Origin of the sequence: Corallococcus sp. AB011P, assembly GCF_003611605.1 — a bacterium.
GTDB lineage: Bacteria > Myxococcota > Myxococcia > Myxococcales > Myxococcaceae > Corallococcus > Corallococcus coralloides.
Genome location: NZ_RAVX01000002.1, coordinates 714521 through 770767 on the forward strand (window position 1 = coordinate 714521; position 56247 = coordinate 770767).

53 protein-coding genes (2 of these 53 only partly in view) are annotated in these 56247 nt (G+C 69.5%); 31 read left to right on the forward strand and 22 right to left on the reverse strand.

Annotation, left to right across the window (positions count from 1 at the left end; all coding sequences use genetic code 11):
• The 8 genes from D7X30_RS08145 to D7X30_RS08180 form a co-directional block, all read left to right on the forward strand.
• Nucleotides 1–570 carry the 3' portion of a YdiU family protein gene (locus D7X30_RS08145; protein WP_120562266.1) on the forward strand. It extends 897 nt beyond the left edge of the window, so only the last 570 of its 1467 coding nucleotides appear in the window; the start codon falls outside the window, past its left edge; the stop codon is at nt 568–570.
• An 84-nt stretch (nt 571–654) separates the two neighbouring features.
• The gene (locus D7X30_RS08150; protein ID WP_120562267.1) at nt 655–1155 is read left to right on the forward strand and encodes a hypothetical protein; all 501 of its coding nucleotides are present in this window, start codon (nt 655–657) and stop codon (nt 1153–1155) included.
• Nucleotides 1156–1212: 57 nt separating this feature from the next.
• Complete coding sequence (locus D7X30_RS08155) at nt 1213–2169, forward strand: hypothetical protein (protein WP_120562268.1); 957 nt, start codon at nt 1213–1215, stop codon at nt 2167–2169.
• Nucleotides 2170–2178: 9 nt separating this feature from the next.
• Nucleotides 2179–3099, forward strand: coding sequence for a zinc ribbon domain-containing protein (locus D7X30_RS08160; RefSeq protein WP_120562269.1), 921 nt, complete (start codon nt 2179–2181; stop codon nt 3097–3099).
• 82 nt (nt 3100–3181) lie between these two features.
• The gene (locus D7X30_RS08165) at nt 3182–3721 is read left to right on the forward strand and encodes an inorganic diphosphatase (protein ID WP_120562270.1); all 540 of its coding nucleotides are present in this window, start codon (nt 3182–3184) and stop codon (nt 3719–3721) included.
• 6 nt (nt 3722–3727) lie between these two features.
• A complete protein-coding gene (locus D7X30_RS08170; protein ID WP_120562271.1) occupies nt 3728–4615 on the forward strand; it encodes a CHAD domain-containing protein in 888 nt (295 codons plus the stop codon).
• A 202-nt stretch (nt 4616–4817) separates the two neighbouring features.
• Nucleotides 4818–6794 (forward strand): DUF4114 domain-containing protein, encoded by a 1977-nt coding sequence (locus D7X30_RS08175; RefSeq protein WP_120562272.1) that lies wholly within the window; start codon nt 4818–4820, stop codon nt 6792–6794.
• 77 nt (nt 6795–6871) lie between these two features.
• On the forward strand, nt 6872–9019 hold the full coding sequence (locus D7X30_RS08180) for a DUF4114 domain-containing protein (protein ID WP_120562273.1): 2148 nt from the start codon (nt 6872–6874) through the stop codon (nt 9017–9019).
• Between the two features lie 3 nt (nt 9020–9022).
• On the opposite strand, the gene D7X30_RS08185 is transcribed toward D7X30_RS08180, so the two are convergent.
• Nucleotides 9023–9352, reverse strand: coding sequence for a hypothetical protein (locus tag D7X30_RS08185; RefSeq protein ID WP_120562274.1), 330 nt, complete (start codon nt 9350–9352; stop codon nt 9023–9025).
• An 89-nt stretch (nt 9353–9441) separates the two neighbouring features.
• Between D7X30_RS08185 and D7X30_RS08190 the strand changes: the two genes are divergently transcribed.
• Together D7X30_RS08190 and D7X30_RS08195 are read left to right on the forward strand one after the other, a co-directional pair.
• The gene (locus tag D7X30_RS08190) at nt 9442–11277 is read left to right on the forward strand and encodes a DUF4114 domain-containing protein (RefSeq protein ID WP_120562275.1); all 1836 of its coding nucleotides are present in this window, start codon (nt 9442–9444) and stop codon (nt 11275–11277) included.
• A 322-nt stretch (nt 11278–11599) separates the two neighbouring features.
• Complete coding sequence (locus D7X30_RS08195) at nt 11600–12487, forward strand: RNA polymerase factor sigma-32 (protein ID WP_120562276.1); 888 nt, start codon at nt 11600–11602, stop codon at nt 12485–12487.
• 97 nt (nt 12488–12584) lie between these two features.
• Here D7X30_RS08195 and D7X30_RS41905 read toward each other — a convergent pair whose 3' ends face one another.
• Nucleotides 12585–13442 carry a hypothetical protein gene (locus tag D7X30_RS41905; RefSeq protein WP_158619216.1) on the reverse strand — a complete coding sequence of 286 codons (858 nt, stop codon included), beginning with the start codon at nt 13440–13442 and terminating at the stop codon, nt 12585–12587.
• Between the two features lie 159 nt (nt 13443–13601).
• On the opposite strand from D7X30_RS41905, the gene D7X30_RS08205 reads away from it, so the two are divergent.
• Together D7X30_RS08205 and D7X30_RS08215 are read left to right on the forward strand one after the other, a co-directional pair.
• A complete protein-coding gene (locus D7X30_RS08205) occupies nt 13602–14858 on the forward strand; it encodes an Hsp70 family protein (RefSeq protein WP_120562277.1) in 1257 nt (418 codons plus the stop codon).
• Nucleotides 14859–15494: 636 nt separating this feature from the next.
• Nucleotides 15495–15944 carry a hypothetical protein gene (locus D7X30_RS08215; RefSeq protein WP_233591450.1) on the forward strand — a complete coding sequence of 150 codons (450 nt, stop codon included), beginning with the start codon at nt 15495–15497 and terminating at the stop codon, nt 15942–15944.
• A 12-nt stretch (nt 15945–15956) separates the two neighbouring features.
• Here D7X30_RS08215 and D7X30_RS08220 read toward each other — a convergent pair whose 3' ends face one another.
• The 9 genes from D7X30_RS08220 to D7X30_RS08260 all read right to left on the reverse strand — a co-directional run bounded on the left by D7X30_RS08220 (nt 15957) and on the right by D7X30_RS08260 (nt 24039).
• Entirely contained in the window at nt 15957–16475 is a 519-nt protein-coding gene (locus tag D7X30_RS08220) for a hypothetical protein (protein WP_147443136.1), read from the reverse strand.
• A gap of 15 nt (nt 16476–16490) precedes the next feature.
• Complete coding sequence (locus D7X30_RS08225; RefSeq protein ID WP_120562281.1) at nt 16491–17099, reverse strand: hypothetical protein; 609 nt, start codon at nt 17097–17099, stop codon at nt 16491–16493.
• A gap of 122 nt (nt 17100–17221) precedes the next feature.
• Complete coding sequence (locus D7X30_RS08230) at nt 17222–18115, reverse strand: hypothetical protein (RefSeq protein ID WP_120562282.1); 894 nt, start codon at nt 18113–18115, stop codon at nt 17222–17224.
• 4 nt (nt 18116–18119) lie between these two features.
• Nucleotides 18120–20738: a TonB-dependent receptor domain-containing protein gene (locus tag D7X30_RS08235; RefSeq protein ID WP_120562283.1), complete on the reverse strand. Its 2619-nt coding sequence runs from the start codon at nt 20736–20738 to the stop codon at nt 18120–18122.
• A 30-nt stretch (nt 20739–20768) separates the two neighbouring features.
• On the reverse strand, nt 20769–21581 hold the full coding sequence (locus D7X30_RS08240; RefSeq protein WP_120562284.1) for an OmpA family protein: 813 nt from the start codon (nt 21579–21581) through the stop codon (nt 20769–20771).
• A 118-nt stretch (nt 21582–21699) separates the two neighbouring features.
• On the reverse strand, nt 21700–22302 hold the full coding sequence (locus D7X30_RS08245; protein WP_233591451.1) for a chalcone isomerase family protein: 603 nt from the start codon (nt 22300–22302) through the stop codon (nt 21700–21702).
• A 157-nt stretch (nt 22303–22459) separates the two neighbouring features.
• On the reverse strand, nt 22460–22942 hold the full coding sequence (locus D7X30_RS08250; RefSeq protein ID WP_120562285.1) for a hypothetical protein: 483 nt from the start codon (nt 22940–22942) through the stop codon (nt 22460–22462).
• A 111-nt stretch (nt 22943–23053) separates the two neighbouring features.
• Nucleotides 23054–23407, reverse strand: a complete 354-nt coding sequence (locus D7X30_RS08255) for a hypothetical protein (RefSeq protein ID WP_120562286.1) — start codon at nt 23405–23407, stop codon at nt 23054–23056.
• Nucleotides 23404–24039, reverse strand: a complete 636-nt coding sequence (locus tag D7X30_RS08260; RefSeq protein ID WP_147443137.1) for a hypothetical protein — start codon at nt 24037–24039, stop codon at nt 23404–23406. Before D7X30_RS08260 ends, D7X30_RS08255 begins: the two co-directional genes overlap by 4 nt.
• A 64-nt stretch (nt 24040–24103) precedes the next feature.
• Between D7X30_RS08260 and D7X30_RS08265 the strand changes: the two genes are divergently transcribed.
• The gene (locus D7X30_RS08265; RefSeq protein ID WP_120562288.1) at nt 24104–26269 is read left to right on the forward strand and encodes a molybdopterin oxidoreductase family protein; all 2166 of its coding nucleotides are present in this window, start codon (nt 24104–24106) and stop codon (nt 26267–26269) included.
• Nucleotides 26270–27376: 1107 nt separating this feature from the next.
• Here the strand turns inward: D7X30_RS08265 and D7X30_RS08270 are convergent.
• The 3 genes from D7X30_RS08270 to D7X30_RS08280 are packed head-to-tail and all read right to left on the reverse strand — an operon-like array spanning nt 27377 to nt 29479.
• Entirely contained in the window at nt 27377–28357 is a 981-nt protein-coding gene (locus D7X30_RS08270; RefSeq protein WP_120562289.1) for a homocysteine S-methyltransferase family protein, read from the reverse strand.
• A gap of 48 nt (nt 28358–28405) precedes the next feature.
• Complete coding sequence (locus D7X30_RS08275) at nt 28406–29188, reverse strand: SDR family NAD(P)-dependent oxidoreductase (protein ID WP_120562290.1); 783 nt, start codon at nt 29186–29188, stop codon at nt 28406–28408.
• A 9-nt stretch (nt 29189–29197) separates the two neighbouring features.
• Entirely contained in the window at nt 29198–29479 is a 282-nt protein-coding gene (locus tag D7X30_RS08280; RefSeq protein WP_120562291.1) for a hypothetical protein, read from the reverse strand.
• 114 nt (nt 29480–29593) lie between these two features.
• On the opposite strand from D7X30_RS08280, the gene gcvA reads away from it, so the two are divergent.
• Nucleotides 29594–30529 carry a transcriptional regulator GcvA gene (gcvA, locus tag D7X30_RS08285; RefSeq protein ID WP_120562292.1) on the forward strand — a complete coding sequence of 312 codons (936 nt, stop codon included), beginning with the start codon at nt 29594–29596 and terminating at the stop codon, nt 30527–30529.
• On the opposite strand, the gene D7X30_RS08290 is transcribed toward gcvA, so the two are convergent.
• Nucleotides 30526–31602 carry a lysylphosphatidylglycerol synthase domain-containing protein gene (locus tag D7X30_RS08290; RefSeq protein WP_199724206.1) on the reverse strand — a complete coding sequence of 359 codons (1077 nt, stop codon included), beginning with the start codon at nt 31600–31602 and terminating at the stop codon, nt 30526–30528. The two genes, gcvA and D7X30_RS08290, sit on opposite strands and share 4 nt — an antisense overlap.
• Nucleotides 31603–31883: 281 nt before the next feature.
• Between D7X30_RS08290 and D7X30_RS08295 the strand changes: the two genes are divergently transcribed.
• The gene (locus D7X30_RS08295; RefSeq protein ID WP_120562293.1) at nt 31884–32870 is read left to right on the forward strand and encodes a zinc-dependent alcohol dehydrogenase family protein; all 987 of its coding nucleotides are present in this window, start codon (nt 31884–31886) and stop codon (nt 32868–32870) included.
• A 31-nt stretch (nt 32871–32901) separates the two neighbouring features.
• Nucleotides 32902–33666 carry a glucose 1-dehydrogenase gene (locus tag D7X30_RS08300; RefSeq protein ID WP_120562294.1) on the forward strand — a complete coding sequence of 255 codons (765 nt, stop codon included), beginning with the start codon at nt 32902–32904 and terminating at the stop codon, nt 33664–33666.
• 33 nt (nt 33667–33699) lie between these two features.
• On the opposite strand, the gene D7X30_RS08305 is transcribed toward D7X30_RS08300, so the two are convergent.
• Both D7X30_RS08305 and D7X30_RS08310 read right to left on the reverse strand, forming a co-directional pair.
• A complete protein-coding gene (locus D7X30_RS08305; RefSeq protein WP_120562295.1) occupies nt 33700–36249 on the reverse strand; it encodes a hypothetical protein in 2550 nt (849 codons plus the stop codon).
• Between the two features lie 82 nt (nt 36250–36331).
• Nucleotides 36332–36664 carry a YnfA family protein gene (locus D7X30_RS08310; RefSeq protein ID WP_120562296.1) on the reverse strand — a complete coding sequence of 111 codons (333 nt, stop codon included), beginning with the start codon at nt 36662–36664 and terminating at the stop codon, nt 36332–36334.
• A gap of 135 nt (nt 36665–36799) precedes the next feature.
• Between D7X30_RS08310 and D7X30_RS08315 the strand changes: the two genes are divergently transcribed.
• The 7 genes from D7X30_RS08315 to D7X30_RS08345 all read left to right on the forward strand — a co-directional run bounded on the left by D7X30_RS08315 (nt 36800) and on the right by D7X30_RS08345 (nt 44888).
• Complete coding sequence (locus tag D7X30_RS08315; RefSeq protein ID WP_120562297.1) at nt 36800–37531, forward strand: SDR family NAD(P)-dependent oxidoreductase; 732 nt, start codon at nt 36800–36802, stop codon at nt 37529–37531.
• A gap of 57 nt (nt 37532–37588) precedes the next feature.
• The gene (locus D7X30_RS08320) at nt 37589–38128 is read left to right on the forward strand and encodes a TlpA disulfide reductase family protein (RefSeq protein WP_233591452.1); all 540 of its coding nucleotides are present in this window, start codon (nt 37589–37591) and stop codon (nt 38126–38128) included.
• Between the two features lie 68 nt (nt 38129–38196).
• On the forward strand, nt 38197–38502 hold the full coding sequence (locus tag D7X30_RS08325) for a hypothetical protein (protein WP_120562299.1): 306 nt from the start codon (nt 38197–38199) through the stop codon (nt 38500–38502).
• Nucleotides 38503–38698: 196 nt separating this feature from the next.
• Nucleotides 38699–38974 carry a hypothetical protein gene (locus D7X30_RS08330; RefSeq protein ID WP_120562300.1) on the forward strand — a complete coding sequence of 92 codons (276 nt, stop codon included), beginning with the start codon at nt 38699–38701 and terminating at the stop codon, nt 38972–38974.
• A complete protein-coding gene (locus tag D7X30_RS08335) occupies nt 38974–40521 on the forward strand; it encodes an efflux RND transporter periplasmic adaptor subunit (protein WP_233591453.1) in 1548 nt (515 codons plus the stop codon). Before D7X30_RS08330 ends, D7X30_RS08335 begins: the two co-directional genes overlap by 1 nt.
• 7 nt (nt 40522–40528) lie before the next feature.
• A complete protein-coding gene (locus tag D7X30_RS08340) occupies nt 40529–43675 on the forward strand; it encodes an efflux RND transporter permease subunit (RefSeq protein ID WP_120562302.1) in 3147 nt (1048 codons plus the stop codon).
• Nucleotides 43662–44888 (forward strand): TolC family protein, encoded by a 1227-nt coding sequence (locus D7X30_RS08345; protein WP_120562303.1) that lies wholly within the window; start codon nt 43662–43664, stop codon nt 44886–44888. Before D7X30_RS08340 ends, D7X30_RS08345 begins: the two co-directional genes overlap by 14 nt.
• Nucleotides 44889–44926: 38 nt before the next feature.
• Here the strand turns inward: D7X30_RS08345 and D7X30_RS08350 are convergent, their stop codons facing one another.
• The gene (locus D7X30_RS08350) at nt 44927–45856 is read right to left on the reverse strand and encodes a TetR/AcrR family transcriptional regulator C-terminal domain-containing protein (protein WP_120562304.1); all 930 of its coding nucleotides are present in this window, start codon (nt 45854–45856) and stop codon (nt 44927–44929) included.
• Nucleotides 45857–45988: 132 nt separating this feature from the next.
• On the opposite strand from D7X30_RS08350, the gene D7X30_RS08355 reads away from it, so the two are divergent.
• The 3 genes from D7X30_RS08355 (at nt 45989) to D7X30_RS08365 (ending at nt 48224) form a co-directional block, all read left to right on the forward strand.
• Nucleotides 45989–47197 (forward strand): FAD-dependent monooxygenase, encoded by a 1209-nt coding sequence (locus tag D7X30_RS08355; protein WP_120562305.1) that lies wholly within the window; start codon nt 45989–45991, stop codon nt 47195–47197.
• 90 nt (nt 47198–47287) lie between these two features.
• On the forward strand, nt 47288–47668 hold the full coding sequence (locus D7X30_RS08360) for a hypothetical protein (protein ID WP_147443138.1): 381 nt from the start codon (nt 47288–47290) through the stop codon (nt 47666–47668).
• A gap of 28 nt (nt 47669–47696) precedes the next feature.
• Nucleotides 47697–48224 (forward strand): hypothetical protein, encoded by a 528-nt coding sequence (locus D7X30_RS08365; protein WP_120562307.1) that lies wholly within the window; start codon nt 47697–47699, stop codon nt 48222–48224.
• A 56-nt stretch (nt 48225–48280) separates the two neighbouring features.
• Here D7X30_RS08365 and D7X30_RS08370 read toward each other — a convergent pair whose 3' ends face one another.
• A complete protein-coding gene (locus D7X30_RS08370; RefSeq protein WP_120562308.1) occupies nt 48281–49432 on the reverse strand; it encodes a BMP family protein in 1152 nt (383 codons plus the stop codon).
• Nucleotides 49433–49574: 142 nt separating this feature from the next.
• On the opposite strand from D7X30_RS08370, the gene D7X30_RS08375 reads away from it, so the two are divergent.
• Nucleotides 49575–51251, forward strand: coding sequence for an amidase (locus D7X30_RS08375; protein ID WP_120562309.1), 1677 nt, complete (start codon nt 49575–49577; stop codon nt 51249–51251).
• 66 nt (nt 51252–51317) lie between these two features.
• Entirely contained in the window at nt 51318–52418 is a 1101-nt protein-coding gene (locus D7X30_RS08380; RefSeq protein ID WP_120562310.1) for a PE-PPE domain-containing protein, read from the forward strand.
• Between the two features lie 87 nt (nt 52419–52505).
• Here the strand turns inward: D7X30_RS08380 and D7X30_RS08385 are convergent, their stop codons facing one another.
• Together D7X30_RS08385 and D7X30_RS08390 are read right to left on the reverse strand one after the other, a co-directional pair.
• Nucleotides 52506–52907 (reverse strand): hypothetical protein, encoded by a 402-nt coding sequence (locus D7X30_RS08385; protein WP_120562311.1) that lies wholly within the window; start codon nt 52905–52907, stop codon nt 52506–52508.
• A 135-nt stretch (nt 52908–53042) separates the two neighbouring features.
• Nucleotides 53043–53582 carry a nuclear transport factor 2 family protein gene (locus D7X30_RS08390; RefSeq protein WP_120562312.1) on the reverse strand — a complete coding sequence of 180 codons (540 nt, stop codon included), beginning with the start codon at nt 53580–53582 and terminating at the stop codon, nt 53043–53045.
• 88 nt (nt 53583–53670) lie between these two features.
• Here D7X30_RS08390 and D7X30_RS08395 point away from each other — a divergent pair, with 88 nt between their 5' ends.
• Genes D7X30_RS08395 through D7X30_RS08405 form a run of 3 tightly spaced genes read left to right on the forward strand, consistent with a single transcriptional unit; the run spans nt 53671 to nt 56055 of the window.
• Nucleotides 53671–54450 carry an alpha/beta fold hydrolase gene (locus D7X30_RS08395; RefSeq protein ID WP_120562313.1) on the forward strand — a complete coding sequence of 260 codons (780 nt, stop codon included), beginning with the start codon at nt 53671–53673 and terminating at the stop codon, nt 54448–54450.
• Nucleotides 54447–55226 carry a ZIP family metal transporter gene (locus D7X30_RS08400; RefSeq protein WP_120562314.1) on the forward strand — a complete coding sequence of 260 codons (780 nt, stop codon included), beginning with the start codon at nt 54447–54449 and terminating at the stop codon, nt 55224–55226. Before D7X30_RS08395 ends, D7X30_RS08400 begins: the two co-directional genes overlap by 4 nt.
• 28 nt (nt 55227–55254) lie before the next feature.
• A complete protein-coding gene (locus D7X30_RS08405; protein ID WP_120562315.1) occupies nt 55255–56055 on the forward strand; it encodes an SDR family oxidoreductase in 801 nt (266 codons plus the stop codon).
• A 2-nt stretch (nt 56056–56057) separates the two neighbouring features.
• Here D7X30_RS08405 and D7X30_RS08410 read toward each other — a convergent pair whose 3' ends face one another.
• Nucleotides 56058–56247, reverse strand: the end of a protein-coding gene (locus D7X30_RS08410) for a hypothetical protein (RefSeq protein ID WP_120562316.1). Its footprint extends 2195 nt past the window's final position; 190 of the gene's 2385 nt are visible here — the last part of the coding sequence; its start codon lies beyond the right edge, outside the window — the gene reads right to left on this strand; it ends in the stop codon at nt 56058–56060.

The following is a 56247-nucleotide window of genomic DNA, read 5'->3' on the forward strand; positions in this document are numbered from 1 at the left end:
CTGGCCTGTCTGGGAGAGGCGCTGCTCACGCTCATCACCGAGGACGAGGCGCGCGCCACGCTGACCCTCTTCCAGCCCGCGTTCGCGCGGCACTTCCTGACGCGCATGCGAGAGAAGCTGGGCCTGAAGGAGGCCCGCGACGAGGACCGCTCGCTCCTGGAGGACCTGTTCGCGCTGATGGCCGGCTCGCACGTGGACTACACGCGCTTCTTCCGCGCGCTGAACCGGTTCGACTCCAGCGCCGGTGCTCGCAACGACGCGCTTCGCGACCACTTCCTGCCGCCGGAGGGCTTCGACGGGTGGGCCGAGCGCTACCGGGCGCGGCTGGAGGCGGAAGGGAGCGTGGACGCCGAGCGCCACGCGAGCCTGGACCGCGTCAACCCGAAGTACGTGCTGCGCAACTGGGTGGCGCAGCAGGCCATCGCTCGGGCACAGGAAGGAGACTTCGCGGAGGTGGACCGCGTGCTCGCGCTGGTGTCCGCGCCCTTCGACGAACACCCCGGCCAGGAGGCCTACGCGGCCTCGCCGCCCACGTGGGGCCGGCACCTGGTGGTGAGCTGCAGCTCCTGACGCGCGGGCACAACCGCACGTCAGGCAGGCGGGCGGGCGCCCGCGGGCGGCAATCCCGGGCGCGCGGTGCCTAGCTTGGAAGGCATGATCGAACCTGCCGCTCCGCCCCGCATCGTGTTCCGAGCCCTGGGTCCTGGCCTCGTCGGCGCCGCCGCGCTCACGCTGGTGCACGAGAGCGCCCGGCGCGTCCTGAAGCACCCGCCGCGCATGGACGTCCTGGGCATGCGCTCCCTGGAGAAGGGCATCCGCTTCTTCGGCGGCGAGCCCGCGAAGGGGCGCCAGCTGCATCGCCAGACATTGGCGGGGGACCTGCTGTCCAACGGGCTGTTCTTCTCGCTCGTGGCCCTGGGCCGCCCCAAGCGGCCGTACCTGCGCGGCGCCGCGCTGGGCCTGCTCGCCGGCCTGGGCGCGGTGGTGCTGCCCCCGAAGCTGGGATTGGGCCGCAAGCCATCCCAGGCCCGCCCGTCCACGTCGCTGCTCACCGTGGCCTGGTACACGTTGGGAGGACTGGCCGCGGCGCGCGCCACACGGAAGCTGGTGGCGCGCCGTCAGCCGGAGCTGCCCCTGGGCCGCCCCCTGCACTGAGCTTCCGGGGGGCGGTGACTGGAATGCGTTGCACGCGGTGGACTACAAGTCTCCGCGATGCATCACGTCGACATCCCTTCCGGGGAACTGAACGAGTTCGACCTGCCACCCATCTGCATCGTCACGGGTGAGCGGCAGGGCGTGGTCTTCAAGCCGGTGAACTTCACCTGGTATCCGCGCTGGATTGGCTTCCTCGCCCTCCTCAACCTGCTCATCGCCATCATCGTCGCGTCCGCGATGACGAAGCGGGTGACGGGCACCCTTCCCTTCACGGAAGAGGCCTGGAGCCGGTGGAAGCGCGGACAGGTCATCATGGTCGTGTCGGTGGTGGTCGCCATCGCGCTGCTCATCCTGGCATTCTCCCTGCTGGCATCCGACGCGCCCGAATGGCAGGGCCTGGTCGCGCTGCCATCGAGCGTGGCCATCCCCGTGCTCGCCTGGGTCTTCTTCCTGCGCGGCCGGGGCCCCCAGGTGCGGCGCATCGACAAGGACAACCTCTCGCTCGCCATTCCCAACGGTCCCGCCGCGTATGCCATCGCGGGCCACTTCCTGGCCGGACTGAACTCCCCGGCACGGGATGACGGTGAGAGTCTGGACGCGTCCGGCGCTCCGGCTCGCGCCCTCTGCGCGCGGCACGACGACATCGTCGCGAACCAGGTGTGCACGCGTTGCGGCGCGTTCATGTGCCCGCGCTGTGAGAACCGCGTCCGCAGGGAATCGCTGCCGCTGTGTCCGGACTGCTGGGAGCTGCGGGGCCGCACCATCGCCGTGCAGGCGAAGGCCCCCGGCCTCACGCTGGCGAACTCGGGCCTGTTCATGGGCGTCGTCTCGGTGGTGCCCATGTGCTACGCGGTCCACGCCGTGTCGCTGGTGCTCAACACCGTGAGCCTGGTGCGCAACCGGCATGCCGACTCGCCCCGCATCGACCGGAAGAAGGCCATCGCCGGGCTCGCGCTCACCGGTATCGGCCTGCTGCTGACGCTCGGGATGCGGCTGTATTCCGGGAGCTGGTAGGTTCCCGCGATGCATCACGTCTACCTCCTCATCCAGGAGATGAACGCATTCGACCTGCCGCCGGTGTGCATCATCACCGGTGAGCGGCAGGGCGTGGTCTTCAAGCCGGTGAAGTTCTCCTGGTATCCGCCCTGGATCAGCCTCTTCCTTCTCCTCGGCGTCCTCGCCCTGGCCCTGGTGCCCATCCTGCCCATCGCCTCAATCGTCCTGCCCATCGCCTTGATCGTCGCGTCCGTGAGGACGAAGCAGGCCAAGGGAACCCTGCCCTTCACGGAAGAGGCCTGGAGCCGGTGGAGGCGCGCAAGGGTCATCAGGCCCATCGCGTTCGCGGCTGGGGCGGGGCTGCTCATCATGGCGGCGGCCGTGCTGGCGGCTGGCGAGCGCATGCCGTTGGGCCTGGGCGCGCTGGCGCTTGGCGTGGCCCTCCCCGTGCTCGCCTGGGTCTACTCTTCGCAAGGTCCCCAGTTGGTGGGTAGCGACAAGGACGCCCTCGAGTTCGCCTCGTTCCTCTCTTTGCGGGTTCCCCAGCTGCCAGGCAGCAGAGAGGACGCCCTCGTGCTCAGCATCCCCAGCAGCGCCGCCGCGCAGGCCATCATGAGTCACTTCGAAGCAGGGTTGCAGGTTCCGTCATGGGAGGGCGAGGAGCCGCTCGCCGCGGATGGTGCCCCCGCGACTCCCCGCTGCGCGCGCCACGACGGCTTCGTCGCGAACAAGGTCTGCCAGCGTTGCGGCACGTTCATGTGCCCGCATTGCGAGTACCGCGTCCGCCGGGAGTCGCAGTCATTCTGCCCGAGCTGCTGTGAGCTGCGCGCCCGCTCCATCGGACAGGGACCGGTCTACGGCCTCACGGCGCCCGGGATGCTCGTCGCCGGCGTCGTCGTCCTCACGGCCCTGGGCTTCGCGCTGCTCGTCTGGAGGACCCGGCACTGACACCGCGTCAGGGTTGGCGAGTGAAACTCCTGGCACGGGGGCACTTGCCGAAGTCGGAACGGCGACCCCAGCCTGAGGGTCCATGGCCACCGACTTCACCCGCCTGCCCCTGCGCGGCGAACAGGATGCGTTGCACGTCGTCGTCGAGTCGCCCCGCGGTTCGACGGTGAAGCTGAAATACGACTCGAAGCTCCAGGCCTTCACGCTGTCCCGGCCGCTGACGCGAGGCTTCCGGTACCCGTTCGACTGGGGCTTCATCCCCAGCACGAAGGGCCCGGACGGAGACCCGCTGGACGCGCTGGTGTACTGGGACGTGCCCACCTGGCCCGGCGTGGTGCTGCCCTGCCGGCCCCTGGGTGTGCTCCTGGTGGACCAGAAGCCGAAGGGCGCGACGAACGGCGAGCGCGAGCGCAATGACCGCCTGCTGCTCGTCCCCGTGAACGCCACCCGCTCGGACGACCTCAATTCCTACCAGGACCTGTCCAAGCGCGAGCGCGAGGAGCTGGAGCACTTCTTCCTCGCGGTGGTGCACTTCGCGGACAAGGACGCGCGCATCCTCGGTTGGGATGGCCCGGACGCCGCCGAACGCATGGTCCAGCAATACGCCCTGAAGGAGGACTGACCCGCCATGCCCCCTCCCACTCCCATCCGGGGCCTGGGCCCCGACACCGCGCTGGGCGACGCCGCCCGCCGCATCCTCGCCGGCCGGCTCGCCGACGTGCGCCATCCCGAAGCCCAGCTGGACGATGAGCTGGGCGAGGACGGCGTGCACGACATGCGCGTGGCCACCCGCCGCCTGCGCGCCGCGCTCCAGGTGTTCCAGGCCACCGGCAAGCTCACCCGGCTGGAGGCGGACGTGAAGCGCCTCCAGGACGCGCTGGGCGACGTGAGGGACCTGCACGTCCAGGACAAGTGGCTGGACACCGCCGCCAAGGGCAAGAAGGACGCGGGCAAGGCGCTGGCCGGCCTGCGCGAGTCCCACCTCTCCGGACTGAAGGCCCGGGAGAAGAAGCTGCGCGCGGAGCTGGAGCGCTGGACGGACCGCACCGTGCCGCGCCTCCTGAAGAAGGTGGACACGCTGGAGGACACCCGCCGCTTCGCCGGCAAGCGCGTGCGCAGCCACCTGCGCCAGCGCCTGCGCCGCGTGGAGAAGCGCCTGGAGCGCTACGCGGACGCGCCGGACGCCGCCTCCGCGCACGCCCTGCGCAAGGACTTGAAGAAGCTGCGCTACGAATTGGAGATCTTCCAGCCCGCCTTCCGCCGCACCGTGGGCGCGCTGCTGGAGGTCCTGGTGCCGCTCCAGGACGGCCTGGGTGAGCTGCACGACGCGGACGTGCGCCTGGAGCTCTTCGAGCGCGCCGCCGCGGAGGCCCCGCCCGGCCAGCGCAAGGCCGCGCGCAAGCTGTTGCCCCAGGCCCGCGACGAGCGCGCGGAGCGGTCCGCCGAAATCGCCCGCGAGGTGCAGCGCTGGCACGCGGAGGCCATCCCCAAACGGCTGCGCAAGGCGTTGACCTGAAACCCCGGCCACTCCGGTCAGGACAGCCCTGGCTGATACGTTCCTCGTCGCGTCACTGAACGAGGGGGACGTCCTGCATCCGAAATCCATCCGGCTCCTGGCCCATGCGGCCGGGGGCCTCCTGTGTGTCATTTCCTTCTCGCGGCCCGCGAGCGCCGCCGAGCCACCCCGCATCACCACCCTCACCCAGACGCCCCAGCAGTTGGAGGCGGGCGGCGTCTCACGGCTGGGCCTCCAGGCGGAGGACCCCCAGGGCAGCCCGCTCACGTTCTCCTGGAGCGTCACCGCGGGCAGCCTGAGCACCCCGCTGGGCAACGCGACCACGAGCCGCGCGAACTGGACGGCGCCCCTGTGCCTGGCCTCCGGAGGCACGCCGCCCGTGCAGGCCACGGTGACCAACGGTCTGGGCCTGTCCTCGACGGCGGCGTTCGACCTCGGCGTCTTGCAGGACCTGGGGAAGAACCGCCAGCCCGCGTTCAGCGCGCAGGGCTTCGAGCAGTTCGACAGCGTGACGCTCGTGGACGGACGCATCACCGTGCCCGACCCGGCGCGCCCGCCCTCGGAGTCCATCGTGTTCCCGGAGGACCAGCAGCTGAGCGTGATGTTCGTGCAGAAGGACTCCATCGCCAGCCATGCCGTGGGCTACCTCTACGTCGACGACCTCCAGCGCAAGGGCTACGTGGACGCCGTGGGGGAGCTGGTGGATGCCAACGCCAACGGCATCGCGGACCTGCACGAGGACCTCTACAACCTGGCCCCCACCACGGGGGCCCAGGCGCGTCCGTACATCGGGGCGGCCCGGCGCTGCACCCGGCCTTTCAGTTCCAGGGGCTTCCTCTTCAACCAGCCCGAGCTGGCGCTCGACGCGAACTGCGCGAACGCCTTTACCGCGGGGGTGGACCTGCCGGATGCCCGCCCTGGAAATCATTTCCAGGTGAGCACGGACGTCATCGGGCGTGATGCCCCCACGACCCTCTCGACCTCCAATACCGGCTTCTCCGACGGCGGGCTCTTCGCGCGCATCCCCAACCTGCTGGAGCCGGCCGCGCCCGCGAACGGAGACAAGGGGCTGGGGCAGCTCGTGTTCCTGCTGACCGACGACGACTGGGAGCGGACCACCCACCGGAACATGGGCACCGTCCCGGATGCGGACAACTACGGCTCTGACGGCATCCCCGACTACGACGTCTCCGCCTATGACGCGCGGGGCCTGCGGCGGAGCACCAACCCGGATCCGGGCCTCACGCTGGCGGACCGGCGGGTGGACCTGGGGCGCATCCAGGGCGGCCGGGAGCTGGTCTTCTTCCTGGTCGTCAACATCGAGGCGGTCCACGACCCGGAGAACAGCCTGGTCCATCCGTGTCTGCGCAAGGCGGCGAATGGCCAGTGCACCTTGCACCTGAAGTCCCCCATCTCCGTGTTCTTCTCCAAGTCGCGGTGGAACATGGATCAGGACCCCGTGGGTCAGTATCAGGTGACGGCCCGCGCCAATGGCTGTGAGTACAGTGAGGCGTGCTACGCCCCCTCCGGATACCCCGACGGGTGCTACCTGCCGAGCCAGGGCAGGAGGCTGTGTGGCTGGCTCCCCGAGGAGGCCCTGGAGCGCCTGCTGGAGCCCGACTACGGCAACAACCACTTCCCCAACGGGCTCGTCGAAGTCACCACCGAGCCAGGGGCCCCCATGCCGCACGTCCTGTCCCATCCCTCCCTCGTCACGCCGGGCCGGTGGCTCATCGCCTTCGAGGACCTCAACGGCGGCGGTGACCGGGACTACAACGACGTCATCCTCCAGTTGGTGAGCCCGGTCTCCACGGGGGTCGTGCGCTCCCCGTCGCTGGCCGCCCGGCCCTCCAGCCCCGAGGAGACGGGCTGCACCGTGTCCCGGATGCGCCTGCGCAAGGACGACGGCTACTTCCCGGGATGCGACACCGCGCCCATCCAGTACGCGGTGGCCACCGACTGCCGCGTGTGCTGGGGCGGAGCCTGTCTGCCCAACCCCACGCCCACCTGGCACCCGCTCACGCTGCGCTACGGCTACGACGAGGCCGTCATCGACGTCTCCAGCACCCCGGGCACCCAGCCCTGCTGGAAGGCGGTCCTCGCCCCCGCGAACGGCTTCTGCACCAGCAGCATCACCCGCGTGGACGTGGGCTACGAGTACGCACCGCTCAATCCCTGACGCACCCCGGTACAATCATCCCGTCAGGCGATTCTGGTAGACCCTCGGGGCTGTCTTCATCCCGAGGGGGTCTGTCCTTGCACCTGAATCGCTTCCCGCTCCTGGCCCTGGTGGCCGGGAGCGCCGTGTGTGTCATTGCCTCGCCGCGTCCAGCCCACGCGGAGTTCACGCCCAGGGCGGTCTACCTGCCGCCGCAGCTCACCAGCGCCACGCAGTCCACGTCCGCCGTCCACCCGGGCAACCTGTCCGTGCTCCAGCTCCAGGCCACGGACCCGCAGGGCAGTCCGCTCACCTTCTCCTGGAGCGCCACCACGGGCACGTCCGGCACGCCGGTGTCGGACGCCAGCTCCAGCACCCTGGCGTGGGCCGCGCCCCAGTGTCTGGTGAACGGCCCGCCCCAGGTGCTGGGCACCGTGACCAATGGGTACGGGCTGTCCACGCAGGCGCTGTTCGACTTCGACTTCACGCAGTCGCTGGACATCGACCATCAGCCGGACTTCACGCCGTCGGGCTTCGACGAGCTCACGAACGTGGCGCTCCTGTCCGGGGGCGCGCTGCGCTTGAACACCCACGTGGGACAGCTGTCCAGCGAGCGCATCGTGTTCGCCAACGAGCAGCACCTGGCCATCACCTTCGTCCATGAGTCCGCGGGCGCCAGCCATTCGCTCGGCTACGTGTACTACGACGACCTCGTCGCGCGCGGCTACGTGAACACCCAGGGCACGCCGGACGACTCGTCGGATGACACGCTGGTGGATGCCAATGGCAACGGCATCGCGGACCTGCACGAGGACCTCTACAACCTGGCCCCCACCACGGGGCCCCAGGCCCGTCCGTACATCGGAGGGGCCCGCCGCTGTGCGCCCCGGCCCTTCTCCTCGCAGGGCGCCGGCTACACGATGCCCGACCTGGCGCTCAACGCGAACTGCGCCGCCGCCTTCGTCCGGCAGTCCATCCCGGATGCCCGGCCCGGCACGCACCCGCTCCTGCCGGTGGACATCGTCGGCGCCTCTCCCACCGAAGGCACCGTGCCCAACACCAACGCGTGGTCGGACCTGGGCCTCTACCCGCGCATCCCCAACCTGCTGGAGCCCGCCCACGCGATGAACAACCAGCTGGGCCTGGGGCACCTGGTGTTCCTGCTGGCGGACGACGACGCCGACCAGGGGACCTTCAACCAGTTGGGCACCGTCACGGACACCAGCTCCGTGGTGGAAGGCATCCCTGACTACGACGTCTCCCGCTACGACGCGCACGGCATCCAGCGCGCCGTCAATCCGGATCCGGGCATCACCCCGAACGACCGCACCGTGGACCTGGGCATCCTCCCTGCGGGCAAGGAGCTCGTATTCTTCCTGGTGACCCAGTACGAGGCGATCCACGACCTGGACCAGAAGACGGTCTACCCGTGCCTGCGCAAGGCGCCCACCGGCCAGTGCCTGCTGCACCTGCGGTCGCCCATCAACGTGTTCTTCTCCAAGGCGAAGTGGAACCTGGACCAGGACCCCGTGGGCCAGATGCCCGTGGCGCAGCGCAACCTGGGCTGCGCCTATACCGAGGAGTGCAACGCGGACGCGCCCCAGTCCTCCCCCACGGCCTGCTACGTGGCCAATTCCTCGCAGCGGCTGTGCGGGTGGCTGGACCAGGAGACCCTCGCCCGCCTGCGGATGCCTCCCTACGGCAACCTCTTCCTGCCCATGACCGCCGCCGGGGTCTTTGCGCAGGGCCAGGGCAACATGCCGCACCTCCTGCTGAACGCGCCCCTCACGACCACCGGCCAGTGGCTGATGGGCTTCGAGGACCTCCCCGGCGGCGCCGACCGCGACTTCAACGACGTCGTCTTCCTGCTGCGCAACCTGACCGAGGGCCGCGTGCGCTCGCGCGTGCTCAGCCCGGACGACGCGAGCTGCAAGCTTGCCCAGGTGTCCTTCAACAAGTTCGACAACCTGTATGGGGTCTGCACCGGCGCGGCCGCCTACATCACCTATGCGCTGGCCACGGACTGCAACGTGTGCAGCGCGGGCACGTGCGTCCCCAACCCCACGCCCACCTGGCACACCCTGTCGTTGCCTCCGGGCTCGGGCAGGGCCACCGTGGACGTCTCCAGCACGCCGGGCCAGCAGCTCTGCTGGAAGGCCGAGCTGACGCAGGGGACGGACCCCACCTGCCAGCCCACCCTCCACTTCGTGGACGTGGGCTACACCTCCGTGCCCGTCACGCCCTGACGGCTAGCGGTTGTGCGTCGTGGCGGTGTTGTTGTTGTTGCTCGCCTGCTGCGCCGCGGCCGCGGCGCGAATGATGGCACCGCCCGACGCCGCGGCGGCGCCGGTCAGCGCGGCGTTCGTCCCCTCCGCCGGCTTCGGCTCACAGACGCAGCCGGCGGAGTTCATGATGATGACCACCGCGCTCATCCGCATGTCGATCTGCTCGCACAGCTGCCGGCACTCCGTGGCCCGCTCCATGGGCAGCGAGAACGATGTCGCCCTCGCCGTCGAACAGGCCGCGAGCGGAAACACCAGGGACAGCGCCAGGAGCAGGGGCAGACGGGTCGTTTTCATGGGCGAAGCCTGACACATCCGGACAGAACCGCCTTCCTTGTTATTTCTGATAGACCCTGGGAGCCATCTTCATCCCGAGGAGTCTGTCCTTGCACCCGAATCCCTCCCGTCTCCTGGCCCTCGTGGCCGGGAGCGCGTTGTTTGTCATTCCCTCGCCACGTCCGGCCCATGCGGCCGACACCTGCGGCCCCGGGGACCTGTACGAGGACGTGCAGCCCGCGTTCACCGCCGCGGGGTTCGACCAACTCCAGCAGGTGACGCTCACCCCGCAGAAGACGCTGCGGTCGGTGAACCCGTTCTGGACGCCCACGTCGGTGGACTCCATCGTGTTCCCGTCGGACCAGAACGTCACCATCAGCTTCGTGTACGAAAGCGCCGGCGCGAGCCACGCGCTGGGCTACCTGTACGTGAGTGACCTGCGGGCACGCGGCTACGTCAACGCCCAGGGAGACCTGGTGGATGGCAATGGCAACGGCGTCGCGGACCTGCACGAGGACCTCTACAACCTGGCCCCGCCCTCTGGCGCCCAGGCCCGCCCGTACATCGGCGTGAGCCCCCGCTGTAGCCAGACCTTCTCATCCCATGGCTTCACCTACCGCCAGCCGGACCTGGCGCTCAACTCGACCTGCGCTTCGGCCTTCATCCCCAACAGGGACATGACGGATGCCCGTCCCGGCCGCACCTCCTCCGCCTACGACATCACCGTCGACGTCGTCGGGAGCAACCCGCCGGGAGCGGCCGGCACCGGCTATTCGGACAACGGGCTCTTCACGCGCATCCCCAACCTGCTGGAGCCCGCCCACGCGTCCAACAACAACATGGGCATCGGCCACCTGGCCTTCCTCCTGGCCGACGACGACTCCGACAGGGTCACCTACCAGGGGCTGGGCGCCGTCGCTGACGCGACGGACCTGAACGACGGCATCCCCGACTACGACGTCTCCGCCTATGACGGTCATGGCCTTCCGAGGACCTTCAACCCGGATCCCGGCATCACGACCTACGACCGCACGGTGGACCTGGGCGTCATCCAGGGCGGACAGGAGGTGGTCTTCTTCCTCGTCTCCGCCTTCGAGCCGATCCACAACACGGACGCGGGCATGGTCTACCCCTGCCTGCGCAGGGATGCCGACCTCAAGTGCACGCTGCACCTGAGGACGCCCCTCAACGTGTTCTTCTCCAAGGCGAAGTGGAACCTGGATCAGGACTTCATGGCCCAGCCCTCCGCCATGTCCCGGAACATGGGTTGTGATTACGACGAGGCCTGCAACCACGCCAACCCGAACTCGTCCTCGCGCGCCTGCACCCTGGCCGGCACCTCCCAGAAGATGTGCGGGTGGTTGGACGCCTGGACCCGGACCCGCATGGGGACGTTGCCCTACGGCAACACGACCCTGCCCATGGCCGCCACCACCGCCGCCTTGCCGGGCAACCTCGTCATGCCCCACGCCATGCTGGGCAACGTGGGCCCCGCGTCCGACCGGTGGCTCCTGGCCTTCGAGGACCTGCCGGGTGGAGGCGACCGGGACTTCAACGACGTCGTCTTCATGCTGCGCAACTGGGCGCCCACGGCCGGCCGCGTGCGCTCCACCGTGCTGAGCCCCGCGGCCCCCAGCTGCGCCATCCAGCAGGTGTACATCCACAAGGACGACGCCCAGGATCCCAGCTGCTCCTCTCCGGTCGCCATCAACTACTCGGTGGCCACCGACTGCCGCGTGTGCCTCGCCGGCACGTGCGTCACCAATCCCTCACCCACCTGGCATCCGGTGACGTTCGACTGGAACCGGGACGCCGTGCTCGACGTGTCCGGCACTCGCGGCCATCAGCTCTGCTGGAAGGCGGACCTGACCGCCGGGAACGGTCCGTGCCAGGCCACCATCAACAACGTGGACATCGGCTACGAATCCGGGCCTGTCGTGCCCTGACGCCGCCACTTTCCGGACATCCGCCGTCCCGGTCCCCTGGTGTGGGGGCCGGGGCGTGCCCACATCCCTGCTGGATGTGATCCGCCCTGTGCCCGGGTCGGAGGGCAGGCAACCCTCCCTTCGGGGTACCCGGAAGAAGTGTCGGTACCCCACGCTGTAAAAAGTGCCGGGTTCCGCCCTAAGCATTGAAGCCGTTTCGCGCAACGCACTGGAATCATTGAGGTTGCCTGTCGGCTGGCATTGGCCCGTGCGTTGCTAAAGGTCTCCCCGTCGCAGCAAACGGCGGTCACACACACCGCCCTCTTCCCCGAGAGAGACCCCCATGCAAGCTTCCAGCTCCTTCTCTTCCGCTGACTCGCTCTCCACGTACCTCTCGGAGATCAACCAGTACCCGCTGCTGAACCCGCAGGACGAGCAGTCGCTGTCCCGCGCCTTCCGCGCCGGCGACCTGTCCGCGGGTCACCGCCTGGTGACGAGCAACCTGCGCTTCGTGGTGAAGGTGGCGTACGAGTACCGCTCCTACGGCCTGAAGATGTCCGACCTCATCCAGGAGGCGAACATCGGCCTGATGAAGGCGGTGCAGAAGTTCGACCCTGAGAAGGGCATCCGCCTCATCTCCTACGCGGTGTGGTGGATCCGCGCGTACATCCAGAACTACGTGCTCCGCAACTGGAGCCTGGTGAAGCTGGGCACCACGCAGGCGCAGCGCCGGCTGTTCTTCAGCCTGGCCCGCACGCGCCGCGAGCTGGAGAAGCTGGGCGCCGGCGACGGCCACATCGTCAACGCGGACGAAATCGCCAAGAAGCTGAACGTGAAGCCCACGGAAGTGCGTGAGATGGAGCAGCGCATGGGCGGCCGGGACCTGTCCCTGGACGCGCCGGTGGGCGAGGACGGCGACGCCACGCACCTGGACTTCGTGGAGTCCGAGTCCGCCTCGCACGCGGACGAGGTCGCCGACCGGCAGCAGGCGGGCCTCACCCGCAACCTGGTGCAGCGCGCGCTGATGCGCCTGGATCCGCGCGAGCGCTTCATCATCGAGCAGCGCGTGATGAGCGACGCGGAGATGACCCTGAGCGAGCTGGGCGAGCACTTCGGCTTCTCCCGCGAGCGCGCCCGCCAGCTGGAGATCCGCGCCAAGGACAAGCTGAAGGCGGAGCTGGCGAACCTGATGGCCGAGGCCGGCCTGGACCAGGCCGAGCTGGCCGCGTAACGCGCGGGTAGCATCCAGTCTGCGACACGGCACGGCCCCGGACCCTCGCGTTGGGAAGCGCGAAGGCACGGGGCCGTGGCATGTCTGGAGTCGGCGGTTACCGGGGCACACCGGGCGAGGACTCGCCGCTCTCCGCCGGTGCGGGCGCGGCCGGCTGCGCGCGGGACGTGGCGTCGATGCGCAGGGCCTCCGGCTCGCCGCTGCTCGCGTCCGTGGTGTAGGAGGCGCGGACCTGCGCGCCCTCCTGGATGTCCGCGGCGCTCGCGGCCCGGCCATCCACCTTCACCTGCGTGGTGGGGCCCACCTTCAGGCGCAGCTGCGGCTCACCGCGCTGGCTCACCAGCACCTCCTGTGCGCTCGCGCTCAGCACGTCGCCGGTAATCTGCTGCTCCTGCCGCGGGGCCTGGGCGTTGGGGGCCTGGGAGTTCTGGGCGATGGCGGCCTGCTGCGTGGCGGCGTTCTGGTTCGCGGCCTGTTGCTGCTGGGCGCTCGGGTCCGCGATGCGCTGGTTCGCGGCGGCGCTCTCATTGGAGGCCTGCTGCTGCTGGGTGGCGAAGTTCTGCTGCGCCTGGCGCTGGGCGGCCAGGGCGCTGGCCTGGGCCTGCTGGGCCACGGACTGGGCCTGCTGGGTGCGCGCCTGCGCCTGCTGCTGGCTGGACTGGGCCTCCTGGGCCTCCTTCTGGGCCTTGGCCTGGGCCTCCTGGAGCTCCTGCTGCTTGCGCTGCACGTCCTCCTGGGCGCGGGCGGCCTCGCGCTGCTGGCTGGAGGCCTCCTTCTGCGCGTCACGTGCGTCGTCGAAGGCCTTCTCCGATTGGAGCTGGGCCTGCTCCACCTGCTGTCCGGGGGTGTTCTTCTCCGCGGTGTCCTGGCGGGAACGGTCTCCGTCCTGGCAGGCGGTGGTGCCCACCACCAGTGCGACGACTCCGGCACCCAGCCATGCTGCGCGCGATTTCATGGGGTTCTCCTGTCAAAGGGATGACAGGGCAAAGATGGCGGTGGCCCGTGGAGCGCCAAGCCACCCGATGCCGAGCGCCTGCCTGTCCGCACGCCCCACGGCGGGGGCTCACTTTGGGGCTACCGCGTCCGGAAGAATGGCGATAAGGGGCGCCCCCCCATGCGCGCCTGCGGACTCGACTTCGGAACCAGCAACACCGCCCTGGCCCTGCCGGACGGCACCGTGTTGCCGCTGCAGCCCCACACCCCGGAGCCCCGGCTGTTCCGCTCCGTGCTCTTCTTCGCGGAGGAGGAGCGGGAGGTCTTCACGGGCGCGGACGCCATCCAGCGCTACCTGGAGGACAACAACGGCCGCTTCATCCAGTCCGTGAAGTCCTTCCTGCACAGCACGTCCTTCCGGGCGACGCAGGTGAAGGGGCGCACGTTCACCCTCGAGGACCTGGTGGCCATCCTGCTGCGCCGCGTGCGCGAGTCAGCCGGGGCGCACCTGGGCGAGGCACCGGACGCGGTGGTGCTGGGCCGGCCCGCGGTCTTCACGCCGGATCCGGAGGCGGACGCACTGGCGGAGAAGCGGCTGCGCAAGGCGGCGGAGCTGGCGGGCTTCACGCACGTGCAGTTCCTGATTGAGCCCATCGCGGCGGCGCTCGCTTACGAGGCGCGGCTGGAGAAGGACGAGCTGGTGCTGGTGGCGGACTTCGGCGCCGGCACGACGGACCTGACGTTGATGAAGCTGGGGCCGTCGCGGCGAGGGAACCTGGACCGCAGGCCGGACGTGGTGGGGTCCACGGGTGTGCGCATCGGTGGTGACCGGTTCGACGCGGAGATCATGCGGCACAAGCTGCTGCCGCGCTTCGGGGCGGGGTCCACGTACAAGGTGAAGGGCTTCAGCCACAAGCGGCTGCCCATCCCGCAGCACGTGCTGGCGAAGCTGCTCAACTGGCACGAGATGTCCTTCATCCGGGAGAAGTCCACGCAGGAGCTGCTGGAGGTGATGCTCGACACGAGCGACCACCCGGCGGAAATCCAGGCGCTCTACGACCTGGTGATGGACAACCTGGGCTACCGGCTGTTCCGGGCGATTGAAGCGGCGAAGGTGAAGCTGTCGAGCGAGGACGTGGCGACCATCGACTTCGAGGACGCGCGCATCCACCTGCACGAGCCGATGACGCGGGCGGAGTTCGAGACGGCGAGCCGCACGTTGTTGGATGAACTGTCGAAGTGCACGGAAGGGCTGTTGGCGAAGCACCCGGAGGCCAGGGAGATTGACGCGGTCTTCCTGACGGGCGGTTCGTCCCAGATTCCGGCGGTGCGGGAGCTGTACGTGAAGCGCTTCGGAGAGGACCGGGTGCGCACGGCGGACGCGTTCACCTCCGTGGCGGAGGGCCTGGGCCGCGCGTCCGCGTGGCTGACGGGGTGACCCATGGCGGCACAGGCAGCACGGCGACGGTGGCTTCAAGTCGCGGCCGTGCTGTCCCTGTGCTCGGCGTGCGTCGGGCCCACGGACCGGACCTTCGTCACGGGGCGAATCCTGCCCCGGCAAATCCGCTTCGTGACTCTGAGGGAAGCAACGCCAGGGGAAGAAGGCGGTCAGCGCGCCGCCTGCATCCACATCCGGATTACTCGCGCCAACACAAGCGAGTCCGTGCTGTGCAGGTTCGGCGTTGAAACGCCCCTGCGAACCCACGAAGGCGTCCTCTCACTACCGCTGGCGCAGCGCATCGCGGCGGACCGCATCAATGAGGCCTCTCAGGCAGTCTTCGGCTCCGCCACCATCGACTCACCGCGCGGAGTGCTTTGTGAGTTGATGAAGGCACAGCTGCGAACGACCTTCGAGGCATCCCTTGCCGGAGCCCGATTCAGGGCGCAATGCGATGAGCGGGCGCCTCCGGTGCTGTTCGGACACGTGACACTCTGACGCTGGAGCCCTCGCGCCATGCCTCCCAGCACGAATGAACTGCTGACCCTCGCTCGCCATTATTGGCCGGCTTCGTACGAGGAGTCCCTGGACGACGCCCATCCTGAACACAAGCGCCGCCAAGAACGTTGGGCGCAGGTGCGACAGCAGAATGAGCGCTGGGATGCCTTCCGGCGGCAGCTGGGCATGCTGCTGCCAGGCTGCACCCTGGCAGAAGCCAGCACGACCTCCCAGGCCTCCTTGCGCTGCGCCGTCTATCCCGCGAAGGGAATCCCCATGAAGCCCGTGCCTTGGGCTCTCGTGGGCTGCATGAGCATCCTGGCACCGGTCTACACCGTGTATGGACTCACGTTCGACTACGAGGTGCATAAGCGCGGCAAGGCTCACCTGCACCTGCCGCCTCTGCCCGCGGCCATGAGCGACACCGCGCGCATCATCGCCCGGGAACTCGAGGCCTACTTCCACGTCACGGCGCTCCCGCCCGAAGTCGCGGCCCTTCCCGTCCCTGTCGCCGTGGAGTGGACGCGTCCACCCCAGACCACCCTGTTCGACGCACTCTTCGACAGCGAGCCCACCATCGTCCCGTAAGCGGGGGGCCGGCTACGGGGCGCCACCGTCCAATGCAACGCCTTCCAGGACTCCTGAATCAATGCCCGGAGGCGCCGGTGGAACTTCAGGTTCCTCCCCCACGCTGCGCCGCAGGATTCGACCATCAAGGCTGACCGCGTAACGCGCGCCGGTGTCCACACCGATGAAGGTGGTGCCACAGGCATCCGGAGCCTCGTGGATCAGGATGAAGAAGACTTCGCCCTGACGGATGACACGGTAGCGATACGCCTCCGGTCTTCCCCAGCACGGCGTGTCCTTGGACTGCTTCGGGAAGAAGTCCTCCATGGCGACCTGGACAGCCCTGAGCAGGTTGCCGTCCAGCACATACGCCTGCCCATCGCCCCCCACCTGTACCGCTGACTGCGCGTAGAACGGCGGGAACGCGATACTCCGGTCTCCCTCCCAGTCAGCGGGCCGGGCTCCCTGTCCGCGCAAGCAACCCGCCAGGAGCAGCACTCCGCCCATCAGGCCCAGCCTTCGACAACGCATCGCGCTCGTCAGTCGTGGCATCCGCGGTGCTCCTGCCTAGCGTGTCGGGACGAACCGGAACTCGGTCTCGCTATCCCAGGTGACAGTGCCGGCTTGCGTCCGGCGCCAACGGCCTTCGTCATCAGGCGTCCAGCGAACCACTTCCGCGCTCCCGTAGGTGTACTCGTAGAACCCGTTGCATCCCGCGGGGTTCTCAGAAGAACCGTCGGAGAAGAAAGCGACGATTCCGATGGGAAGCCGTCCTGCCTTCGTCTCGACGTATCCCCCGTGGATTCGCGCCATCTTCGCCAGCGCGGCGATGTCCCGCTCCGAGAGATTCGTGGGCGTCGCGGGGTGGTTGTGGAGAAAGTAGAGGTACTTGAGGCTGTCGGGTGGATAGCGCGGGTCCTGAACGAACGCGGGAGCCCTGCACCCCTGCTCGAACTGATTCCGAGTGGCATCAGAGCTCTCCACCAGTTTGCTCAGCGCATACCGGTCATCCGGGACGTAATACAGCCAGGCGCAGTACTCCTTCGACATGCGCCAACGCACGTCGAAGTTCGCAGCGCCTGCGTTCCCCGCCGTGGCGTTGCGTTGGGAGAGGATGAGGGGGCAGGCCGCGAGGAGCGCGTCCCACGCGGTGTTGAACAGCGGTGTCCCCGGCATCGGGCCATCCAGCCGGGCAGGAATGTGCGCGGAGTCGAAGCGCACGACGCCCGGGGGGGGAGGAGAAGCGCACCCGCCCAGCCACAGGACGCCCCACAACGTCCCCATGAAGACCCGGGCGCTCAGGGCCCCACGTCCACCGTGCGCGTCGTCCAGTCCGTGCCGCCGCGGCCGTCTCGGGCCACCACCCAGACCGTGATGCGCTCGGGCGTCTTGGCCGTCGTGTACGTCGTCGTCGGGTCGCCGGGCTTGCCGTCCACCGGCTCCAGCGAACGGAACGACCCCACCTCGCCCTCGCCCGTCGCGAACCAGCTGTAGAAGACCTGCTCCGTCCTCAGCCCATCCGCCGTGGAATAGGTCTCCTCGCTTCCCGCCCCCAGCACCGGCGTGAACGTCACCTCCGCGTCCAGCGGCAGCGGCCCGGACAGCGGCGCGTCGTTCCACAACACGTCCTGCATCACCGGGTTCTGGTTCGGCGTGTCCGTCGAACGCAACGTGATGCGCCGCACGCCCCGCTCCACGCCCTCCGGCGTCCCGCTGCCGTCCGTCGCCTCGTACCCCACGAACAGCGGCAGCCCCGTCTGCAACACCTGCTGCACCGCCGGGTCGTTGAAGTCGAACGAGCCCCCCTGCCCTCCCCCCGTGCTCCCCGTGGCCGCCTGGAACGCCGCGATGAGCAGCGCCTGCACCGCCGGGTCGCTCAACGACAACACCCCGCCCGGCAACGCCACCCCGCTGTCCCCCGGACACGCCACGTCCCCGTAGGGGTTCACGTCCGGCCGGCACAGCGCGTACGTCACCGTCACCGGACGCGCGTCCGGCGTCACCGCCAGCGCGGTGAACGTCACCGGCGGCGGCAGCGTGGAGGCGTTCGGCTCCAACACCAGCTCCGGCGGCTCCGCCTTGATGCCGAGCACACGCACACTGCGAATCTCACTCTGGGCATCGAAGTCGGGGCCACTGCACGCGCTCGACCCCAGCAACACAATGACAGACAGCAGGACGGGAGTGCGCATGGCGTCAGAAAGCTCCCTTCAAGCCGAGCACGGGCAGGATGGGCAGGCCCTTGAAGTACTCGCGCTTGGAATAGTTGTAGTTGTAGGCCACGCCCTCGACCGACTGGTTGTTGTACGCGTTCGTCAGGTCCAGGTAGAGGTCCAGGTTCCACGTGTCGAAGATGAGGTTCTTGTCCACGCGGATGTCCAGCTGGTTGAACGACGGCAGCCGCTGGGAATTGACCAGCCCGTAGTACGGGATGAACACGTCCGTCGTGTCGTCGCGCTTGGCTCCCAGCACCGGCGTCGTCGGGTTGCCGGACGCGAAGCGGAACCGCGCGCCCACCTCCCAGCCCTTCGGCAGCTTGTAGCTGGCGATGGCCGTCAGCACGTGCGTCTGGTCATTGTCGAACTTGCGCCAGCGCGCCCCCGGCGCATCCCGGCGCTCGCTGCGGCTGAGCGTGTACGAAATCCAGCCGAACAGCCGGTCCGTGAGCGCCCGGCGCACCAGCAACTCAAAGCCATAGATGCGCCCCACGCCGCCGTTCTTCAGGTTCTCCGGCACGAACTCGCCGTCGCGCTCGACACGCGCGTTCGAGCGGACGATGAGGTCATCCAGGTCGTTGTAGAAGACCTCGCTGCCCACGAACCACTCCGGCCGCGCCTGCCACTCCGCGCCCACGCTGTACTGGAGCGACCGCTTCGCCCCCAGGTCCGGATTGCCGAACCCCGGCGACGGCTCATCCTGCACCGGCGGGCTGTGATAGACGCCCGCGCCGCCCTTCAGCGTCAGCGTCTCCGTGAGCGCATAGCGCACCGCGAGCCGCGGGTTCACCGTGCGCTTCACCTCCTGCTGGTCCGTGAAGATGTAGCTCTCCGTGCGAATGCCCGGCACCACCAGCAGGTCCTTGATGGGCCGCCACCGCACCTCCGCCCAGGCGGACGGGTAGTACTGGGTGAACTTCCCGTCGATGTTGATGAGGTCCTCCGTCACCAGCGGCGACGGCGGCTCGCCCTCGCGCGGCGGCTGCTGGATGCTGGCCGTCACGTTCGCCAGGTTCGCCACCACGTCCAGGCCGCCCGCCACGCTCACGCTGTCGTTGAACGCGTACTCCACCGTGGGCCGCAGATACAGGTCCGTGGACGCGATGCGCAGCCCGCGCTCGCCAATCTGGAAGTCCAAGATGGTGTTGCCCACGAGCCCGTGCGTGTCGAGCGTCAGCTTGCCCTCGCGGAACTGGTGCCGCAGGCGCAGCTGGTTGAAGCCCGTGGTCACGTCCAGGCCGCCATTGACGGACGGGTCGCCGTCCGCCGGCTGGTCCAACAGCAACGCCAACCGGTCGCGCGACGTCAGGCCTTGCAGCGTGAAGGTGTGGCGGCTGTTCGGCTTCCACACCAGCTTCGCCTGCGCGTCGTAGTAGCGCGGCGCCACCTGGAGGCTGTCGTCGTCGAACGGCACCGCCTTGAGCACCAGGTCGATGTACGAGCGCCGGCCGCCAATGGCGAAGCTCAGCGTGTCCGTGATGGGGCCTTCAATCACCGCGTTGGACTCAATGAGGCTGATGCCCACCGTGGCGTGGTAGCGGTCCGTGCGGGGCTCGCGGCTGCGCACGTTGATGACGCCGCCGGTGATGTCGCCGTAGTACGCGGAGAAGTTGCCGGGCAGGTAGTCCACCGCCGCCAGCAGGTCCGAGTTGTACACGGAGGTGAGACCACCGAAGTGGTACAGGATGGGGATGCGCAGGCCGTCCAGGAAGACGCCGGACTCCTGCGGGCTGGTGCCGCGGATGACCAGCGCGCCGCCGTTGAACGCGGGCCGCGCCACGCCCGGCAGGTTCTGCACCACCTTGAGCGTGTCACCCTGCGTGCCCGGCACGCGCTGCACCTCCGCCACCGTGATGGTCGTGCGCGTCACCTCCTTGCGCTCGCGGTCGCTGCGGACCACCGTCTCGTATTGGCTGAAGATGCGCTTCTGCACGTAGTACGTGGCCCGCGTCTCCTTGCCCTCTTCAATCGTCTCCTGCGTCTTGAAGCGGTCGTAGTTGCCCATCACCACGACGACCGGGTGCGTGCCCACCGGAACGCCCCGGAAGGAGAAGCGCCCTTCGCCGTCCGTGACGGTGGAGCGATCCAACTCCGTGAGCACCACCTCCGCGCCCACCAGGGGCTTGCGCGTGCCGCGCTCCAGCGCCTGGCCGCTGAAGTTCACCGGCCCCTGCGGCTCCGCGACGCCGCCGTCCGGAGAAACCTCCGGTGGCGGCTCCGGCGCGCGGAAGACGAACTGGTAGGCGTACTGGATGCGCACCGGCGCGGGGACGTTGTCCACCTCCGCGGGCTCGAACTGGAACTGCTTCACCGCTTCCGTGGCGGCCTCGTCGAAGCCGTGGCCCGCGGGCTGGGTGATTTCGACATTCGTGACGGCGCCCGTCTCCGAGATGTCGATGAACATCACCACCGTGCCCTCGAGCTGCTGGGCGGCGGCATCCGGCGGGTAGGCCGCTTCAACCTGACGCAGGAGGGCGGGCGGCTTCGTCAGCACGCCCGTGGGAGCGCCAGCATCGCCGGCGAGAGTTCCTGCGTCCGGAGCCTGTGCCACGGCTCCGGTCGCAAGCAATACACAGACGACACAGAGGAGCGTTCTCATGAAGGGTGCGCGGGTCTCCCGCGCCCCCTCCTAGCGCCCCCCGAGGCCGGGAGCGAGAACGATTTCGATGCGCCGGTTCTGGCTCTTGTGCTCCGGCGTGTCATTGGGAACGAGCGGCTGGTACTGCCCGTAGCCCGCCGCGGACAGCATGGTCGGGTCCACGCCGGAGTCCTGAAGCGAACGAACCACCGCCATCGCGCGCGCCAGGCTCAGCTCCCAGTTGGTGGCGAACTGTCCGCCGCCGGTGGGCACGTCGTCCGTGTGGCCTTCCACGCGCACGATGCGGCCCTTCACCGTCTTGAGCGCGTCCGCGATCTTCACCAGCGCGTCCTGCCCTTCCTTGCCCACGCGCGCGGAGCCGGACGCGAAGAGGATCTTGTCCTTGAGCTGCACGGTCATGCGCCCCTTCATCTCCGACAGTTCGATCTTGCCGTCGGAGATCTCCTGCTTGAGGGACTGGGCCAGGTTCTCGTACTCGGAGCTCTTCTTCTCCAGCTCCTCCTTCGCCTGCGCCAGCTTCTTGGCGTTGCGCCCCAGCTCGTCGTTGAGCGCGGCCAGCTGCGCGTTCTTCTCCTCCAGGGCGCGGCGCTCGGCCGCGGCGCCGGTGAGGCGGTTCTCGGAGACGTCCAGGCGCGTCTGCAGCGCGGTCTTCTCCTGCTCCAGCGCGGCCTGCTTCTCCTCCAGCTCCTTGATCTTCGCCTCGGCGGCCGCGCGGGCCGCCTTCTCATCCGTGAGGTTCTTCGTCAGCCCCTCCGCCTCCAGGGCCTTCTCGTTGAACTTCCCCTGCGAGACGCAACCCGTGGAGAGGGCAACGAGGGCAGCCAGAACCAGACGTGTCCGCATAGGTGCGATTCCTCCTGACAAGGATATTGGTGGGTCCGAGATTACCGCTCTCGGGCCCGCAGCCTAGGAGAAACGCGCATCCAATTTGAGGCCAAACTTCCCCGCCGGACGAGCGGCCTTACTTGGGGAAGATGGGGTGGGTGTCCAGCCAGGAGCTGAAGAGGGCGTCGGCGAAGGGCTTGCCGGGGATGTGGACACCGCCGGACGCGCCGCCGGAGACGTGGAGGCCGGAGCCGGGCAGGTAGGTGAGGACGAGGTCGTCGCCCTTGCGCACGTCATGGAGGGACGACAGCAGCTTCTCCAGGGACTGGTTGAGCGCGTCCTGGCGCATGGCCGGGTTCTGGCGGAGGCCCTCGCGGAAGCTGCCCACGAGCTGGTCCTTGGTGATGGTGCGCAGGAAGCGGAAGTGCAGTCGTTTCAGGCTGTTGGAGGCCACGGCCTCCTTGAAGCAGGTGGGCTCCTCCTCCATGTAGAGGCTCCACACGTACACGTTGAAGAAGAGCTTCTTCTTCAGCTCCATGTGGGTGAGCGCCAGTGTGCGCCCCTCCACCTGGAGGGAATCCGGCATGTTGACCCCGCCCGCCTGTCCCGCATGGGCCGCAGCGCCCACCAGCAGGAGCATCCCCAGCGCGAGCCCTCGCGCCCCCTTTGTCCACGCCGTCCCCGTCATCGCCTTCCCCTTCACCCTCTTCCCAAAGCCGGTGATCGCAACGGTGTGCATGCTCTAGAAAACCGCCACCGGCGGCGATCATTGGTTTGTGCACCATTGGACGGCAACCGGAGTCCCAAGGCAAGGCTGTTGGGGGTTCAAGTGACTCCCCGGTTGGCCGGCGGACAGGACGGATGGCGCGAGGTGTCACGAAACCCGGGAGGTGAGCTTACTCCGGAAGCGGGCCGGGACGGGCCAGCGATTCGCGGAACTCGTCCACGAGCTTCCAGAACAGCATCCACACATCGTGTTTGCGCTCGGCGGCCTTCACGACCATGGCGACGGGTCCACAGCACGCGCTCCAGCCTCTCGTCGCTGCAAGGTAGTGCGCGAAGTCCATGACGAATCCGAAGCCTGCCTCTGGAACGCCGTGGGCCCTCAACGCCATCGAATACCCGTGCAGAAGAAGCTCCAGGCTCCGCAGCTGCTCGACCCGCTGCGAGTCATCAAACCCCACATACATCCCAGGGCGCTGCCGAACGTTCTCCAGGAGGACGAAGACATCTGGAGACGTGACGGAGGCCGTCAGGGGCGTGTCGCGAATCACTGTCGCGGCATGAGCCAGGACGTAACCGCCCAGGCCCCTGGAGGAAGCCACCTCATACAAGGTGTACGCATCCGCCAGCACCTGCCGGGTCCAGAATGCGTCCAATCCCAGGTCATGGCAGCTCCAGGTGGAGGAGCGCTCTGTCCCAGTCCGTCCGCACGCCCGTAACCTCGGCGTCGTGGACCGGCACATTCAGGAAGGCCATGGCTGCCCATGCTACTCCGCCGTCGCGGTGGGGATGAAAAGCCGGATGTCGTCGAGAGCCATTTCAGCCTGGCCACCCATTTCAGGATCGGAAGCCAAGGCCTGGAGTGCCTCGGTCACTTCCTTGCGGTCGAGGGTCCTGTGGATCCGCGCAAGATGGCTCAAGCTGATGGCCGCGACGCCCCTGAGCCCTGCATCCGGGTGCGCCAAGAGCCGCAGGCACTCGGCCTGAACGGGCCTCCAATCCTCCGAAGACAGCGCCCATCGCACCAGCGCATCGCGGATCCGATTGTTGTCGGATGAAGCCAGCGCCTCCATCGCATCCGCCTGCGAGATGGGCTTCAGCTCTTCATATTCTCTATTCACGGGCGCACATCCACCGCACGGAAGGTCACCTGGAACGCAATGTGTTTGCGTGCGCGAGACATCAACCGGTAGACGTGCCCCGCCTCATCCAGTTTCTCCAGGCTCATGTAATCGCCGTACGTGATGAACTGGGCAATGCGCCAGATCTCCGAGACGAACTCAGGCCCCGCGGGGCCGGTGACAACGTGGTTCCCGCCGTCCTCCATCGTCCGCTTCCAACCGGGTTTGAGGAGGAAGTCGATCTCGATGGAGACGCCTTGCAGGGAGCTCTCTTCCCAGGTGCGCGCCATCGTCGCGGCGCGGGCCACGACGTAGCCTCCCATCCCCACGGACGGCTCGAACTCGTACAGGGCAAGCTCACCCGCGAGGACCTTCTGCGTCCAGACGGCATCCAATGCCCACTCCGCGCAGCTCTCGGCGGCTCCGTCCATCCCCGCCCGCCATTCGCGGATGTCGAAGAGCACGTTCTGCGTCCCGAGCCTCTCGAGGGACCACTCCTCCGCGCCCTGGAAGTCAAACCAGACGGTTTCGCGGGTGTGCAGGACCAGCTCCAACTGCAGGAACATCTTCTCCCGATCCATCCGTACGCCCGTGACCTCGGCGTCGTGGACCGACACGTTCAGGAAAGCCATCGTGGGGAACAGTCTGTCACCCAACGGCCCCACGCGGGGAAGAGCCGGCGTAGGCTCGCCGTCCATGAGCGCTTCCGTCCATTTCCGCACCTGCAACCTCTGTGAAGCCATGTGCGGCGTGCGCATCGAAGTGGCGGACGGGCGCATCATGTCCATCAAGGGCGATGCCGAAGACCCGTTCAGCCGAGGCCACATCTGTCCCAAGGCCGTGGCGCTCCGTGACCTGCATGAGGACCCAGACCGGCTCCGCCATCCCATGAAGCGCACCGCTTCCGGCTGGGAGCGCGTGTCGTGGGAGGAGGCCTTCCGCGACATCACGCAGCGGCTCCATGCCATCCAGAAGGAGCACGGGCCGAACGCCGTGGGCGCGTACCTGGGCAACCCCAACGTCCACAACCTGGGCGCGATGATGTTCGGGCCCGGGCTCCTTCGCGCGCTGCGCTCGCGCAACCGGTTCTCCGCAACTTCCGTCGACCAGCTTCCTCATCAGCTCGCGGCCCACCTCATGTTCGGGCACCAGTTGCTGGTGCCCATCCCGGACATCGACCGCACGCGGTACATGCTCGTCCTGGGCGCGAACCCGCTCGCGTCCAATGGCAGCCTGATGACCACGCCGGACGTGCGCGCCCGGCTGCGTGCCATCCAGGAGCGAGGCGGCAAGGTCGTCGTCATCGATCCCCGCCGCACGGAGACGGCGGTCATTGCCGACCAGCACGTCTTCGTCCGGCCCGGCACCGATGCGCTCGCCCTCTTCTCCCTGCTGCATGTCGTGCTGGAGGGAAATGCGCATCGCATGGGCCGGCTCGCGGCGTTCGTGGACGGGCTGGACACCGTGCTGCCGCTCGTCCGGGACTTCCCTCCGGAGCGCACGGCCCCGCACACGGGCATTGCACCCGACGTGCTTCGAGGCATTGCCCGGGACTTCCTCGCCGCGGACGGGGCCGTCTGCTACGGGCGCGTCGGCGTGTCCACGCAGCCATTCGGCTCGCTCTGCCAATGGCTCATCAACGTCCTCAACATCGTCACCGGTAATCTGGACCGTGAGGGCGGCGCTCTCTTCACCCTGCCTGCCTTCGACCTCATTGGCGGGCCTCGAGCGTTCGGCGTCAGTCCTGGCAGCCATGGCCGCTGGAAGAGCCGGGTGCGAGGCCTGCCGGAGTCCTCCGGAGAGCTTCCTGTCGCCGCGCTCGCGGAGGAGATCCTCACCCCGGGCGAGGGCCGCATCCGCGCACTCATCACCCTGGCCGGCAACCCCGTGCTGTCCACGCCCAATGGCACGCAGCTGGACACCGCGCTGGGGCAGCTCGACTTCATGGTGAGCGTGGATCCGTACATCAACGAGACCACTCGCCACGCCCACTACATCCTGCCTCCCGCGTCGCTGCTGGAGCGCGGGCACTACGACCTCGTCTTCCACGTGCTTGCCGTGCGCAACACGGCGAAGTATTCGCCGCCGGTGTTTCCGGCCGGTCCGGACTCGCTCCAGGACTGGGAGATCCTCCTGGAGCTCCAGCACCGGCTGGAGACCCTGCGCAAGGGACGGAGTGTTCGCGCGACGCTTCAGTACCAGGCACTCAAGCGCATGGGGCCGGAGCGCATCCTCGACCTGGGCCTTCGCATGGGGCCCTATGGCTCACGATTCCATCCGCTCAAGAAGCACGGCCTGTCGCTCGCGAAGCTTCGCGCCGCGCCGCATGGAATCGACCTGGGCCCGATGAAGCCCAGCCTGCCCGGCCGGCTCCGCAACCGAGCCAAGCGCATCCAACTGGCACCGGAGCTGCTCGTCGCGGACGTGGCCCGGCTTCGCGCCGCGTTCCCGGACGACGCGGCACCTCGCGAGGGCGAGCTGCTGCTCATCGGCCGGCGGCACCTGCGCGACAACAACTCGTGGATGCACAACGTGCCGGGGCTCGTGAAGGGCCGTCCCCGCTGCACGCTCATGGTCCACCCGGACGACGCCTCACGCATAGGGCTCGCGGATGGCGCCAACGCCACCATCCGCTCGCGCGTGGGGGAAGTCACCGTGCCCGTCGCGGTCACCGCCGATGTGATGCCCGGCGTCGTCAGCCTGCCGCACGGCTACGGCCACCAGCGCCCCGGCATCCGCCAACAGGTCGCCAGCGCGCATGCGGGCGCCAGCATCAACGACCTCACGGATGACCAGGCACTGGACGTCGTCAGCGGCAACGCCGCGTTCAGCGGGACACCGGTCCAGGTCCGACCGGCCTGAGCGCCGACCATCCGGGGTGTACACCGCCGGTCTGACGCGGTTCCTCGAAACCTGTCCAACTGTCGGACAAGTTTCCGCCCGGATAGGGCGAAGGACCTCCGGCCCCGGTTCGCCAAAACCTGTCCGACTGTCCGACAGGTTTCCCAGCTCGATGGAGCAGAGGCCTCCGGCCACGGGCCTCCAAGACCTGTCCGACTGTCCGACAGGTTTCCGCCGCCTGGATCGGGCGGCGGCTCCAGCCGACGTTCTCCGCAACTCGTCCGACTGTCGAACACGTTCATCCGCCCGCATGGGGAGGAGGCTCTCCGGCCACGGTTCTCCAAAACCTGTCCGACTGTCCGACAGGTTTCCGTCGCCCGGATGGAGTGGAGGCTCCGGCCACGGTCCTCCCAAACCTGTTCGACTGTCGGACAAGTTTCTGCCGCGCGGCTGAAGCGGGGACACCCGGCCACGGTTCTCCCAAACCTGTCCGACTGTCCGACAGATTTCCGCCACATGGACGGCGCGGAGGCTCCGGCCACTGTTCGACCAAACCTGTCCGGCTGTCGGACAGGTTTTCACTCCTCGGGTGGACCCGGCGGCCCTGGCCGCAGTTCTTCCAAAGCTGTCCGACTGTCCAACAGGTTTCCGCCGCCCGGATGGAACGGAGGCTCCGGCCACGGTCCTCCCAAACCTGTTCGACTGTCGGACAAGTTTCTGCCGCGCGGCTGAAGCGGGTGCATCCGGCCACGGTCCTCCCAAACCTGTTCGACTGTCGGACAAGGTTCTGCCGCGCGGCTGAAGCGGGTGCACCCGGCCTCGGTTCTCCAGGACCTGTCCGACTGTCCGACAAGTTCCCGTGGTTCGGCTGAAGTGGCGGCCCGGCCACGGTTCTCCAGGACCTGTCCGACTGTCCGACAAGTTCCCGTGGTTCGGCTGAAGTGGCGGCCCGGCCACGGTTCTCCAGGACCTGTCCGACTGTCCGACAGGTTTCCGAAGTTCACCGCCGCCGGGGTGCCCCCACGGGAGTTCTCACCTTCTCAACGAGACTCCAGGTCCGAGGACCTGGGACCGGTCTGACCGATGCAGTGGCCCCTCGCTACCTGCATGTTCACGGCGAGCTTGTTGTCACGGGTGCTGAGCGCCCGGCGTCCCTTCTGTCAGGGCGTCGGCGAGCGCGGCGATGTGCCGTTCGTCGGTGCCACAACACCCTCCGAGCAGGCGCGTGCCGAACTCCGCATGGACGCGGCCCATCTCCCGCGCGAAGGCGTCCGGGGTCTCGCTGTCGAGTTCCGCGCGCCCTTCGAGTTCCTCGGGCGAGAGGCGGGAGGTATTGGCCTGCAAGCCCACCACCCGCGCGCCGAGGGTGGGCGAGGCGGCCAACTGGCGCGACAGGCCCTCGCGGAAGACAGCGGGGTGGACGCAATTCACCATGTACGCGGTCGGGCGCGCTCCGGGCAGGGCGTCGATGCGCGCCACGGCCTCGGCCAGCGGGGTTCCGTCGAGCAGCGTCCCGGTGGGACGGAGGATGAAGCTCAGCAGGAACGGCGCCCCCGTACGCGCCATCGCCAGGGCGAGGCCCTCGGCCTCCGAGAGGGCCGGCAGCGCCTGGGCCACGAGGAAGTCCACCCCGGCGCGCGCGAGCGCATCCACATGCGGCGCGTGGAAGGCCGCGGCCTCCTCGCGTGGGAGCGCCTCCTCGGGCCGGTAGGCATCCCCGCGACACCCGACGAGCCCGCCGATGAAAACGCCCGCACCCCGGCTGCCCACCTCCTCGCGCAGGCCCGCGAGCAGCCCCACCGCTTCGCCGAAAACGTCGCGGCCGGTGAGCCCCGCGCGCGCGAGCCGTTCCGCGTTCGCGCGCCAGGTGGGCGTGAGGAGGAGCGTGGGCAGGCCGTGGCGCAGACCGATGTCACGGTAGTCGCGGTAGATGCCAGCGAGCGCCTCGCGCCCCTCCGGATTAAAGAGGAGGCCCGCGTTCGCCACGTGCGGATCCAGCAGCCCCGCGGGGTGGCGGCGCAGGCGCTCGACCACGGAGCCCTCGGCGAGCACCCGCGGGGCCTCGTGCAGGGCTCGAAGAAAAGGTGCGTGGTTCGCCAGGCCACCCATCAGCGCGTCCCCGTCATCTTCAGCATCCTCCGAAACCTCTTCTTCCCTTCAGTTGTACTTGTTGCGCCCTGCCATGACGCCGCCGTCGACATCCCAGATTGCGCCGGTGACCCATGAAGCCTCGTTCGACAACAGATGGGCAATGGTCCGCGCAACATCCTCCGCACGGCCCACGCGGCCAATCGGATGGAAGCTGTTGAACCCCTGGAGCGCACTGGGGACCTGCTCCTTCGGGATGAAGCCCTCGTAGATGGGGGTCTCCACGACAGCGGGCGAAACCGCGTTGACGCGGATGCCATGGCCGGCCAACTCCATCGCCAGGTGCTGCGTCAGCGAATGAAGTCCTGCCTTGGCCATCGAATAGGCCGAGGAGGGAGTGGCCTGGATGGCCTGCCTGGCCCACATCGAACCGATGTTGACGATCGCGCCCCCCTTGCGTCGCTCGACCATGGATTTCGCGACGGCCTGCGTGATGAAGAAGACGGCCTTGTTGAGGTCGAGGTACTGGTCGTAATCGCGCTCCTCGTGCTCCAGGAAGGCCTTCGGAAGGAAGATGCCCGCTGCGTTGACCAGCAGCGTCGCGTCAGCGTGGTCCCTCCGCAGTTGGGCCACCAGCGCCTGCCTCTCGGCACCCGAGGTGATGTCCGCGCGGAGGCCGTCCACGGGACCGAACGCGGCCAACTCCGTGACGGCGGCCTGGAGCTTGTCGTCTCGATGCCCGATGACGACGGCTCGCCCGCCCTCCTCGAGGACGACTTGGGCCACGGCCTTTCCCATGCCGCTGGTACCGCCCACGACGATGAGCTTCTGATGGGTGAATCGTGCACTCATTGGAGCACCTCAGGCAGCCTGATAGATGCGGACGTCCGGGGCGGCGTCGAGCAGCGGCTTCAGTGCGGCCACGACGTCGGCATTGAACAAGTCGGTCTTGAGGTAGGCGCTGGCCTGCTGCGCCGTCTCGAATCCGTGGAGCACCTGCACGTCCTCGTCACGGACGAGCAGCTCCTTCGACTTCGCGCCAGCGATCGTCTCCAGGAAGGGCGCCTTGTAACGCTGATACACACCGGCGGCCGCCGGCCGGTTGTTGGGAGAAACCTGAAGAGTGATTTGCAGGTAGACCATGGGTGTCCTCGTGAAAGATGAGCTATCTCATCGATGAGAGGATTCATGCTCCTGAGCACCTGCCGTCGCAAACGAGATGATCTTGGCCCCCGACAAAGGAAATCTTGACCGCCCATGAGCGCACCCGAACACCTCAATGCCTTGCGTGCCTTCGAGGCGAGCGCCAGGCACGAGAGCTTCTCCGCCGCGGCCGCCGAGCTTCACGTGACCCCGGCGGCGGTCGGGCAGCTCGTGCGAAGCCTCGAGGAGGGGCTCGGCACGCCGCTGTTCCACCGGGGCTCGAGTGGACGGAAGCGGCTCGTCCTCACCGAAGCGGCCCAGCGGGCGCTGCCGGATATCCGCGCGGGGTTCGAGCGACTGAGCGCCGGCGTCGCGCGGCTGAAGGAGAGCTCGTCGGCCGGGGTGCTGACCGCGACGGTCAGCCCCGCCTTCGCGGCCAAGTGGCTCCTGCCACGGCTCGAACGGTTCCAGGCCGCATGGCCGGAGCTGGACGTGCGGCTCGATGCGTCCACCGAGCTGCTCGACTTCGCCGCGCGCGGGGTGGATATCGGCGTGCGCTACGGAGCCGGGAGCTGGCCCGGGCTGGTCGCCGAAAAGCTTCTCGACGAGGTGGTCTATCCCGTCTGCTCACCGGCGCTCCTTCGGCAGAACCGCCGCCTGCGCCGGCCGTCGGACCTGAGCGGCCTCCGGCTCATCCATGACCGGTCCGTGGATGCGCGCCTGGGATTCGCCACGTGGGATGCCTGGCTCGAGAAGGCGGGCGCGAAGGACGTCGAAACGAAACGGGGCCTGCGCATCAACAACTCCGCCACGGTGTTGCAGGCGGCCATCGACGGGCAGGGCGTGGCGCTGGCCCGCAGCATCATGGCGCATGACGACCTCGCGGCCGGACGGCTGGTGCGCCTGTTCCCGGAGGTCGAGTTCCCTTCCGTGCTCGCCTACTACGTCGTCTACCGGCCCGAGTGCGCCACGCTCCCGAAGCTGGTGGCGTTTCGCGACTGGCTCGTTCGCGAGGCGTCCGGGCGCCAGGCCCTGACGAACAGGACCTAGCGGTACACGGGCGCGGGCAGCACGGGCGGCACCACCGGCGCGGCGGCCGCCACCTTCGCCTTCACGCGCCACACCAGCGGCGTGAGCGCTCCCACCAGCACGAACACCGCCTGCACCGTGTGCGCGAGCAGCGCGATGGACATGGCCTTCGCGGCCGTCGTCCCCATCGCTCCCGCCGCCAGCGAGAACATCCCGTCCGTCACGCCCACCTGTCCCGGCACCAGCGAGCCCATCGCCAGCGCCACCAGATAGAGCCCCTGTGTGAACAGCGCCTGCACCACCGACGCGTCGATGCCCACGGCGTGCGCCAGCACCGCGTACTGCATCACCTGCAACACACGGCTGCCCAGGAAGGCCAGCATCGGCCGCCACGGACACAGCCCTCCGGCGCATACCGAGGCCTGGAACGCCTCCGCGTGCTCGCCCCATTTTCCGCACCGCCTGCGCATCCACGTGCCCAGCCGCTTCGTCCGGAGCCCCGCGCGCACGCCCAGCGACGCGAGCAGCAACACGACGCCGTGCACCAGCATCGCCACCGTGAACGTGCTCCAGCCCGTCATCAGATATGCCGCCAGCGCGCACGGGAAGGAGATGAGCCCTCCGGCTCCCAGCGACGCCGACTGCGACGTGGCCGCCGCCGCCGTCGCGGCCGCGCCTCCCGTGTACGGCGTCAGCAGCGTGGCCTTCGTCGCCTCCGCCGCCGTTCGGCCCGCGGGCGCCATGCTCGACACCGCGGTTCCAATCAGCTGCGCTCGTACCAACACCGACAACGGCACCTGCCGTGCACGCGCGCCATAGGACAGCCGCGTCGCCGTGGCGTCACACGCCTGCCGTCCCAGTTCGATGAACACCACCCAGGGGAGCAGCGGCAGCGCGTCCAGGAGCGTGGTCTTCAGCTCGCCCGCGCCGGCCTTGTGCACCAGGGTCCCCAACATCCCCAGGCCGCCCATCGCGAACACCGGCTTGAGTACCGTCAGCAGCCTGCGTCTCCAGACGCACGGTGAGGCGGAAAGCCCCTCCCCTGCGGCGGTCCCCGGCCCGGCCAGGGCCCCTTCGCGGTGCACGTTGCTCACACTCGCCCTCCTCGCCCGTCCCCACCCGCCCCACCGAGGGGTCCATTTCAGAACCTGTGCAGCCCCCAGCGTCGTGGCGAGGCCCGATCGTCGCCGGCCGTTAGCCTCCTTCCTCTCGCGTCCGGGGGTGGACAGAGCGCCTCGCCCTCGGGGCGGGAATGAAGGAGGAGCGGATCCATCCACCAGCGGATGCACACCGCGCGTGGCATCACAGCGCACGCTCGGCAGCAGGGCGGAAGGCGATTAGGGTGTTGCCGCCTTCACAGCGCGGGAGCAATGCCATGAAAGCAGTGCGCTTCTCGGCCTTCGGGCCGCCTTCCGACGTCGCCCAGGTGGTGGAGGAGTCCCCAGCGCCGCTGAAGCCCGGCGAGGCGCGGCTGGCCGTGCTCGCCACGCCCATCAACCCGTCCGACCTGCTCACCCTCTCCGGCGAATACGGCGTGCTGCCCAAGCTGCCCGCCACGCCCGGCAACGAGGGCGTGGGCCGAGTGGTGGAGGTGTCCGGCTCCGACGCGGTGGCCGTGGGCGACCTCGTGTTCCTCCCGTTGGGCGCGGGCACCTGGCGCACCCACCTCACCGCACCCGCCGCGCAGCTGCTGCCCGTGCCTCCGGGTCTGGACCTGCTCCAGGCGAGCATGCTGCTCATCAACCCGCCCACCGCCTATTTGATGCTGCGTCAGTTCGTGACGCTCCAGCCCGGCGAGTGGGTGGTGCAGAACGCCGCCAACTCCGCGGTGGGCCGCTACCTCATCACCCTGGCGCAGGTGATGGGCCTGAAGACCGTCAACGTCGTGCGCCGCCAGGAGCTGGCCGACGAGCTCAAGGCCCAGGGCGCGGACGTGGTGCTGATGGACACGGACGAGCTGCCCCAGCAGGTGCGCGCGGCCACCGGCGGCGCGAAGGTGCGCTTGGGCATCGACGCGGTGGGCGGAGAGTCCGCGCGCCGCGTGGGCGATTGTCTCTCCACCGGCGGCACGCTGGTGAACTACGGCGCCATGAGCGGCAAGGGCCCCAAGCTGTCCGCGGCGGCCACCATCTTCAAGGACGTCACCCTGCGCGGCTTCTGGCTGACGCGTTGGCTGCGCGACGCCCCTCGCGAGGAGCAGAACGCCACGCTCGCGCGGCTGGCGGAGCTGATGGCCGTGGGCACGCTCCAGGCGCCCGTGGACGGCACCTATCCGCTGGAGCGCATCCAGGACGCGGTGAAGCGCGCGCTGGAGCCGGGCCGCAACGGGAAGATCCTCCTCACCCCCAACCCCGCGGCGTGAAGCACCCGCCGCTCAGACAGGAACGACGACCATGAAGCGAGTCGAAGGCAAGGTGGCCCTGGTGACCGGCGGCGCGGGGGGCCTGGGCGCCGCGTCCGCCCGGATGCTCGCGCGCGAGGGCGCGAAGGTGGTGGTCACCGACCGGCGCGAGGGTGAGGCCCGCGCGGTGGCGGAGGAGCTGGGCGACGCCGGCCTGTTCCTCCCGCTGGACGTCACCCGCGAGGACCAGTGGGTGAGCGCGCTGGCGCGCACGGTGGAGAAGTTCGGGCGGCTGGACGTGCTCGTGAACAACGCCGGCATGGGCATCGTGAAGGACGTGGAGGAGATGTCCCTGGACGAGTGGAAGTTCGTGCACTCGGTCAACCTGGACGGCGTGTTCCTGGGCTGCAAGCACGGCATCCGCGTGATGAAGGAGTGCGGGTCCAAGGGCTCCATCATCAACATCTCCTCCATCGCGGGGCTCGTGGGCGTGCCGCAGTTCCCCGCGTACTGCTCCAGCAAGGCCGCCGTGCGCATGCTGTCCAAGTCCATTGCGCTGCACTGCGCCTACAAGGGCTATGGCATCCGCTGCAATTCCATCCACCCCGGCTACGTGGAGACCGCCATGGTGGAGGCGCTGGCCCAGGCCGGGGGCCAGGCGGAGAAGACACGCGCGCGCATGCTCAAGGGCATCCCCGCGGGCCGCTTCGGTGAACCGGACGACGTGGCCAACGCCGTCGTCTACCTGGCGTCGGACGAGTCCAAGCTGATGACCGGCGCGGAGATGGTCCTCGACGGCGGCGCCACCGCGCAGTAGCGCGTCAGGCCCCCACGGCGGCGCCCGGGGACATCACTCCCAGGGCGCCCCGAGCAGCTCCCCGAAGCGCATGCCCAGCTCCATGCGGCCCACCATCACCTGTCCCCAGGCGGTGGCCTGCGAGGCCCAGGTGGCGGGCGTGAGCCCCAGTGTTTCGAAGAGCTTCATCACGTCCCCACCCTGCTGCATCGCCTTGATCATCCGCGCGTAGTCCACGAGCGTGGGGAAGGCGGACTCCGGGAAGAGCACCTCGCGGTCCACGTCCTTCAGCGGCACGCGGGGCTGGAGCGTCACCAGCAGGCGCTGCGCGTTCACGCGGGAGAGCGTCTCCTGCTGTTCGCGCTCCGCGGCCTGCCGGGCCCGGAGCGCTTCGGCCTCGCGGCGCTGCGCCTCCAATTGGCGCTCCTGGTCGCGGCGGCGGGACTCGGCCACCTGACGGTCGATTTCGCGCTGCCGCTCGCGCTCCTGGTCCTCACGCCTGCGCTCGCGGCGCTCCCGCATCATCCGCAGCGCGTTGTGCGTGTCGTCCAGGAAGTCGCGGTGGATGTTGGACTCCTCCTGCGGGGACGGCGTGGCGCGCACGCGCTGTTCGAAGGCGGGGAGCCACGACTCGAAGTGCTCCAGCTCCGCGTCCAGGACGTCGAGGACCTGGACGTCGCGGGACTCCAGCCCGTTGCGCAGCGCCATGGCGCCCTTCGACACGGAGAGGGACGCCGTGCGCGGGCGCGTGCCCACCAGCTCCTCCGCCGCGTCCCAGAGGGCGCGCAGCCTCTTGGGCAGCGCTTCCACCGGGACGCGCTCCAGCAGCTGCTCCGTCTGGCGGTAGAGCCCTTCCGGATCCACGCGCCACCAGGTCTGGAAGCGCACCAGCGCGTCCGGCTCCACCTCGCACTGGTGCTCCCACAGGCGGTCTCGCCAGGCCGCGAAGGCGGTGAGCAGGGCCGCGCGCTCGGCGGGATGGGACTGGAAGCGCCGCCACAAGGCTTCGACGAACAGCTCGCTTCCGGTGAGGGAGCTCCAGGAACGCACCACGCGAGTCAGCGGCGCAACCAAGAGGTGCTGGCCCGGCCCTTCCCAGACGGCCATCAACAGCCGGCCGAAGTGACCGGGGTCGGGGTGCTTCTTCGTGCTCGGGTGCTCCGGAATGAGGCTCAGGTTCCGGGCCCTGGAGGGGAACATGAGCAACGCCTCCAACAGGGCCTCACCGCTGTTCGGGTCGCGGGCCCAGTCGTTCAGCCTCCGCTGTTCGTCCACGCCCGAATGGTGGAGGAAGCGCGCGAACGAGGAGTCACGGAAGCACTCGGTGCGGTCCTTCGTCGCGCCCCGGTCGATGGCGTGCACGGTCTCCTCCAGGAAGGCCCACATCGCCTCGGACTCCTCCTCCTCGGGAGGCTCGGGGTCGTCGCGGGGAGGCGTGGCGGCCCAGCTGAAGAAGTCGAGCGCGGTCTCCGCGGGCAGGTCGCTCAGCACCGAGCGCGCCCAGCGGGCCCAGCGCCGCTGATCCTCCAGCCCCCATTCGCGGAAGGGGCGCCGCTTCGCGAAGGAGAGCAGCTCGTCCGCGAGCGACCCGACCGTGCGCAGCGACACGGTGAGCAGCGCTTCCAGGGCGCCCTCGGGCGGAGGGGTGGGGAGTTCGCGGAGGACCTCCTTGGCGAAGGCCGCGTCCCCGTCCCGCTGCAGGCGCGCGAGCAGCCGGCGCGAGCCCCACTGGCTCAAGGTGCGCCGCGCGAAGGCGGCGGCGTCCGCGTCGGAGGAGTCCAGCGCCTGGGCGACCTCCATCTCGTCGCGAAGGCACAGCGCGCACTCGAAGCGGACATCCGGGTCGGAGCCATACAGGCCCCGGTGCAGTGCTTCGGTGACGTTCGCGGGTGTCGCCTCATGCGAAGCCCGCGTCCAGGCGACCGCGGCGCGCGCGGACAGCTCCGGCACATGGAGTACCCCCAGGGCGAGCGTCCGGATCCGCTCGCGCTCCTCGGGGCTGAGCCGAGGGTTGAGGCCGTTGCGCCAGCGCGTCATCGCGAGCATGGCCTCCACCGCCACGCGGCCCTCCCCGTGCAGCACCTGGTTGCTCACGGAGAAGCGGGCTTCCTTCGACCAGATGCCCTGGTGCACACAGGCGAGCGCGCCCAGGAGGCGCAGGGTCGGATCCGGAGACTGGTTCGCCAGCCACTCCACCGAGTCCGGCATGGGGCTGAAGGGCGCGAGCATCTCCTCCAGGGCCGCATCCTCGATGGGGAGAATCAACGCCCACGAATCCTCCAGCTCCCGCGTGAAGCCACGCTGGAGGAGGAGGGGCTCGATGCGACGGGCGTCCTCGGAGAGGCGCTGCACCGCGCCCCACTGACGTGCGTAGCGCGCCTCCAGCACCGCCACCTGGGCGGGCTCCAGCGCGGCGGTGCGGGCCGCCAGGGCGAAGCGGTCCACACCGGACTTCACCAACGCCCGCGCGGAGCCATAGCGCTCCAACGGGATGGCACCACAGAGGCAGTGCGGGCACGCGGCATCAGCAGGGATGAAGCGGATGCACGCGGGGCAGCGAACCTCCACGCCCCGGTGCACGCCGCTGTCGAGCAGGGCGGACATGCCGTGTGTCTACCCCGGTCCGGGGGTGTCGCGCACCCGGCCACGGGCGGCCTGCACGGCCCTTCGATGCCCTGGCGCAGGACTACCTGCGAGGCGCCAGGACGATGATCGCCATTCCTGTCAGAGCCACCAGGGCCCCCACGATGTCCCAGGTGCTGGGTCGCTCCCCCTCCACGGCCCACAGCCAGGCCAGGGCCACCGCGATGTAGACACCTCCATAGGCGGCATAGGTCCGCGCGGCCCCCGTGGGGTGGAGCGTCAGGAGCCATGCGAAGGCGGCGAGGCTCACGGCCGCCGGAACGAGGAGCAGCGGAGATCTCCCCTCGCGCAGCCAGAGGTAGGGCAGGTAGCACCCCACCACTTCGGCCACGGCTGTCAGAACGAAGAGGCCCAGGGCTCGCAGGAGGATGAGCATGGGGCACTTCGTTCCATGGTGTGAGGTGCGCCAGCAAGCGCGCCCACAAGGAGCGGTTGGAATGATGCCCTTCCGCTGCATGGCATCGCCAGCCGTACCTGTGCCATCCGTATGCCTATCCAAGGAGGCACACACATGGGCGCATTGGACGGGAAGATCGCGGTCGTCACGGGCGGTGGGACAGGCATTGGCTTCGCCATCGCGGAGCGCTTCGCCAGTGAGGGCGCGGAGGTGGTCATCGCCGGGCGCCGGCAACAGCGCCTGGAGGACGCGGCTGCGAAGATTGGCAAAGGCGTCCGGGGCATCGTCACCGACGTGGGCGACGACGCACAGGTGAAGCGGCTCATCGACTCCGTGCCGCGCGTGGACCTGCTGGTGACGTGCGCGGGTGGGGCCGTGTTCGGCGCGGTGGACAGCGTGCCCTCGCAGTCGTGGCGGGGCCTCTTCAACGACCGCTTCTTCGGCCAGCTCTCCGCCTGCCATTACGCGGTGCCGAAGATGGCCCCGGGCAGCGCCATCATCCTGTGCTCCGGCATCGCGGGTCACACGGCCCTGGTGAACTACGCGGGCGGCGCGGGCCTGTGCGGCGCGGTCAACGCCATGGGCCGCTCGCTGTCCGTGGAGCTGGCGCCCAAGGGCATCCGCGTCAACGTCCTGTCCCCCGGCCTGACGCGCGACACCGCCCTCGACTGGGGCGTCCCGCCGGAGCAGGTCGGCGCGTTCCTGGACGCGCTCGTGAGCAAGGTCCCGCTCAAGAAGCCGGGCACCGTGCGCGACATGGCGGACGCGGCGTACTTCCTCGCCACGTGCGCGTACGCCACCGGTCAGGTCATCGACATCGACGGTGGCTGGACCGCCGGAGCCTGAGCCGGCGCGGATCAGCGTTTCGTTGTCTCTGGCCTTCACTGGAGGCTGACGCTGGTGATGGAAAGGGATTACACCTGCCGCATGCGCTCACCAGAAGAGGAGGCGTCGGGTAGGAGGCAGCGCCGGCCAGGGCGGGCCTCCCTTGCCCTGCTCCTGGTGCTCGCATTCTTCTGCGCCTGCCAGGACGCCGCCCCACCGGGCTATGTGCGGCTGTCAGGCCAGGCTCCCGCGCTCGCGGGCGTACAGGAAGGCCGGGCCCAGCTCATCGTCTTCTGGGCGTCCTGGTGCCCTCCGTGCCGCGAGGAGGCGCCGGGCCTGAGAGCGCTGGCGCGTGCGCCTCCCAAGGGGCTGCGCGTCGTGACCTTCAGTCGCGATGCCTCCATGGCGGAGGTGGCCCGCTACTTTGGAGGCAGCGTGCCTTCGGAGCTCAACCTCCGGATGGACGAGGGTGAGGTGGCCACGGAGGCCCTGGGCGCGGAGACCCTTCCCACCAGCATCCTGGTCGTGGAGGGCCGACTGGTCGCCCGGTTCAATGGCCCCCGGAAGTGGAACGCGCCGGAGATGCGTCGCCTGCTGGAGCGACTGCTGGCGGAGTAGCAGATGTCATCTGCCGGGCCCCGTGTTGACCGGCCCGACAGGGCCCGTATAGGAATGCGTCAGCGCGCATGCTGACCCTCTTCCGACTCCTGGCCGTCCTCCTGGTGCTGACGACGGGCGGCGTCTTCCAGACGCTGGCCTACGCGGCCGGGACGACCAGCGCGTGCGAGGAAGAAGCAGATGAGGAGCAGCACTGCACGGACTGCACGGCTTCGTGCGGGCTGTGTGTCCGCTGCCCCCAGCCGGCGAGTCCCGGGATGGAAGTCCTCCTCCCCGTGCCCCCCGTGCTGGTGTCGGAACCCGCGCCGACCGACGTCGTCCCGCCGGTGCTCTCCCCGCCGCTGACGGACGTCTTCCAGCCTCCCAGAGCCTGACGACGGCCATCGACGGGGGACGTGTGTCCTCTGTCTGGCCCCGGCGCTGTCTTCCGCCTCCCTCATCCAGGTTCCCCTCGCACTGACTGCGCGGGGTTTCACCGCCGCTGCCCTCCATCGCGGAGGAGCCGGCCTGTCCACGTCGGGGCAGGTCCGCGCCTTCGCGCCGGCAAGGGCACGGCAGGAGTCCACATCCATGCGTTCGTTCCGCTCCCTCGCCGTCCTTTCCGTCCTGTCCTTCTCCCTGCCTGTCCTCGCCGAAGAGGCGCCCCCCAAGGCGAAGCCCACCACCACCGCGGATGCCCCGAAGGCCACGTGTGAGCACGGCGTGCAGAAGGCGCTCTGCGCCCGCTGCAACCCGAAGCTGTCCGCCGTCTACAAGGCCAAGGGCGACTGGTGCGAGGAGCACCAGCGGCCCGAATCCCAGTGCGTCATCTGCAATCCGAAGCTCGCCGAGAAGGGGGTGAAGTGATGGCTGCCCGCATCGGCCTGGGAGCGCTCGCCCTCTTCCTCCTCATGTCTGGGGCGGGCTGCACGAAGGCCGCTCCGGCGGAAGTGACGCCCACAGCCGATGCGGGCACTCCTCCGGCCTCGGCGCAGTCCGCCCAGGCCCAGGTGAAGCTGTGTCAACACGGGGTGCCGGCGGAGCTGTGCACCCGGTGCAATCCAGAGTTCGTGGAGGTCTTCAAGGCGCAGGGCGACTGGTGCGAGGAGCACGGCGTGCCGGAGTCCCAGTGTCTCCAGTGCAACCCGAAGCTCACCTTCACGGAGCAGCAGGCGCCGCAGGACTGGTGCAAGGAGCACGGGGTCCCCGAATCCATGTGCACCCAGTGCCATCCCGCGCTGGTGGCGAAGTACATCGAGGCCGGGGACTACTGCCGCGAGCACGGCTTCCCCCTGTCCGTCTGCCCCATCCACCACCCGGAGCTCGCGAAGGGCGCGGGCCGGGAGCAGCAGCTCGCCGCGCCGACGCGCGTGCGACTGGCCTCCGCGGAGACGGAAGCCGACGTGGGCCTGCGCACCCAGCGGGTGCAGCGCGACACGCTGGCGCGAACGCTGGAGGTGGTGGGGCAACTGGACTTCAACCAGAACCGCCGCGCCCAACTGTCCTCCCGCGGCGAAGCGCTCGTCCTGGAGACGCGGGTGGACGTGGGTGACGAGGTGAAGGCCGGACAGCCGCTGCTGATGCTCGCCTCCGCCTCCGTGGGAGAGGGCCAGGCCCAGCTGTCCGCGACGAAGGTCCGGGTGGAAGCCGCGCAGGCGGCCGTCGAGCGCGAGCGGCGCCTCGTCGCCAGGGGCATCTCCCCCAAGCAGGCCCAGGAGTCCGCCGAGGCGGAGCTGGCCGCCGCGCTGGGGGCGGCCGAGAGCGCACGGGCAGCCCTCGGCGCGGCCGGTGCGGCGCCTTCTGGCACGGGGGGACGCTACGCCCTGACGTGCCCCTTCGCCGGCACCGTCGTGTCGCGCAACGCCACCATCGGACGCAGCGCCGCCTCGGGCGAAGTGCTGCTGGAGGTGGCGGACCTCTCCACCCTGTGGGCCCAGTTGGAGGTGCCGGAAGCCGAAGCGGGCGCCGTGCGCGCCGGGCAGCAGGTCCACCTCTTCATCGAGGGCTCTCGCGGGCCACCGCTGGAGGCCACCGTCAGCCGCGTGGGCAACGCGGTGGATCCGCGCACGCGAACGGTGCGCATGCGGGTGGAGCTGCCCAACCCAGACAGGGCCCTCAAGGCGGGCGTCTTCCTGCGGGCGCGCATCCAGGTGTCCGAAGCCCGGGAGATGCTCCTGGTGCCCCGGGCGGCGGTGCAACGCGCGAACGGCAAGAGCCTCGTCTTCATCAAGACGGGGGCCGGCCTCTTCGAGCCCGCCGAGGTGGAGCTCGGCGACACCTTCTCCGACTCCGTGGAGGTGGTGAAGGGGCTCCAGGCCGGGATGGAGGTCGTCACCACGGGCGCCTTCCTCCTCAAGACGGAAATCTTGAAGGACTCCATCGGCGCGGGCTGCTGCGAAGAAGGGGGCGGGTGACCCCACGATGCTGATCCGCACCATCGACTGGTCCCTCAAGCACCGCGGGGTCGTGCTCGCGGGCACACTCGCGCTCATCATCTCCGGTGGCCTCGCCTTCCGGGACCTGCCCATCGACGCACTCCCCGACACCACGCCCACCCAGGTCCAGGTGAACGCGGTGGCGCCGGCCCTCACGCCCGTCGAAGTGGAGCGGCAGCTCACGCTCCCCGTCGAACAGGTCCTCGCGGGCCTGCCGGGCCTGGAGGAGATGCGCTCCGTCTCCAAGTTCGGCCTGGGACAGGTGACGCTGCAGTTCAAGGAGGGCACCGACGTCTGGTTCGCCCGGCAGGTCATCAACGAACGGATGGGGGCGCTGGAGCTGCCCGCGGGCGTGGCGAGGCCGACGCTGGGGCCCGTCGCCACGGGCCTGGGAGAGGTCTTCCACTACCTGGTGAAGAGCCGGACGCGCAGCCTGGAGGACCTGGGGGCGCTCCACGACTGGGTCATCGCCCCGCGGCTGCGCAGCGTGCCCGGGGTCGCGGAGATCAACACCTGGGGAGGCGCGGAGCGGCAATGGCATGTCATCGTCGACCCGAAGCGCCTGCAGCAGTTCGACCTGACGCTCGGCGACGTCTACCGCGCCCTGGAGACGAACAACGCCAACGTGGGCGGCGGTGTAATGGAGCAGGGAGGCGCCGCGAGCCTCGTGCTGGGCGTGGGCGTCCTGGAGGACGGCAAGCAGGTGGGCGAGGTCGTCATCGCCGCCCGCCAGGGCGTGCCGGTGTTCGTGCGGGACGTCGCGCGGGTGGAGGTGGGCCGTGAAATCCGGCGCGGCGCCACCACCGCGGACGCACAAGGCGAGGCGCTGCTCGGACTCGGCTTCATGCTGATGGGAGAGAACTCCCACACCGTGACCGCGGCCCTGGCCCGCCGCCTGGAGGAGGTGAAGAAGGGCCTACCACGGGACGTGACGGTGGAGCCCGTCTACGAGCGGACCGAGCTCGTGGACCTGGTGCTCCACACCGTGGAGAGGAACCTCTTCGAGGGCGCGCTCCTGGTCATCGCGATCCTCTTCCTCTTCCTGGGCAACGTGCGCGCCGGGCTCATCGTCGCCGCGGCCATTCCCCTGTCCATGCTCTTCGCGTTCAACGGCATGCTGCGCTTCGGCGTCGCGGGCACGCTGATGAGCCTGGGCGCCATCGACTTCGGCCTCGTCGTGGACTCCTCCGTCATCCTGGTGGAGAACGCGGAGAAGCGGCTGGCGGAGGCGACGGGGGGACGCAGCATCCGCGAGGTGGTGCGGGACGCGGCCGTGGAGGTGAGAAAGCCCACCCTCTTCGGCGAGCTCATCATCATGGTGGTGTACCTCCCCATCCTCACGCTGGAGGGCGTGGAGGGGAAGCTGTTCCGGCCCATGGCGCTCACCGTCATCTTCGCCCTGCTGGGCAGCGCGCTCATCTCCATGACGCTGATGCCGGTGCTGGCGTCCTTCGCCTTGAAGAAGGGGGCCGCGCACGCGCACCGCGAGCCCTGGCTGGTGCGCGTCCTCAAGCGGCGCTACCAGCCGCTGCTCGACCGGGCGCTCGCGCATCCCCGGTGGGTGCTCGGCGCCGCGGGACTGCTGGTGCTGGGAGCGGGGCTCGCGGCCACGCAACTGGGACGCGAGTTCGTCCCCCGGCTGTCGGAGGGCACCCTCGTCATCAACACCGTGCGACTGGCGGAGGTGTCGCTCACGGAGTCGGTCCGCTACGGGACGCGGATTGAGAAGGTGCTGCTCGCGAAGTTCCCCCACGAGGTGAAGCGCGTGTGGACGCGCACGGGTTCACCCGAGGTGGCCACGGAGACGATGGGCATCGAGCTCGCGGACGTCTTCATCACCTTGAAGCCGCGCGAGCAGTGGAAGCGCGCGGCGACCCAGGACGAGCTCGTCGCGGAGATGAAGGCGGAGCTCGCGGACATGCCCGGCATGCGCATGGCGTTCCTCCAGCCCATCGAGATGCGCGTCAACGAGATGGTGGCCGGCGTGCGGAGCGACGTGGGCATCAAGCTGTTCGGTGACGACCTGGACATCCTCAAGGCCAAGGCGAAGGAGCTGGAGGCCCTGGTGCGCGCCATCCCCGGAGCGACCGACGTCACCGTGGAGCAGGTCACGGGGCAGCCCGTCCTGGAGGTGGCCGTGGACCGCGCGGCCATTGCCCGCTACGGCATTCCCGCGCGCGACGTGCTGGACGTCGTGGAAGCGGTGGGCACCCGGAAGGCAGGCGAGGTGCGTGAAGGCGAGCGCCGGTTCGACCTCGCCGTGCGCCTGGCGGAGGAGTACCGCGAGCAGCCCGCGAAGCTCGCGACGGTGCTGGTCGCGGCTCCGGATGGGTCCCGCATTCCGCTGGGACGGCTGACGACGATGCGCGAGGTGTCCGGCCCCACCACCATCCAGCGCGAGTGGGGCAAGCGGCGCATCGTGGTGCAGGCCAACGTGCGCGGGCGAGACCTGGGCGGCTTCGTCGCGGAGGTGCGCCAGACGCTGGCGGAGAAGGTGGAGCTGCCCGCGGGCTACTTCCTCCGGTACGGCGGGCAGTTCGAGAACCTGGAGCGCGCCCAGGCGCGCCTGCTCATCGTGGTGCCCGTGGCGCTCGCGCTCATCTTCGGGCTGCTCTACCTCACCTATCGCCGCGTGCTGGATTCGCTGCGCATCTTCGTGGGCGTGCCCTTCGCGCTGGTGGGCGGGGTGCTGGCCCTGCTGGTGCGAGGCCTCCCCTTCTCCATCTCCGCCGCGGTGGGCTTCATCGCGCTGTCGGGGGTGTCCGTGCTGGGAGACATGGTGTTGGTGTCCCGGGTGCGCCAGCTGCTCGACCGGGGGACGGCCCTGCAGGTGGCCCTGCGCGAGGCGGCGCTCTCCCGTCTGCGCCCCGTGCTGATGACGTCCTCGGTGGCCGCCATCGGGTTCCTGCCCATGGCGCTCAACACGGGCGTGGGCGCGGAGGTGCAGCGTCCCCTGGCCACCGTCGTCATTGGCGGCCTCCTGTCATCCACCTTGCTGACGCTCGTGGTGCTGCCGGTCCTGTACTCCGTCTTTGGGGCTGGCGCGGATGCCGCACGTGAAGGCGGGCCGAAGCTGGCCGACGATGACGAGGGCGGATTCGAGGACGAGGAGGTGAAACATGTCGCGGTGTGAGCTGCTGGTGTTGCTGCTCCTCGCGCTCCCTGCATCCGCGCAGCAGGCGCCCACGAACGGACTCACGCGGGAGGCAGCGGTCACCCAGGCGCTCGAGCACAGTCCTCGGCTCATCCCCGCCCAGGCGGATGAGGCAGCGGCCCAGGCGCGCCTGAAGGGAGCCCGGCTCCTGCTCCCGTCCAACCCTCAACTGAGCGGCACCGTCGGGCCCCGCCTCACGCACGGCCACCCGGTGGACCTCACCATCGCCGTGAGCCAGCCGCTGGACCTCTTCACCCGCGGCTCGCGTGTCGGCGCAGCGGAGGCGGAGCTGGCGGCGGCCCGGGCGCGACTGGAGTCACAGCGGGTGGAGGTCGCCGCCACGGTCAAGGAGTCCTTCGGGCGCGCCCTGGCGGCGGAGCAGCGACTCCAGTTCGCGGAGCAGGCCCTGTCGCTCGCACAGTCGGCGGTGCGCATCGCTCAGGAGCGGTTCGAGGCCGGCGCCGCGGGCCGGCTGGAGGTGAACACGGCCCGGGTCGAGGTGGGCCGTGCTGGACGGGAGCGAGCGGTCGCCACCCAGGCGCTCGCGGCGGCGCTGGCGGAGGTCCGCGTGCTGCTGGGGATGTCGCCGGAAACGCCGCTGACGCTTTCGGGACAGCTGGCGCTTCCAGCGGGCTTGGAGCCCGTGCCCGAGGACCTGGAGGCCCGGGCCCTGGCGAGGCGCGCGGACCTCCGGGCCGTCCGACAGACCGTGGAGGCCGCGCGCGCGAGCCAGCAACTGGCGTCCCGGCAGGTGCTGCCCACTCCGACGATTGGCGCCAGCTACACCCGTGACGACCGCACGCCCGTGGTCCAGGGGTCGATCGGGCTCACCCTTCCGCTCTTCAATCAGAACCAGGCGGCGCGAGGCGAGGCCGCGGCGGAGGTGCAGCGGGCGCAGGGGTCGCTCACGGCGCTGGAGCGTGCCGTGCGCACCGAGGTCGCGTTGGCGGCGGCCCGCTACCGGACCGCGCGGGTCGCCGCGGAGCTCTACGCCGACGACGTCGTCCAGGCCCTGGAGGAGAACCTGGAGCTGTCGATGGAGGCCTACAGCGCCGGCAAGCTGAGCTTTACCGAGCTCCTCATCCTCCGCCGGGAGAGCCTGGAGGCCCGGCGTGGACACATCGAGGCGCTCGAGGAGCTCAACGCCGCCGCCGCCGGGCTGGACCGCGCGCTGGGAACGACCGCACCGTGAAATGGTTCACGGTGAAGGCCCCTCGTAAGCCGTGAGCCTCAGCGTGGCTTCGCGAGGCCGGTCCTCCTCGCGAGCCGCGCCTCCAACCCGTCGAGCCACACGCGCAAACCCAGTTCGAACAGTTCATCGAAGTCGAGGTCGAACCCCGGGCGCAGGCCGACCAGCACCTTCTCGAAGTGCGGGAAGCGCCCCGACGTCGCGACCCGGAGGAAGGGGGCCAGGTTGCGCTGCATGAACTCCTCGTCGTTCATGCCGGACTGCGCGACGGCGTCCGCCTCGGATTCGAGGTTGACCGCGATGCCCTGCACGAACGCGTGGAGCAGCACGTGGACACGCATCGCCTCCTGCGGCTGGAGCCGCGCTTCCGTCAGTGCTCGCAGGACCCAGTCCGCGAACGCGAGCGCGTTCTCCTGCGGCTGGGGCCGGGTGAGGTTCACCACTCGCGCGAGCCAGGGATGGCGCTTGAAGACTCGCCACTCCAGCCTCGCGGCCAGCTCCAGCTGCGCGCGCCACCCTGGCGGTGGCTTCGCCGGCAGCGGCTCCTCCGCGAATGCGACCTCCGCCATCATGAAGAGCAGCACGTCCTTGCTCGCCACATGGCGGTAGAGCGACATCACGGGCAGGCCCAGCTTCGCCGCGACCCCACGGATGGACAGCGCCGGCAGACCCTCGTCATCCGCCACGGTGATCGCCGCGCGCACGATGCGCTCGCGTGTCAGGTCCGCCGAGCCCCGCGTGGCGCCGGTCCGGGACGGACCTCCCGCGACAACCGTCCCGACGCGCGGCACGGCCTTCACGACGCCTTCCTGCGCCAGGGTTCTCAACGCATGCGCCGCCGTACCGAGCGCGACCTTCCATTGCCGGGCCAGCTCCCGCGTGGAGGGCAGCCGGTCCCCGGGCTGTAACGTCCCGGTGCGCAACTGCCGTTTCACGTCGTCGACGATGCGCTGGTACGGAGCGAGGGCCATGGCCTCCTGTACTAGTACAGACAGCGCGCGGGCGCAGACCCTGCCCCGCGCATTCCGCCTGAGCTAGTACACCTGGAAACATCGTCAGGGGTCCCGTTGTGGAGGGCAACACGTGCGTACACCGTACGCACCATGACCCGACCCCACGTCCTCGTCGCTGGAGCAGGAATCGCAGGCCCGTCCCTCGCATGGTGGCTCTCCCGGCGAGGCTGGCGAATCACCATCGTCGAACGCGCCCGCGCGCTGCGCACCGGCGGGCAGGCCGTCGACTTCCGGGGGCCCGTGCACCGCGCCGTGCTGGAGCGCATGGGGCTGTGGGAGGCCATCCACGAACGGCGGACGCGGCTGGGCACACAGGCCTTCGTCGACGCCACGGGCCGGACGCTGGCGGAGGTCCCGGCGTTGATGATGAGCGGCGATGTGGAGCTTCAACGCGGCGACCTCTGCCAGCTGCTCTTCGAGCGCACCCGTGAGCAGGTGGAGTATCGCTTCGGGGACAGCCCCACCACGCTCCACGAAACGCCCGACGGCGTGGAGGTCGGGTTCGAGCAGCACGCCCCTCAACGCTTCGACCTGGTGGTGGGGGCGGATGGGTTGCGCTCGAACGTGCGCTCGCGCGTATTCGGTGGGGATGACGGCCACCTGAAGCACCACGGATTCCGCGTCGTGGGATGCACGCTGCCGAACGTGCTCGGCCTGCGACGGCAAGGCGTCATCTACAGCGAGCCCGGCCGAGGCGTGTGTGTCACCAGCGCCCGCGCCGAGGACGAAGCCCGCGCGCTGTTCGTGTTCACCGGCGCGCCCCTCGGCCCTCAGGAGCGGTCCCCGGACGTGGCGCGCGATGCGGTGGCGACGGCCTTCTCTGGCGCGGGCTGGAGGACCGCCCGGCTCGTAGAGGCGCTGCGCGGGGCGGAGGACCTCTATTTCGACGCCATCAGCTCCGTCCGCCTCCCACGCTACTCACACGGGCGCGTGGTGCTGCTGGGAGACGCGGCCTGGGGCGGCACGCTGGGAGGACAGGGCACACCCATGGCGATGATGGGCGCATACGTGCTCGCGGGGGAATTGCTCGCGAGCCCGGAGGCGCATGCCCAAGCCTTCGCACGCTACGAGTCCCGGCTCCGGCCCTACGCGACGAAGTGCCAGGAAGGCGCGAGCCACGTGGGCGGGTTCTTCGCGCCCCGCACCCGGGCCGGCCTGTTCCTGCGCAATCACATCTATCGACTGCTCACCACGAAGCCGCTGGAGCGCGTGTTCGAGAAGATGGTCACCCACGCCGCCACCGGGTTCGTGCTGCCGGAGTACGCGGAGGCCTTCACGCCCCAGACCGGCGGCCGATGAAAACTAGAAAGCCGCCCATCCCGTGGCATATCCCCGCACGCCTGGAGTACCCAGGAACAACCGTTTATCCAACAGAGAGAAGGAGTCCGCATGAAGAAGACGGGAATGATGTGGGGTCTGTGTGTCGCGATGGGTCTCTCCGCCATCAGCTTCGCCGGCGAGAAGTTCAGCTCTTCGGTCTCCGTTGACGCCACGGCCCGTCGTTTCAGCGGAAACCTGGGGACGGCCCGCAACGGCTCGGACAGCTTGTCGTACATGTGGTGTGCTTCCACCGGGTCGGGGGTCGGCTGGTGCAACGCGAGGGATGCCTCTGGCGTCACCGTGAGCTGCTCGACCAGTGATGCCGGCATGCTCGCGACGATCCGCTCGCTGAACTCGGATTCGCGCCTTGAGGTTCTCTACGACAACGTGGGGGCGTGCACGTACATCTACGTCGCCACCGGTTCTCACTTCGAGACCAAGGGCCCGTGAGCCTCCCGCGTTGAAGGCACCCCGCGCCATGTTTCCACTCAGCCGCACGCTCGTCGTGCTCAACCTGATGTTCTTCGGCGCAGGGCTCGCCCTCTTCGTGCAGGGCCAGCGCGCCTCCGAAAACAACCGGGAGCTTGAGACCCGGTTGGAGCGGATGGAGGGACGCCTCGACCAGCTGCTCTCGCAGCGCCAGGCTCCCGCCGTGGCGCTGTCCGGTGCGCCCTCCCCCGCACTGCCCTCGGACCTGGAGGCACGCATCGAGCAGGCTGTGAGCCGCGCGTTGCAGGCCCAGGCGCCCCATGCCCCGCCCCGGGAGGACCCGGCCCCCCAGGAGCCCCCCGCGCCAGACACGCGGAACGCCGAGGCCTGGGCCCGCGGCAACGAGGTGGTGGAGCGGGCACTCTCCGCACGCAGGTGGGGAGATGCCCAGGCGCGCGAGCTGGCGGCGTCCGTGCCCTCACTCACGCAACAGCAGCAGCTGAACCTCCTGCGCCGGCTCAGCGTGGCCATCAACGAGGGCCAGCTGAAGGTGGAGACTCTCGGGCCGCCCTTCTAACAGGACAGCCGAAGCGGTTCTTGAGCCAGCCGGACTGCACTGGCGGGGGCCCGTGTTCAGGGATTGGCGCCAGCGGCCTGCGCGGCGTCGGGCTGCGTGGGCACCTTCAGCTCCCCGGAGATGACACGGGCCCGGAGCGCCTCCACCGTGCGCAGCGCCTCCGCCTTGCCCGGGAAGTCCAGGCGCACGGGCGCCAGCCCCATGCCTCCCTCCTTCAACCCGAGCGAGACATTGCCACCCTGGAAGCGCCCCTGGCGCTGCTCGCGGATGGCTTCGTAGACCACCAGGTCCACGTGTTTCACTACGGCGGACAGCACCGCCTCCGGCGCCAGGTCGGACGGGTCGGAGTCCACGCCAATCACAGACACGGCCTTGCCGGCTTCGCGCGCCTCCTTCACGGCCTGGATGGCGCCCAGGCCGTCCACGCCGGCCGCCGCGAAGATGATGTCCGTGTTCTTGAGCAGCAGGTCCTGCCCCACCTGCTTGCCCAGGGCGAAGTCCGTGAAGCTGCCGGTGTAGTTCACCAGCACCGTGGCGTTCGGGTTCGTCGCGGCCACGCCAGCCCGGAAGCCGGCTTCATAGCGCTGCACCAGGGGAATCTTCATCCCGCCCACCATGCCCACCCGGCCCGTCTTCGTGACGAGCCCGGCCAGCGCGCCCGCGAGGAAGCAGCCCTCCTCCTCGCGGAACACCACCGTGCGCACGTTGGGCAGCGTGATGGCCCGGCCCTGCGCGTCCAGGAGCGGGCTGTCCACCAGCAGGAAGGGCAGAGAGGGATTGCGCCGGGCCACCGTCTCCACGGCGTTCTCCAGCATGAAGCCCACGCCCATCGCCAGCGACACGCGCTGTTCCGCGAGCAGTTGGAGGTTCGGCTCGTAGTCCTCCGCCACGCGGCTCTGGAGGACCACCGGCGTGATGCCCAGCGGAATCATCTCCCACCCGCGCGACGCCACGTCCGGCGCCAGCGAGGCCTGCCGCTCGGACGCGGTTGCGTCCTGATAGCCCGCCTTCTCGTATTTCACTCCCCCGGCCCACAGCTCCAGTCCACGCAAAGCGGAGTCGTTGAAGGCATGGTCGCCCCGGCCTCCCAGTCCCAGCACCAGGCCGATGGTGGGCTTGGAAGGCGCGGCGGGCGCCTCCTTCTTGCAGCCGGTGACGGTCGCCAACAGACACAGGACGAAGGAGAAGATTCGGCGGCGCGGGCTCATGACACCGCGGAATGTATCACGCGCCCTCCAGCACGTCGGATGACGGCGGAGCAGCTCAGGTTTGCGTCAGCGTCACGGGCCCGTCTTCGATCATCGCGTCGAACAGGTCGCGCCCGGTCGGCCTCACGCTAGGCTGTGGCGCATGACCTACCGACGCGCACCGGTGAAGGCTCCGCGACTCTCTGGCATGGCCCTCAAGGCCATGGTCAACACGTTGGAGCGGGGCGGCGTAGGCCCGGCACTGGTGGAGAAGTTGATGCGGGACAGCGGCATCGAGCAGTGGCGCGAGCTGTCCGCCGGCGATGCTCCGCCCATCCAGTACCCGTTGCCTCCGGGTGCGCCGCCTTCCGAATCACAGACACCGGTGGAGCAGGCCGCGCGCGCCGCCGCCGCGTCGCCCGTGACGCCGAAGCAGGAGTCGGTCGCGGCGTTCGCTCGCGCCTACCGGGACGGGAGCACGGATCCGGTGGCCGTGGCGCGCAAGGTCCACGAGGCGATTGAACGGCTGGACGTCGGTGTGGACCGCCTGGGGCTCTTCATCGCTCGCAAGCCGGAGGAGGTGCTGCGGGCGGCGGAGGCTTCCGCGGAGCGGCTGCGCGCGGGCACCCCCTTGAGCGTGTTCGACGGTGTGCCCGTCGTCATCAAGGACGAGCTGGACCTTGCGGGCTTCCCCACGACGCTGGGCACCACGTTCCGCACCGAGCCGGCCCAAGCCGACTCCACCGTGGCCGCCCGGTTGAAGGCCGCGGGCGCGGTCATCCTGGGCAAGGCCAACATGCAGGAGATTGGCATCAACCCCATCGGGTTGAACCCGCACCACGGCGCCGCGCGCAACCCGTGGAACCGGGGTCACATCACCGGTGGCAGCTCCAGCGGCTCCGGAGCCGTGGTGGCGGCGGGCTTGTGTCCGGTGAGCATTGGCGCGGACGGCGGCGGCTCCATCCGCATCCCCGCCGCGCTGTGCGGCATCGTCGGCCTCAAGGCCACCTGGGGCCGCATCCCGGAGACGGGTGTGCCCCCGCTGTGCTGGAACGTGGCGCACGTGGGCCCCCTGGGCCTCACCGTCGACGACGTCGCGGCGGCGTATGCGATTGTGGCCGGACCGGACGGACACGACGTCGTCGCCCGGCAGCAGCCTCCGCATCACCTGTCTGGCTTTGAAGACGGCGCGTTGAAGGGCATCCGGCTGGGAATCTGCACGCCCTACTTCGAGGACGCGGACGCGGACGTGGTGGCTCGCTGCCGCGAGGCCGTGCGCGCCCTCACCGACGCGGGCGCCACGGTGGTGGAGCTTCCCGCGCCGGACCTGAACACCATCCTCTGGACGCACAGCTGCATCATCCTGAGCGAGATGGCGGAGGCGATGTTGCCGCAGGTGAAGACCCGCGCGTCCGTGTTCGGGCTCGACTCGCGCACCAACCTGGCGCTGGGGCGTCACTTCCGGGCCACGGACCTCATCCACGCCCTGCGGCACCGGCACCGGCTGACCCGCGAGCTGCTGGCGCTCATGGCGGACGTGGACGTCATCGTCACGCCGACGACGGCCAGCACCGCGCCCGCCATCCCCGAGGCGACGCTCCCCGCCGGCGAGTCGAACCTGCCGGTGGTGGACGCCCTGATGCGCTTCATCCGTCTGGCGAACCTCACCGGCTGCCCTGCCCTCTCCGTGCCCGCGGGCTTCGACCGCGCCGGCCTGCCCGTGGGCGTGCACCTCATGGGGCGCCCCTACGAGGAGCACCTGCTGCTGCGCCTGGGCCGCGTGGTGGAGCGCGCGACGGAGCACCGCACGCCGGGCATCCACGTCAGCGTTCTGCCCTGATCGGGACAACTCTTCTTCTCATCTCCCGATAACCTTCTCGAACCACGAGCACGGAAGGTCCGGGACATGTCCATCGACGGAGTGGGAAGAGGCGGAGTCCGGCAGGTGACGCCGCGCGCCGTGGAGGAGCAGTCCGGTCCCGTGGCGAAGAACGCGCTCGCGCGCCCTCTGGCGGCCAAGGACGTCTTCGAGGCGAAGCGCGCCTCCTCCCCCACCCCGGGCAACGCGAACCTGCCGCCCATCCAGTCCAACACGGGCACGGTCCAGGCCGGCACGGTGCAGCTGGATGAGGCGACGAAGGTGGCCCGCGGCGCGCTGAAGATCGACTCGAGCGCGGATCCGAAGACCTACGACGGCATGTACCTGGGCTCGGACGGCTACGCCTATCCGCCGGACAAGTTCTCCGTCTCGGAGGTGCCGCCGTTCAAGCCGGAGAAGCCCATCGCCTCCCCGACGCCGACGACGTACCACGTCAACGGCATCCTCACGCAGCCGCAGGGAGACGGGAACGCCACGGGCGAGGCCCAGAAGCTGGCGAACGAGTCGGGCACCAACGTGGTGCCCATCTACAACGCCACGGAGGGACTGCCCGCGGACGTGACGCAGACGGGCCTGGACCGGCTGGGCCTCGGAGACAACAAGGCGGCCCAGACGCTGGCGGACGCCATCTACAGGGACTTGCAGGCCGGCAAGAAGGTCAACGTCACCGGCTACAGCCAGGGTGGCGCCATCGTGTCGAGCGCGCTGCGCGAGGTGGACAACCGCATCAAGGACGACATGGGCGGCTTCTGGGGAAACCTGCCCATCTTCGGCGACGGCAACCGCGACAAGCGCGAGGCGCTGCTCGGGAACATCAACGTCTCCACCTTCGCGGGCGCGGGCAAGACGTTCCCGGACGGGCCCAAGTACACCTTCTACGTGAACAAGCAGGACCCCGTGCCCACGTGGCTGGGCACGCACGCGTTCAACCCGGTGACGGACATCGTCAGCGGCATCGCGTCCGGCCTCTTCCCCGGCATCGGCATCCTCAACGGCGGCCCGTCCACCCAGTATCCCGAGGGCGCCACCATCCACACCTTCGACTCCCCCGGGAACGGCGAGGTCTTCGCCCTGGACGGCAAGCACGGCATCGACACGTACCTGAACAACATCCAGGACGCGGTCTGAAGCCACCGGGGCGCGGTGCCGCCCCGGGCCGGCGTGATCCCTTCAGTCGTGGTGGCGTTCCGCGAGCTCTGGCTGCGGATCAGGGGCTCACGGCGAGGCGGGCGCCTGCTCCTCGTTCCGCATCCGGTTGGGCCGGCGCTCGGGGACGGGAGCGACTCCGCCCACCCACTCCCAGTCCATGCCGTTCCATGACTGTTCGCACCAGCGCAGGTCCGTGGCCAGCTCGCGCGCCTTGGTCCCGTGGGGGATGAGCGCCCAGCCCAGGCGGGACTGCTTGCACTCGCCGCTCTTGAACTTCAGCAGCCGGCGCTGACCCTGGGCCTCGGCGCGCTCCGCTTCCCAGAGCGCCTGGTTCCGGAGGCCGTCGCCCTGCGCATCCACGCCGTTCCACTCACACCACGCCTGAACGTCCTTCAGTCGGACCAGCTTCGATCCCCGGGAGAGTTCCGTCACGGCCGCGACGAGAAGGTCGGGGGTGATGACACGCATGCGTTGGGGCCTCCGGTACAGAGCGGCGAAGGACCCCAACGTACAGCGTAGGAAATGGCGGAGGGCCTCAGCTCCGCCATGCGTTTGTCATGGTTCTGTCATGGAGCGCGGCCATGACGCAGGCGGGCATCGCGATCAGGGCTTCTTCGCGGGCTGGGCTGCCGGCGCGGGCGGTGTGGCGGGCTTTGCCTTGGAGTACGTGGCGATGCGGTTCGTCACCTCGCCCATCAGGTCGTTGGGGATGGGGACGGAGAGGTTGTACTGGGCGATCTTCCAACCGGCCGCGTCCTTCACCAGCACGCCGCTGCCGCGCGCGGGGCCCAGGTTGGGCGTGTCCAGCGCCTCGTCGAACCAGGCGACCTGGCCGTCCTTGGAGAAGAACACGTTGCGGGACACCGACTTGAAGGACCACGCCTTGCCCTTGGAGAAGTAGGGCTTCGACCACGCGCGGAACTGGTCCACCGTCCAGCGCTCCTCGCCGTCCGTGCCCATGAAGACCGCGTCCGGCGTGAAGAAGGAGAAGTAGCGCGCCTCGTTGGCCACCGCCGCCGCGCGGTGCCAGTCGTCCAGCACCGTGGTCACCGCGACCTTCGGGTCGGCCGGGGCCTGGGCCGCGGCCGGAGCAGCGACGGGGTTGGCGCCGAGCGCCAGCAACAACCAGGAGACGGATGCCATCGGGTTCACCTCGACGAAAGGGGGGTTCGCGGTATGAAGCGGCAGGCGTGCCCCCAGGTCAAGGCATGCGACACAAGGCGGTGGTGGCGTGGTGCTCGAAAGTTTTCAGGTGGGCACGGGTGATGTGCTCACGGTGATGTTGCACGGCTTCCTCGGCACGGGCCGCAACTTGCGCTCGCTGGCCGTCGCGTGGACCCAGGCTGATCCGCGCCGCCGCATCCTCCTGCCCGACCTCACCGGCCACGGCACGTCCCCCGCCCTGCATCCGGACGCGGACCTGACCACGCTCGCGCGCGACGTGGTGGACACGCTCGACGCGCAGGGCTTCACCGGCGCCGTGGACTGGGTGGGCCATTCACTGGGCGGCCGCGTGTCCCTGGCCGCCAGCCTGGAGTCCTCCGAGCGCGTGCGCAGCGTGGCGCTGCTCGACATCGCGCCCGGGCCCGTGCCGCTGAACCTGTCGGACAGCGGCTATGTCCTGGACATCCTCCTGAAGGCCCCGCCGCGCGCGGACAGCCGCAAGGACCTGCGCGCGAACCTCATTGGCAACGGCCTGTCGGAGGCGCTGTCGGACTGGCTCCTCATGAACCTCACGCCCGACGGTGACGGCGTGCGCTGGCGCTTCGACCGCGACGCGCTCCTCCGGCTCCACCGCCGCGTCAACGGAGAGGACCTCTGGCCCGCGGTGGAGCGCCCCGTGCATCCGCCCCTGCGCTGCATCCGCGGCGGGCGCAGCCGGTACGTGTCCGATGAGAGCGCCCAGCGCCTGGAGGACGGCGGCTGCCCCGTGGCCTTCCTCCCGGACGCCGGCCACTTCGTGCACGTGGACAGTCCCCAGGGCGTGCTCGCGTGGCTGATGGCCCCATGATGGATACCCAGACCGTCCTGCTCGTCTTCATCGCGGTGGGGCTGGACGGCCTGGCCGGGCTCGCGGGCGGAGTGCTGTCCGAGCGCTGGCTGCAACGGCGCCTGCCCGCGCTGGTGGCCTTCGCTGCCGGCACGCTCCTGAGCGCGGTGTTCCTGGAGGTGCTGCCGAAGGCGGTGGAGGCCAAGGGCGACGCGGCCTTCGCGTGGGCCTTCGCCAGCTTCGTCGTGCTGACGCTCATGGAGTGGGCCCTGGGCCATCACCATCACGACGCGGAGGCCGCCGCCGGACACGCGCACGGCCATCACGCCCACCCGGTCTCGCCCACGCTGCCCACCGCGCTGCTCGCATCGGATGCGTTGCACAACGTGGGTGACGGCGCGGCGGTCGCGGCGGCCTTCCTCGTTTCGCCGGAAGCGGGCTTCGCCACCGCGTTCGCCGTCATCGTCCACGAGCTGCCGCAGGAGGTGGGCGACTACGCGCTCCTGCGCGCCGCGGGGTGGACTCGCGCGAGGTCGCTGGTCGCGCTGGGCGCGGTGCAGCTCACCGCCGCGGTGGGCGCGGCGGGCGTGCTGCTGGGCACCCGGTACCTGCCCTCGCTCCAGGGCACGGTGCTGGCCATCGCCGGAGGCTCGTTCCTCTACATCGGCGCGGTGGACCTGCTGCCGGAGCTGCGCCGGGGTCCGGACACGCGCCAGCGCGTGGTGGGCTTCCTGTGCGGGCTGCTGCTCATTGGCGGGCTGCACTTCGCGGAGCGGTTCGCGGGAGGCCATGGCTGAAGGGCCGCGCCCCTGAGAGGATGGGGCCATGCAAGCAAAGACCGTGATTGTCACCGGTGCCTCCGCGGGCATCGGCGAGGCGCTGGCGGTGGCCCTGGCCGGCCGGGGCGCGAACGTGGCGCTGGCGGCGCGGGATGCCCAGGCGCTGGAGCGCGTGAAGGCGAAGTGCGAGGCCGCGGGCGGCAAGGCGCTGGCCGTGCCCACCGACGTGGGCGACCCGGAGGCGTGCCGCAGCCTGGTGGAGCGCACGGTGGAGGCGTTCGGCGGCGTGGACGTGCTCGTCAACAACGCGGGCATCACCATGCACTCGCGCTTCGAGGACGTGAAGGACCTGGGCCTCTATGAGCGCCTCATGCGCATCAACTACCTGGGCGCGGTGCACTGCACCTTCCACGCGCTGCCGCATGTGAAGGCTCGCAAGGGATTGCTCGTCGCCGTGTCGTCGCTGACGGGCAAGACGGGCGTGCCCATGCGCACCGGCTACGCCGGCAGCAAGCACGCCATGCAGGGCTTCTTCGATTCGCTGCGCATCGAACTGTTGGGCACCGGCACGGACGTGCTCGTGGTGTCACCGGGCTTCGTGGCCACGGACATCCGCGCGCACGCGCTGGGTCCGGAGGGCCAGCCCCTGGGACAGAGCCCTCGCGACGAAGCGGGCCCCACCATGGACGTGGACACCTGCGTGGCCCTCATCCTGAACGCCATGGAGCGCCGCGAGCGCGAGCTGGTGATGACGCTCACCGGCCGCGTGGGGCTGGTGCTCAAGCTGGTGGCGCCCGCGCTGGTGGACAAGCTGGCCGCGCGCGCCATCCGCGGCAAGAAGGCCTGACGCTACTTCTCCAGCCGCGACACCATGCCCCACAGGCCGTCGAAGGTGGCGTTGCCCACCTGATGCAGGCCGAAGCCCCAGAGGAAGGCGGTCATCCACGCGCCGGAGCCGCCCCACGTGGGCGCGAAGACGTCCAACACCTGGAGCCCCAGCAGCACCGCGATGATGGACATCATCCCCAGCACCGCGAGC

Bases quoted from the DNA above. Each gene is read 5' to 3' on its own strand.
- D7X30_RS08265 (WP_120562288.1), top strand. From the start codon at position 24,104: ATGAGCGCTTCCGTCCATTTCCGCACCTGCAACCTCTGTGAAGCCATG.
- D7X30_RS08150 (WP_120562267.1), top strand. From the start codon at position 655: ATGATCGAACCTGCCGCTCCGCCCCGCATCGTGTTCCGAGCCCTGGGT.
- D7X30_RS08295 (WP_120562293.1), top strand. From the start codon at position 31,884: ATGAAAGCAGTGCGCTTCTCGGCCTTCGGGCCGCCTTCCGACGTCGCC.
- D7X30_RS08195 (WP_120562276.1), top strand. From the start codon at position 11,600: ATGCAAGCTTCCAGCTCCTTCTCTTCCGCTGACTCGCTCTCCACGTAC.
- D7X30_RS08325 (WP_120562299.1), top strand. From the start codon at position 38,197: ATGCTGACCCTCTTCCGACTCCTGGCCGTCCTCCTGGTGCTGACGACG.
- D7X30_RS08280 (WP_120562291.1), bottom strand. From the start codon at position 29,479: ATGGTCTACCTGCAAATCACTCTTCAGGTTTCTCCCAACAACCGGCCG.
- D7X30_RS08360 (WP_147443138.1), top strand. From the start codon at position 47,288: ATGAAGAAGACGGGAATGATGTGGGGTCTGTGTGTCGCGATGGGTCTC.
- D7X30_RS08240 (WP_120562284.1), bottom strand. From the start codon at position 21,581: ATGCGGACACGTCTGGTTCTGGCTGCCCTCGTTGCCCTCTCCACGGGT.
- D7X30_RS08165 (WP_120562270.1), top strand. From the start codon at position 3,182: ATGGCCACCGACTTCACCCGCCTGCCCCTGCGCGGCGAACAGGATGCG.
- D7X30_RS08205 (WP_120562277.1), top strand. From the start codon at position 13,602: ATGCGCGCCTGCGGACTCGACTTCGGAACCAGCAACACCGCCCTGGCC.
- D7X30_RS08400 (WP_120562314.1), top strand. From the start codon at position 54,447: ATGATGGATACCCAGACCGTCCTGCTCGTCTTCATCGCGGTGGGGCTG.
- D7X30_RS08350 (WP_120562304.1), bottom strand. From the start codon at position 45,856: ATGGCCCTCGCTCCGTACCAGCGCATCGTCGACGACGTGAAACGGCAG.
- D7X30_RS08275 (WP_120562290.1), bottom strand. From the start codon at position 29,188: ATGAGTGCACGATTCACCCATCAGAAGCTCATCGTCGTGGGCGGTACC.
- gcvA (WP_120562292.1), top strand. From the start codon at position 29,594: ATGAGCGCACCCGAACACCTCAATGCCTTGCGTGCCTTCGAGGCGAGC.
- D7X30_RS08320 (WP_233591452.1), top strand. From the start codon at position 37,589: ATGGAAAGGGATTACACCTGCCGCATGCGCTCACCAGAAGAGGAGGCG.
- D7X30_RS08385 (WP_120562311.1), bottom strand. From the start codon at position 52,907: ATGCGTGTCATCACCCCCGACCTTCTCGTCGCGGCCGTGACGGAACTC.
- D7X30_RS08225 (WP_120562281.1), bottom strand. From the start codon at position 17,099: ATGCCGGGGACACCGCTGTTCAACACCGCGTGGGACGCGCTCCTCGCG.
- D7X30_RS08270 (WP_120562289.1), bottom strand. From the start codon at position 28,357: ATGGGTGGCCTGGCGAACCACGCACCTTTTCTTCGAGCCCTGCACGAG.
- D7X30_RS08305 (WP_120562295.1), bottom strand. From the start codon at position 36,249: ATGTCCGCCCTGCTCGACAGCGGCGTGCACCGGGGCGTGGAGGTTCGC.
- D7X30_RS08315 (WP_120562297.1), top strand. From the start codon at position 36,800: ATGGGCGCATTGGACGGGAAGATCGCGGTCGTCACGGGCGGTGGGACA.
- D7X30_RS41905 (WP_158619216.1), bottom strand. From the start codon at position 13,442: ATGAAATCGCGCGCAGCATGGCTGGGTGCCGGAGTCGTCGCACTGGTG.
- D7X30_RS08300 (WP_120562294.1), top strand. From the start codon at position 32,902: ATGAAGCGAGTCGAAGGCAAGGTGGCCCTGGTGACCGGCGGCGCGGGG.
- D7X30_RS08335 (WP_233591453.1), top strand. From the start codon at position 38,974: ATGGCTGCCCGCATCGGCCTGGGAGCGCTCGCCCTCTTCCTCCTCATG.
- D7X30_RS08390 (WP_120562312.1), bottom strand. From the start codon at position 53,582: ATGGCATCCGTCTCCTGGTTGTTGCTGGCGCTCGGCGCCAACCCCGTC.
- D7X30_RS08345 (WP_120562303.1), top strand. From the start codon at position 43,662: ATGTCGCGGTGTGAGCTGCTGGTGTTGCTGCTCCTCGCGCTCCCTGCA.
- D7X30_RS08170 (WP_120562271.1), top strand. From the start codon at position 3,728: ATGCCCCCTCCCACTCCCATCCGGGGCCTGGGCCCCGACACCGCGCTG.
- D7X30_RS08380 (WP_120562310.1), top strand. From the start codon at position 51,318: ATGTCCATCGACGGAGTGGGAAGAGGCGGAGTCCGGCAGGTGACGCCG.
- D7X30_RS08340 (WP_120562302.1), top strand. From the start codon at position 40,529: ATGCTGATCCGCACCATCGACTGGTCCCTCAAGCACCGCGGGGTCGTG.
- D7X30_RS08365 (WP_120562307.1), top strand. From the start codon at position 47,697: ATGTTTCCACTCAGCCGCACGCTCGTCGTGCTCAACCTGATGTTCTTC.
- D7X30_RS08375 (WP_120562309.1), top strand. From the start codon at position 49,575: ATGACCTACCGACGCGCACCGGTGAAGGCTCCGCGACTCTCTGGCATG.
- D7X30_RS08370 (WP_120562308.1), bottom strand. From the start codon at position 49,432: ATGAGCCCGCGCCGCCGAATCTTCTCCTTCGTCCTGTGTCTGTTGGCG.
- D7X30_RS08160 (WP_120562269.1), top strand. From the start codon at position 2,179: ATGCATCACGTCTACCTCCTCATCCAGGAGATGAACGCATTCGACCTG.
- D7X30_RS08155 (WP_120562268.1), top strand. From the start codon at position 1,213: ATGCATCACGTCGACATCCCTTCCGGGGAACTGAACGAGTTCGACCTG.
- D7X30_RS08260 (WP_147443137.1), bottom strand. From the start codon at position 24,039: ATGGCTTTCCTGAACGTGTCGGTCCACGACGCCGAGGTCACGGGCGTA.
- D7X30_RS08310 (WP_120562296.1), bottom strand. From the start codon at position 36,664: ATGCTCATCCTCCTGCGAGCCCTGGGCCTCTTCGTTCTGACAGCCGTG.
- D7X30_RS08235 (WP_120562283.1), bottom strand. From the start codon at position 20,738: ATGAGAACGCTCCTCTGTGTCGTCTGTGTATTGCTTGCGACCGGAGCC.
- D7X30_RS08355 (WP_120562305.1), top strand. From the start codon at position 45,989: ATGACCCGACCCCACGTCCTCGTCGCTGGAGCAGGAATCGCAGGCCCG.
- D7X30_RS08230 (WP_120562282.1), bottom strand. From the start codon at position 18,115: ATGCGCACTCCCGTCCTGCTGTCTGTCATTGTGTTGCTGGGGTCGAGC.
- D7X30_RS08185 (WP_120562274.1), bottom strand. From the start codon at position 9,352: ATGAAAACGACCCGTCTGCCCCTGCTCCTGGCGCTGTCCCTGGTGTTT.
- D7X30_RS08405 (WP_120562315.1), top strand. From the start codon at position 55,255: ATGCAAGCAAAGACCGTGATTGTCACCGGTGCCTCCGCGGGCATCGGC.
- D7X30_RS08220 (WP_147443136.1), bottom strand. From the start codon at position 16,475: ATGCCACGACTGACGAGCGCGATGCGTTGTCGAAGGCTGGGCCTGATG.
- D7X30_RS08330 (WP_120562300.1), top strand. From the start codon at position 38,699: ATGCGTTCGTTCCGCTCCCTCGCCGTCCTTTCCGTCCTGTCCTTCTCC.
- D7X30_RS08245 (WP_233591451.1), bottom strand. From the start codon at position 22,302: ATGCACACCGTTGCGATCACCGGCTTTGGGAAGAGGGTGAAGGGGAAG.